General features: G+C 63.6%; 50 protein-coding genes (1 of these 50 cut by a window edge). 28 read left to right on the top strand and 22 right to left on the bottom strand.

Annotated features, from left to right (window positions below; all coding sequences use genetic code 11):
- Window positions 1-318, top strand: partial view of a DUF72 domain-containing protein gene (locus tag MSIL_RS08580; protein ID WP_012590701.1) — the 3' portion only. It extends 531 nt beyond the left edge of the window; 318 of the gene's 849 nt are visible here — the last part of the coding sequence; its start codon lies beyond the left edge, outside the window; its stop codon occupies window positions 316-318.
- A gap of 15 nt (window positions 319-333) precedes the next feature.
- Here MSIL_RS08580 and xth read toward each other — a convergent pair whose 3' ends face one another.
- From xth to gltX, 5 genes are all read right to left on the bottom strand, one after another.
- Window positions 334-1110 (bottom strand): exodeoxyribonuclease III, encoded by a 777-nt coding sequence (xth, locus tag MSIL_RS08575; protein WP_012590700.1) that lies wholly within the window; start codon window positions 1108-1110, stop codon window positions 334-336.
- A 17-nt stretch (window positions 1111-1127) separates the two neighbouring features.
- Entirely contained in the window at window positions 1128-1499 is a 372-nt protein-coding gene (locus MSIL_RS22245) for a hypothetical protein (protein WP_341871990.1), read from the bottom strand.
- Window positions 1423-2370: an FAD-dependent monooxygenase gene (locus MSIL_RS08570; protein ID WP_341871989.1), complete on the bottom strand. Its 948-nt coding sequence runs from the start codon at window positions 2368-2370 to the stop codon at window positions 1423-1425. Before MSIL_RS08570 ends, MSIL_RS22245 begins: the two co-directional genes overlap by 77 nt.
- 55 nt (window positions 2371-2425) lie before the next feature.
- Window positions 2426-3715, bottom strand: a complete 1290-nt coding sequence (gene gltA / locus MSIL_RS08565) for a citrate synthase (RefSeq protein ID WP_012590699.1) — start codon at window positions 3713-3715, stop codon at window positions 2426-2428.
- A gap of 408 nt (window positions 3716-4123) precedes the next feature.
- Window positions 4124-5545, bottom strand: coding sequence for a glutamate--tRNA ligase (gene gltX, locus MSIL_RS08560; RefSeq protein WP_012590698.1), 1422 nt, complete (start codon window positions 5543-5545; stop codon window positions 4124-4126).
- A gap of 240 nt (window positions 5546-5785) precedes the next feature.
- Between gltX and MSIL_RS08555 the strand changes: the two genes are divergently transcribed.
- Window positions 5786-8125 (top strand): ComEC/Rec2 family competence protein, encoded by a 2340-nt coding sequence (locus MSIL_RS08555; RefSeq protein WP_012590697.1) that lies wholly within the window; start codon window positions 5786-5788, stop codon window positions 8123-8125.
- A gap of 40 nt (window positions 8126-8165) precedes the next feature.
- Here the strand turns inward: MSIL_RS08555 and lexA are convergent, their stop codons facing one another.
- Complete coding sequence (gene lexA / locus MSIL_RS08550; protein WP_012590696.1) at window positions 8166-8876, bottom strand: transcriptional repressor LexA; 711 nt, start codon at window positions 8874-8876, stop codon at window positions 8166-8168.
- A 373-nt stretch (window positions 8877-9249) separates the two neighbouring features.
- On the opposite strand from lexA, the gene MSIL_RS08545 reads away from it, so the two are divergent.
- Complete coding sequence (locus MSIL_RS08545; protein ID WP_012590695.1) at window positions 9250-9879, top strand: HPF/RaiA family ribosome-associated protein; 630 nt, start codon at window positions 9250-9252, stop codon at window positions 9877-9879.
- Window positions 9880-9951: 72 nt separating this feature from the next.
- On the opposite strand, the gene MSIL_RS08540 is transcribed toward MSIL_RS08545, so the two are convergent.
- Window positions 9952-10551 (bottom strand): superoxide dismutase, encoded by a 600-nt coding sequence (locus MSIL_RS08540; protein ID WP_012590694.1) that lies wholly within the window; start codon window positions 10549-10551, stop codon window positions 9952-9954.
- Between the two features lie 302 nt (window positions 10552-10853).
- Between MSIL_RS08540 and MSIL_RS20115 the strand changes: the two genes are divergently transcribed.
- A complete protein-coding gene (locus MSIL_RS20115; protein ID WP_012590693.1) occupies window positions 10854-11855 on the top strand; it encodes a hypothetical protein in 1002 nt (333 codons plus the stop codon).
- Window positions 11856-11880: 25 nt separating this feature from the next.
- On the opposite strand, the gene MSIL_RS08530 is transcribed toward MSIL_RS20115, so the two are convergent.
- Window positions 11881-14013: a S9 family peptidase gene (locus tag MSIL_RS08530; protein WP_012590692.1), complete on the bottom strand. Its 2133-nt coding sequence runs from the start codon at window positions 14011-14013 to the stop codon at window positions 11881-11883.
- A 515-nt stretch (window positions 14014-14528) separates the two neighbouring features.
- Here MSIL_RS08530 and MSIL_RS08525 point away from each other — a divergent pair.
- Entirely contained in the window at window positions 14529-14942 is a 414-nt protein-coding gene (locus MSIL_RS08525; RefSeq protein WP_012590691.1) for a Ros/MucR family transcriptional regulator, read from the top strand.
- A 119-nt stretch (window positions 14943-15061) separates the two neighbouring features.
- Here the strand turns inward: MSIL_RS08525 and MSIL_RS08520 are convergent, their stop codons facing one another.
- Entirely contained in the window at window positions 15062-15490 is a 429-nt protein-coding gene (locus tag MSIL_RS08520) for a SufE family protein (protein WP_012590690.1), read from the bottom strand.
- A 111-nt stretch (window positions 15491-15601) separates the two neighbouring features.
- Window positions 15602-15910: a hypothetical protein gene (locus MSIL_RS08515; RefSeq protein ID WP_012590689.1), complete on the bottom strand. Its 309-nt coding sequence runs from the start codon at window positions 15908-15910 to the stop codon at window positions 15602-15604.
- Between the two features lie 335 nt (window positions 15911-16245).
- On the opposite strand from MSIL_RS08515, the gene MSIL_RS08510 reads away from it, so the two are divergent.
- Window positions 16246-17730, top strand: a complete 1485-nt coding sequence (locus MSIL_RS08510) for a sensor histidine kinase (protein ID WP_012590688.1) — start codon at window positions 16246-16248, stop codon at window positions 17728-17730.
- On the top strand, window positions 17723-18409 hold the full coding sequence (locus tag MSIL_RS08505) for a peptidoglycan-binding domain-containing protein (protein WP_012590687.1): 687 nt from the start codon (window positions 17723-17725) through the stop codon (window positions 18407-18409). Before MSIL_RS08510 ends, MSIL_RS08505 begins: the two co-directional genes overlap by 8 nt.
- Window positions 18410-18488: 79 nt before the next feature.
- On the opposite strand, the gene MSIL_RS08500 is transcribed toward MSIL_RS08505, so the two are convergent.
- Window positions 18489-20111: an inorganic phosphate transporter gene (locus MSIL_RS08500; RefSeq protein WP_012590686.1), complete on the bottom strand. Its 1623-nt coding sequence runs from the start codon at window positions 20109-20111 to the stop codon at window positions 18489-18491.
- Window positions 20112-20128: 17 nt separating this feature from the next.
- On the opposite strand from MSIL_RS08500, the gene MSIL_RS22240 reads away from it, so the two are divergent.
- On the top strand, window positions 20129-20734 hold the full coding sequence (locus MSIL_RS22240) for a DUF2267 domain-containing protein (protein ID WP_341871988.1): 606 nt from the start codon (window positions 20129-20131) through the stop codon (window positions 20732-20734).
- Window positions 20735-21084: 350 nt separating this feature from the next.
- Entirely contained in the window at window positions 21085-21294 is a 210-nt protein-coding gene (locus MSIL_RS21260) for a hypothetical protein (RefSeq protein WP_012590683.1), read from the top strand.
- 176 nt (window positions 21295-21470) lie between these two features.
- Here the strand turns inward: MSIL_RS21260 and MSIL_RS08480 are convergent, their stop codons facing one another.
- From MSIL_RS08480 to MSIL_RS08470, 3 genes are all read right to left on the bottom strand, one after another.
- Window positions 21471-22052 carry a DUF1254 domain-containing protein gene (locus tag MSIL_RS08480; protein WP_012590682.1) on the bottom strand — a complete coding sequence of 194 codons (582 nt, stop codon included), beginning with the start codon at window positions 22050-22052 and terminating at the stop codon, window positions 21471-21473.
- Window positions 22049-22627: a DUF1214 domain-containing protein gene (locus MSIL_RS08475; RefSeq protein ID WP_012590681.1), complete on the bottom strand. Its 579-nt coding sequence runs from the start codon at window positions 22625-22627 to the stop codon at window positions 22049-22051. The genes MSIL_RS08480 and MSIL_RS08475 overlap by 4 nt, the downstream gene beginning before the upstream one ends.
- Before the next feature lie 121 nt (window positions 22628-22748).
- Complete coding sequence (locus MSIL_RS08470) at window positions 22749-24977, bottom strand: transglycosylase domain-containing protein (RefSeq protein ID WP_012590680.1); 2229 nt, start codon at window positions 24975-24977, stop codon at window positions 22749-22751.
- A gap of 321 nt (window positions 24978-25298) precedes the next feature.
- Here MSIL_RS08470 and MSIL_RS08465 point away from each other — a divergent pair, with 321 nt between their 5' ends.
- The 4 genes from MSIL_RS08465 (at window position 25299) to MSIL_RS08450 (ending at window position 30965) form a co-directional block, all read left to right on the top strand.
- Window positions 25299-25823, top strand: coding sequence for a YcgN family cysteine cluster protein (locus MSIL_RS08465; RefSeq protein WP_012590679.1), 525 nt, complete (start codon window positions 25299-25301; stop codon window positions 25821-25823).
- A 161-nt stretch (window positions 25824-25984) separates the two neighbouring features.
- Complete coding sequence (gene rocD / locus MSIL_RS08460; RefSeq protein WP_012590678.1) at window positions 25985-27217, top strand: ornithine--oxo-acid transaminase; 1233 nt, start codon at window positions 25985-25987, stop codon at window positions 27215-27217.
- A gap of 77 nt (window positions 27218-27294) precedes the next feature.
- Window positions 27295-30423: a bifunctional proline dehydrogenase/L-glutamate gamma-semialdehyde dehydrogenase PutA gene (gene putA, locus MSIL_RS08455; RefSeq protein ID WP_012590677.1), complete on the top strand. Its 3129-nt coding sequence runs from the start codon at window positions 27295-27297 to the stop codon at window positions 30421-30423.
- Between the two features lie 215 nt (window positions 30424-30638).
- On the top strand, window positions 30639-30965 hold the full coding sequence (locus tag MSIL_RS08450) for a YnfA family protein (protein WP_012590676.1): 327 nt from the start codon (window positions 30639-30641) through the stop codon (window positions 30963-30965).
- A gap of 69 nt (window positions 30966-31034) precedes the next feature.
- Here MSIL_RS08450 and fliI read toward each other — a convergent pair whose 3' ends face one another.
- The 4 genes from fliI to olsB all read right to left on the bottom strand — a co-directional run bounded on the left by fliI (window position 31035) and on the right by olsB (window position 34961).
- The gene (fliI, locus tag MSIL_RS08445) at window positions 31035-32384 is read right to left on the bottom strand and encodes a flagellar protein export ATPase FliI (RefSeq protein ID WP_012590675.1); all 1350 of its coding nucleotides are present in this window, start codon (window positions 32382-32384) and stop codon (window positions 31035-31037) included.
- The gene (gene flgF / locus MSIL_RS08440) at window positions 32381-33106 is read right to left on the bottom strand and encodes a flagellar basal-body rod protein FlgF (protein ID WP_012590674.1); all 726 of its coding nucleotides are present in this window, start codon (window positions 33104-33106) and stop codon (window positions 32381-32383) included. The genes fliI and flgF overlap by 4 nt, the downstream gene beginning before the upstream one ends.
- Before the next feature lie 3 nt (window positions 33107-33109).
- Complete coding sequence (locus tag MSIL_RS08435) at window positions 33110-33889, bottom strand: DUF1217 domain-containing protein (RefSeq protein ID WP_012590673.1); 780 nt, start codon at window positions 33887-33889, stop codon at window positions 33110-33112.
- Window positions 33890-34046: 157 nt separating this feature from the next.
- Window positions 34047-34961, bottom strand: a complete 915-nt coding sequence (olsB, locus tag MSIL_RS08430; protein ID WP_012590672.1) for a l-ornithine N(alpha)-acyltransferase — start codon at window positions 34959-34961, stop codon at window positions 34047-34049.
- A 243-nt stretch (window positions 34962-35204) separates the two neighbouring features.
- Between olsB and MSIL_RS08425 the strand changes: the two genes are divergently transcribed.
- The 13 genes from MSIL_RS08425 (at window position 35205) to MSIL_RS08365 (ending at window position 50179) form a co-directional block, all read left to right on the top strand.
- On the top strand, window positions 35205-35981 hold the full coding sequence (locus MSIL_RS08425; protein WP_148213058.1) for a lysophospholipid acyltransferase family protein: 777 nt from the start codon (window positions 35205-35207) through the stop codon (window positions 35979-35981).
- 277 nt (window positions 35982-36258) lie between these two features.
- The gene (locus MSIL_RS08420; protein WP_012590670.1) at window positions 36259-37776 is read left to right on the top strand and encodes a hypothetical protein; all 1518 of its coding nucleotides are present in this window, start codon (window positions 36259-36261) and stop codon (window positions 37774-37776) included.
- Window positions 37777-38171: 395 nt separating this feature from the next.
- Window positions 38172-39830: a ferritin family protein gene (locus MSIL_RS08415; protein WP_012590669.1), complete on the top strand. Its 1659-nt coding sequence runs from the start codon at window positions 38172-38174 to the stop codon at window positions 39828-39830.
- Between the two features lie 108 nt (window positions 39831-39938).
- Window positions 39939-40994: an FAD-binding oxidoreductase gene (locus MSIL_RS08410; protein ID WP_012590668.1), complete on the top strand. Its 1056-nt coding sequence runs from the start codon at window positions 39939-39941 to the stop codon at window positions 40992-40994.
- A 27-nt stretch (window positions 40995-41021) separates the two neighbouring features.
- Window positions 41022-42095 carry a ferritin family protein gene (locus tag MSIL_RS08405; RefSeq protein ID WP_012590667.1) on the top strand — a complete coding sequence of 358 codons (1074 nt, stop codon included), beginning with the start codon at window positions 41022-41024 and terminating at the stop codon, window positions 42093-42095.
- A gap of 110 nt (window positions 42096-42205) precedes the next feature.
- On the top strand, window positions 42206-42526 hold the full coding sequence (locus MSIL_RS08400; RefSeq protein ID WP_041367784.1) for an MmoB/DmpM family protein: 321 nt from the start codon (window positions 42206-42208) through the stop codon (window positions 42524-42526).
- Between the two features lie 149 nt (window positions 42527-42675).
- Window positions 42676-44319 carry a molecular chaperone GroEL gene (gene groEL, locus MSIL_RS08395; RefSeq protein ID WP_012590665.1) on the top strand — a complete coding sequence of 548 codons (1644 nt, stop codon included), beginning with the start codon at window positions 42676-42678 and terminating at the stop codon, window positions 44317-44319.
- Between the two features lie 187 nt (window positions 44320-44506).
- On the top strand, window positions 44507-46561 hold the full coding sequence (locus MSIL_RS08390; protein ID WP_244406240.1) for a sigma-54-dependent Fis family transcriptional regulator: 2055 nt from the start codon (window positions 44507-44509) through the stop codon (window positions 46559-46561).
- Between the two features lie 58 nt (window positions 46562-46619).
- Window positions 46620-46973: a ribbon-helix-helix domain-containing protein gene (locus MSIL_RS08385; RefSeq protein ID WP_012590663.1), complete on the top strand. Its 354-nt coding sequence runs from the start codon at window positions 46620-46622 to the stop codon at window positions 46971-46973.
- Between the two features lie 133 nt (window positions 46974-47106).
- Window positions 47107-47559 (top strand): c-type cytochrome, encoded by a 453-nt coding sequence (locus MSIL_RS08380; protein ID WP_244406239.1) that lies wholly within the window; start codon window positions 47107-47109, stop codon window positions 47557-47559.
- Between the two features lie 10 nt (window positions 47560-47569).
- Window positions 47570-47965, top strand: a complete 396-nt coding sequence (locus MSIL_RS08375; protein WP_012590661.1) for a VOC family protein — start codon at window positions 47570-47572, stop codon at window positions 47963-47965.
- A 72-nt stretch (window positions 47966-48037) separates the two neighbouring features.
- Window positions 48038-48586, top strand: coding sequence for a hypothetical protein (locus tag MSIL_RS08370; protein ID WP_012590660.1), 549 nt, complete (start codon window positions 48038-48040; stop codon window positions 48584-48586).
- Window positions 48587-48610: 24 nt separating this feature from the next.
- Entirely contained in the window at window positions 48611-50179 is a 1569-nt protein-coding gene (locus MSIL_RS08365; RefSeq protein ID WP_012590659.1) for a GMC family oxidoreductase, read from the top strand.
- Between the two features lie 78 nt (window positions 50180-50257).
- Here MSIL_RS08365 and MSIL_RS08360 read toward each other — a convergent pair whose 3' ends face one another.
- Window positions 50258-50722 (bottom strand): Lrp/AsnC family transcriptional regulator, encoded by a 465-nt coding sequence (locus tag MSIL_RS08360; RefSeq protein WP_012590658.1) that lies wholly within the window; start codon window positions 50720-50722, stop codon window positions 50258-50260.
- Window positions 50723-50850: 128 nt separating this feature from the next.
- Here MSIL_RS08360 and MSIL_RS08355 point away from each other — a divergent pair, with 128 nt between their 5' ends.
- On the top strand, window positions 50851-53244 hold the full coding sequence (locus MSIL_RS08355; RefSeq protein ID WP_012590657.1) for a transketolase: 2394 nt from the start codon (window positions 50851-50853) through the stop codon (window positions 53242-53244).
- A gap of 3 nt (window positions 53245-53247) precedes the next feature.
- Here MSIL_RS08355 and ruvB read toward each other — a convergent pair whose 3' ends face one another.
- Both ruvB and MSIL_RS08345 read right to left on the bottom strand, forming a co-directional pair.
- A complete protein-coding gene (ruvB, locus tag MSIL_RS08350; protein WP_012590656.1) occupies window positions 53248-54294 on the bottom strand; it encodes a Holliday junction branch migration DNA helicase RuvB in 1047 nt (348 codons plus the stop codon).
- Window positions 54295-54374: 80 nt separating this feature from the next.
- Complete coding sequence (locus MSIL_RS08345) at window positions 54375-55271, bottom strand: LysR family transcriptional regulator (protein ID WP_012590655.1); 897 nt, start codon at window positions 55269-55271, stop codon at window positions 54375-54377.
- Between the two features lie 99 nt (window positions 55272-55370).
- Here MSIL_RS08345 and MSIL_RS08340 point away from each other — a divergent pair, with 99 nt between their 5' ends.
- Window positions 55371-56345 (top strand): NAD-dependent epimerase/dehydratase family protein, encoded by a 975-nt coding sequence (locus MSIL_RS08340; protein ID WP_012590654.1) that lies wholly within the window; start codon window positions 55371-55373, stop codon window positions 56343-56345.
- A gap of 29 nt (window positions 56346-56374) precedes the next feature.
- On the opposite strand, the gene MSIL_RS08335 is transcribed toward MSIL_RS08340, so the two are convergent.
- Window positions 56375-57274: a 2OG-Fe(II) oxygenase gene (locus MSIL_RS08335; RefSeq protein ID WP_012590653.1), complete on the bottom strand. Its 900-nt coding sequence runs from the start codon at window positions 57272-57274 to the stop codon at window positions 56375-56377.
- Between the last annotated feature and the right edge of the window lie 397 nt (window positions 57275-57671).

Genomic DNA, 57671 nt, shown 5'->3' with positions numbered 1-57671 from the left:
TACGCCTGCGCCATCTGCCTTGCGGATTCCAGCGATTATCCGCTGATCCCCGATCTCACGGCCGGCTTCGTCTATGCGCGGCTACAGCAAAGCGCGCCCGATTGCGCGACAGGCTATGACGATTCGGCGCTTCGTCTATGGGCGGATCGGGCGTCGCTCTGGTTGCGGGGCAAGCAACCGGCGGATCTTGCCGGCGTCAGCGACGCCGCGCCGGAAAAACGCGCCGCGCGGGACGTGTTCATCTATTTCATCGCCGGCGCGAAAGAGAAGAATCCGGCGGCCGCCCTCGCGCTTATCGAACGTCTCGCCGCGGAATGACGGCGCCGCCACGGCTCATTGCAGTTCGATGCGCACGGGCACATGGTCCGACGGCTTGTCTTCGGCGCGCAAGCCCTTGTCGATCGTCGTCGTGACAAGGCGGTCGGCGGCCCCGGGCGACAGCAGAAGATGGTCGATGCGGATGCCTTTGTTGCGCTGCCAGGCGCCCGCCTGATAGTCCCAAAAAGTGTAAAGCCCGGCCTCGTCGGTCGTCGCGCGCAGGGCGTCTGTCAGGCCGAGATTGAGCAGCGTGCGAAACCGCGCCCGCGTCTGCGGCAGGAACAATGCGTCGCCCACCCAGGCGGCCGGATCGGCGCAGTCCGCCGCTGCGGGGATCACATTGTAATCGCCGGCAAGAACGAGCGGCTCCTCGAGCCGCAGGAGTTCACGGGCGTGGGCGATGAGCCGATCCATCCAGGCAAGTTTGTAACCGTATTTTTCGGTATCGGGCGGGTTGCCGTTCGGCAGATAGATCGACGCGACGCGGACGACGCTCTGCTTGTGCGGAATGACGGCTTCGATATAGCGCGCGTGCTCGTCGGTCGGATCGCCCGGCAGGCCGCGCTTCACCTCGATTGGCGCCTTCGACAGAATGGCGACGCCATTAAACCCTTTCTGTCCATGCACCGCGGCGTTGTAGCCGGCCGCTTCGACCTCGCCCCAGGGAAAAGCCTCGTCGACGCATTTCAGCTCTTGCAGACACAATACGTCCGGCGCCTGCTCCTTGAGATAGCGCAGCAGATGGCCGGTTCGCTGCCGCACCGAATTGACGTTCCAGGTGGCGATCTGCACGGCGGTCCCTTCGCGGATCAGGCGTGGGCGCGGGACGGCGTCTTGCGGCGCGGCGGCGGCTGCATCAGACGCGGCAGGTCGCCATGGGTCAGGACGCCCTCGCGCATCAACGCCCGGCGCAGCGGGCCGATTGCGGCGAAGGCGAAAAAGCCCGCGCTGCGCATCAGGTCGACCGGAGCAAATTCGCTCAGCAGCGAACGGTTCAGCAGATCGACGCCGTTGGTTCGCAGCGAAATATCGCCGCGCCGCGCGGCGGCATAAGGCTCCAGAGCCTCCACGGTCCCGAAATCCTCGCCGCGTGAGCGGGCGTCCTCAACCGTCTGCACAAGCGCGGCGACGTCGCGCAGGCTGAGATTGAGGCCCTGGGCGGCGAGGGGGGGGAAACACATGCGCGGCCTCGCCAATGAGCGCAATGCGGTCGCCGATGAGGCGCGAGACGCTCATGCCGGCCATCGGAAAAAAGCCGCAGGCGCCGTCGAGCGCCATCGCGCCGAGCAGGCTGCCGACCTGATCCTCGATCTCGCCGGCGAGCGCCACATCGCTCAGCGCGCGGCGCCGCTCGGCCTCGGCGCCGGACATCAGCCAGACGAGGCTCGAGCGATGCGCGTGGCCCGCGCGCGGGCGCAACGGCACGAGCGTGCAGGGGCCGGACCTTGTGTGGAATTCCGTCGAGACGTCGCGATGCGGCTTTTCATGCGCGAGCAGCGCCGTCGCCGCGATCTGCGGATAGGTCCAGCTGCGCGCCTCGATCGCGGCCCGGCTTCGCGCCAGAGACTGACGCCCGTCCGCGGCGACGATGAGAGCGGCCCGGATATGGCTGCCGTCCGCGAGGGTTGCGTCAACGGCTCCGGGCTCGAAGCGGAGGTCGGCGATCAGGCATTCGCGCAGGCTGAGCGCTGTGCGCGCCGCCTGCTCGAGCTCTTCGACCAGCACATTGTTTTCGATATTGGCGCCGAAGGCGGCAAGGCCGATCTCGCTGGCGGCGAAACAGACAGAGGGAGCCGCGAACCGCGCCTTGATGGCGTCGACCATGGCGATCTTCGCCAGCGGAGCGGCAAGGTCGCGCAGACGCGGCCAAAGGCCGAGCGCCTTGTAGAAGCGAAGCGAGGATTCGAACAGCGCGACCGTGCGGCCGTTGGCGCGGCGGTCGATCTGCCCCGCGCAGGCGACGGAAAATCCGGCCTGCGCCAGAGCGATTGCGGCGGAGAGCCCGGCCGCGCCCGCTCCCGCGACCAATATATCGATTTTTTCATCCGCCATCATGCGTTCCTCGCCCCGCCTTTCTAGACCGGCGGGGCGCAGATGGCGAGGCCGGTCAGCGCTTATCGACCGGGACGTAATCGCGCAGCGGCGCTCCCGTGTAGAGCTGGCGCGGCCGGCCGATCTTCTGCCCCGGATCCTCGATCATTTCCTTCCATTGCGCGATCCAGCCGGAGGTGCGCGCGACCGCGAAGAGAACGGTGAACATGGAGACCGGGAAGCCCATCGCCTTGAGGGTGATGCCCGAATAAAAGTCGATATTCGGATAGAGCTTCTTTTCGATGAAATATTCGTCGCTGAGCGCGATGCGCTCCAGCTCGATCGCGACGGCGAGCAGCGGATCGTCCTTGACGCCAAGTTCGTTCAAGACCTCATGGCAGGTCTCCTGCATGATCTTGGCGCGCGGATCGTAGTTTTTGTAGACGCGATGCCCAAAGCCCATCAGGCGGAACGGATCGTTTTTGTCCTTGGCCCTGGCGATGAACTTCGGAATATTGTCGACCGAGCCGATTTCCGTCAGCATCTTGAGGGCCGCTTCATTGGCGCCGCCATGGGCGGGGCCCCACAGGCAGGCGACGCCGGCGGCGATGCAGGCGAAAGGATTCGCGCCGGAAGATCCGGCGAGCCGCACCGTCGAAGTCGAAGCGTTCTGCTCATGGTCGGCGTGCAGGATAAAGATCTTGTCGAGCGCGCGGGAAAGCGTCGGCCGGACCTTGAACTCCTCGGTTGGCACGGCGAAGCACATGCGCAGGAAGTTCGAGGCGTAATCGAGGTCGTTCTTCGGATAAACGAAGGGCTGGCCGATGGTATATTTATACGCCATGGCGGCGAGGGTCGGCATCTTGGCGATCAGCCGCATCGAGGCGACCATGCGCTGCCTCGGGTCCGAGATGTCGGTCGAATCATGATAGAAGGCCGAGAGCGCCCCGACGCTCGCGACCATGACTGCCATCGGATGCGCGTCGCGGCGGAAGCCCTGGAAGAACCGGGCCATCTGCTCGTGAACCATGGTGTGGCGGGTAATGCGGTAGTCGAAATCGCGCTTTTGCGTCGGCGTCGGCAGCTCGCCGTAGAGCAGCAGGTAGCAGGTTTCGAGGAAGTCGCCGCCTTCGGCGATCTGGGCGATCGGATAGCCGCGGTAGAGCAGAACGCCCTCGTCGCCATCGATATAGGTGATTTCGGATTCGCAGCTGGCCGTCGATGTGAAGCCAGGATCGTAAGTAAACATTCCGGTCTTGGCGTAGAGCTTACCGATATCCACCACCGCCGGGCCAATCGATCCAGTCTTGACCGGCATTTCGACTGTCGTGCTATCAATGCTAAAAGACCCAGTGGTCGCGCTCATGAAGGCTGCCTTCTGCAATAGGGGTGCTAACCTCGCCGAATCTTTCATTCAGCAGATTTTTTGGCGACGGGCTTAAACAACCTCTAATTTACGCCGTGTCGTTTCCTATCCTATGCCAAGCTTGCGTTCAAGCGCCGGCGCGGCGCCGCACCGAAGAGTATTAGTGGCCCGTCACATCTGCACGGCGTTTAACTTTTTGCGACATCATCGATTGCCTCGCCCCGGGCTTTAAACGCCGCCGGACTCTGTCCAGCGTCTCCAACCTGATTTCATTTTGTGACGCCGGCTTTGTCGTCGAAGCCTGTTTTCGGGCGTCTCGCCCAGAAAGTCGCCACGCGTCCGGTCCGCGCCTCTCGTCGCCAATTGTTGTGGCCCAAAGCAAGAACCAATCCAGCAACGAGCGCCCGGTCACGCCGCCTGATCTTCGAGGCGGCCGAGGCTTTCCTCGCGGCCGAGCACCGCGAGCACGTCGAAGATGCCGGGAGAGGTCGAGCGCCCGGTTAAAGCCGCGCGTAATGGCTGGGCGACTTGGCCAAGCTTCAGCTTCGTCGCGCTGGCGTAATCGCGCACGGCGGCTTCGGTCGAGGCCGCCGACCAATCGTCGAGCGCCCTGAACAAGGGCAGCACGCCGGCGATATGGGCGCGCCCGCCCGCCGCCAGAATTTCGGCCGCCTTGGCGTCGAGCTGTAGCGGCCGCGTCGCGAACAGGAACGCCGCGCCGTCGAGGAGTTCGATCAGGGTTTTTGCGCGCTCCTTCAGACCGGGCATGGCGGCCAGCAGCTTCGCCCTTTTGTCGTCATCGAGTGCGCGCTGCAGATCCGCTCCGCCGGGCAGAAAGGGAAGCGTCTCTTCAAGGCTTGCGGCGAGCTCTGCGTCCGGCGTCGCGCGCAAATAATGGCCGTTCATATTTTCGAGCTTGGCGAAGTCGAAACGGGCGGGCGAGCGGCCGACATGGGCGAGATCGAACGCCTCGATCATCTCTTCGGTCGTAAAGAACTCGCGGTCGCCCTGGCTCCATCCGAGCCGCACGAGATAATTGCGCAGGGCGGGCGGCAGGAAGCCCATGGCGCGATAGGCGTCGATCCCGAGGGCGCCATGCCGCTTCGAGAGCTTCGCGCCGTCCGCGCCATGGATCAGCGGAATATGCGCCATGGCCGGCGCGCTCCAGCCAAGGGCGGCGTAAATCTGCATCTGCCGCGCGGCGTTGGTCAGATGATCGTCGCCGCGGATGATCTGCGTCACGCCCATGTCGTGGTCGTCGACGACGACGGCGAGCATGTAGGTCGGCGCGCCGTCCGAGCGCAGCAGCACGAAATCGTCGAGATCCTTATTGGCGAAGGTGACGCGGCCCTGCACCTTGTCGTCGATCAAAGTCTCGCCATCGAGCGGCGCCCGCAGCCGGACCACGGGCTTGACGCCGGGCGGGACGTCGGAGGCCGGGCGATCGCGCCAGCGTCCGTCGTAGCGGGGCGGCCGCCCTTCGGCGCGGGCGGCCTCGCGCATGGCGGCGAGCTCTTCCGGCGTCGTATAGCAATAATAGGCGCCGCCCGAAGCGATCAGGCTCTCGGCGACCTCGCGATGGCGCGCGGCGCGCTGGAACTGATAGACGACGTCGCCGTCCCAATCGAGCCCGAGCCATTTCAGCCCGTCGATGAGCGCGTCGATCGCCTCCTGTGTCGAGCGCTCGCGATCGGTGTCCTCGATGCGCAGCAGCATGCGGCCGCCGGCGTGGCGCGCGTAAAGCCAGTTGAACAGTGCGGTGCGCGCGCCGCCGATATGCAAAAAGCCGGTCGGCGAGGGCGCGAAACGGGTGACGGGCGCGTCGGACATAGGCTCGATTTCCACTCCTGATAGGCGGCTCCCCGCCGCCTGCATTCTTTCCGCGAGAAGACGGCCCGCCGCCGCCCTTTCCGGCGACAATAATTCCGGCTGAAGCGGCGCCGGACCTTTTGCCCGTCGGCGGCTCGTGTAACATAGAATGGGCGAAAGAATAGGCCTTGGAGCGGCCGCCCGCGCGGGCGATTTCGGCTGGCCCCGTCAAGCGACGGGCCGAGCGATGGGGCAAACGGATTGGCGAGGCCGCTCGATACGGCGTTGGCGGACGGCGGCGCGGGGCGGGCCGGCGGAGTGTCGCCGGCGCTGCTTGCCCCTTTGGCGCGGCTGCGGCTCGCTTTCGCCGCCGCCTTCGAGACCGAATGCGCGCAGCGCCGCATGTTCCTCTGGCTGCCGGTCGCCGCCGGGGCCGGAGTCGTCTCCTATTTGAGCGCGGACCGCGAGCCGTCGATGTGGCTTCTCGCCGCGCTGACGGGCGTCCTTTCGGGCCTGGCCTTTGTCGCTCGGGAGCGGCGCGCCGCCTTTCTGGCGATTTGCGCTGCGGCCGCTTTTTTCGCGGGAGAGTTTTCCGCCGCGTGGCGATCGACGCGGGTCGCGGCGCCGGTGATCCAGCGCACGACGATCGGCGTCGTCGAAGGTTTTGTGGAGCAGATGGATTTCCGCCGCTCCGGGGCGCGGTTCGTATTGCGCGTGCGCGCGATCGAGGGGCTCGCGGCCGAGGCGACGCCCTATCGCGTGCGGCTTTCGGTCCGCCGCGCGCCGCCGTTCGAGGCGGGAACCTACATAAAACTCAAGGCGCGCCTGTTGCCGCCTTCGCGCGCGAGTCTCCCCGGCGGCTATGATTTCGCCAGGGACGCCTGGTTTGCGCGGTTAGGCGGCGTCGGCAACGCGCTTGGCCGGATCGAAACCCTGGCCGCGCCGGAGCCGGCGGGTTTTTCCCTCGGCGCTGCGATGGCGTTAGACCGCGGCCGCAACGCTCTGTTGCGCCGCATCGATGCCGTCATCGGCGGCGACGCGGGGGCGATCGCCGCTGCGATGGTCACCGGCAAGCGCGATCTTCTGTCCGAAAACGCCAAGGAGGTGATCCGCGAGGCGGGCATCTTCCACATCATCACCATCTCCGGCGTGCAGATGACGCTGGTCGCGGCGATCTTTTTCATTGGCTTCAGGCGGGCGCTCTCGCTCAGCCCTTCGCTGGCGCTGCGCTATCCGATCAAGAAATGGTCGGCCGCGCTCGCCATGCTTGGCGCTGTGATCTACGACGTCTCCACCGGTTCGCGCGTCGGCACCGAGCGCGCCCTGATCATGACGCTGATCATGCTCGGCGCGGTGCTGGCCGACCGCCAAGCGCTGACCATGCGCAACCTCGCCTTCGCCGCGCTATTCGTCATTTTGGCCGAGCCCGAGGCGATCATGGGCGCGAGCTTCCAGCTCTCCTTTGCCGCCGTCGCCGCCCTCGTCGCGGTGTATGAGGGGCGCATGGCCGCCGCGAGCGCCGAGCGGGAGGAGGCGCCGATCCTGCGCTCGAAGCCCGTCGCCGGCGAGGGCGCGCGGCTGTTCTGGACCTCGGTCCGGGCGCGCCTCAGCCAGGGTCCGGGCGGGCTTCTGTTCGCGACCTTTTGCGCCACCGCCGCGACGGCCTCCTTCATGGCCTATAATTTCCACGAGCTCAGCCCCTATGTGCTGATCGGCAATCCTTTGACGCTGACAGTGATCGAAGTCTTCGCCGTGCCGGGGGCGCTGCTCGGGACGCTGCTTTATCCAATCGGCCTCGATCCCTGGGTCTGGCGCTATCTCGGCTTCGGCGTCGACGGCGTGATGTGGGCCGCGCGCCAGGTCGGTCAGCTGCCCGGCGCCAGCATCCATCTGCCCGCCTTCGCGCCATTCTCGCTCGCCTTCCTGACGCTCGCCGTCCTGTGCATGACTCTGTGGCGCACGCTCCTGTTCCGCGCGATCGCCCTGCCGCTCCTCGCCATTGGTCTCTTTGGCGCGGCCTCGGGGCCAAAATTCGACGTCGCTGTCGCCCCCGGCGGCGAGGCGGCGGCCTATCGCGGCGAAGACGGCCGATTGGCGGTGCTCGCGGCGCGGCCGAACCTCTTTGCCGCCGAACAATGGCTGCGCGCCGACGCGGACGGGCGCCCGGCGGCCGCGGCGGTTCGAAAAAGCGCATGCGACAAGGCGGCCTGCGTCGGACGTCTTGCCGACGGCCGCACCCTGTCGCTTGTCGTCGACCGCGCCGCTTTCGCCGAGGATTGCCTGCGCGCCGACATTATCGTCACGCCGCTGTTCGCTCCGAAAGGATGCGCGGCGCAGATTGTTCTCGACCGCGATGCGTTGAAAAAGACCGGCGCCGTCACACTGGCGATGACGCCGGCGGGACTGACGCGCGCCGCGGCGCGATCACTCGAAGAAGATCGACCCTGGTCGCCCGCTCCGCGCCGCACATGGGGCCGCGCTCCGGCCGCCCCCGCGCCGCAATTTAGGCTGGCCGACGCCGATCCATCCGTTCCGGCGCAGGAGGAGGGCGCGGCCTCGCGCCAGCCCGACGACGGCGACGATGGATCTCCCATCGAATAAGGCCGGGACCCGGCGCTCTTGCAGGGGAGCGCCGGCGTCATCAATAGCGTCGGATCAATCCGACCAGTTTGCCCTGGATTCGCACGCGGTCGGGTCCGAAAATGCGCGTTTCATAGGCCGGATTGGCGGCTTCGAGCGCGATCGAGGCGCCGCGGCGGCGCAGGCGCTTGAGGGTCGCCTCCTCATCGTCGATCAGCGCGACGACGATGTCGCCTGTCTCGGCGGTGTCCTGCTTGCGGATCAGCACCGTATCGGCGTCAAAGATGCCGGCGTCGATCATCGAATCGCCGCGAACTTCGAGCGCATAATGCTCGCCTTGCGACAGCATTTCCGGCGGCAGATTGAGCGTATGGCTGCGGGTCTGAAGCGCGCTGATCGGCGTACCGGCGGCGATCCGGCCCATCACCGGGATCGCCACCATGGCGCGCGCGCCATCCTCATCGTCGCGCGCCGCCGGCATCGGGCGGACGCGGCCAAGATGTCCCTCGATCACGCTCGGCTCGAATTTGCGCCCCCGGCCGGCGTCGGCCGCCGAGGCGCCCGGCATGCGCAAGACCTCGAGCGCGCGCGCCCGGTTCGGCAAGCGCCGGATGAAGCCCCGCTCTTCAAGCGCGATGATCAGCCGGTGAATGCCCGACTTGGACCGGAGGTCGAGCGCGTCCTTCATTTCATCGAAGGAAGGAGGCACGCCGGTTTCCTTCATGCGCTCGTTAATGAAGCGCAGAAGCTCGCTTTGCTTCTTGGTCAGCATCGGCGTCCACTTTCTCGCATGATCGTCGAGCGGGATGGCGGGGCGCAAAGGCGCGCCCGAGAAGGGCTTGGCTGCAAACGAGCGGGCTGCAATAGGATCTAGCCTCCGAAAAACTTGCTCGAAAGACAAGATACGCCCACAGAAAGCGCCTGAATCGCTCACCCGCACAAACGGTGAACAGACCATATCTGTTCTCTCTGCGTTCCGCAACCCAGCATAACGTTCGCAGGCGAAATTTATCGTCGCGGCTTCGCTTTGCGATTGCGCGAATTCATTGACGGAACTTTCAGCTTCGCCGTAGGTTACTAACTCTCGCCGCCGCTCGGCGAAGCTCGTTCGCCATGCGGCGTCGTCCGATCAAGAGGAGAAACGCATGGATCGACCGCTGCAGATCGTATTTCGCGACATCCAGCATTCCGATGCGCTCGCAAAGCTCATCGAGGATCGCGCGCGGCGTCTTGAGAGCGCCTTTTCGCGCATCACGGGCTGCCGGGTCGTGGCGGGCGCCGCGCATGGCGCGACGAAGAATACGATACCGCCGCTCTCCCTGTGCGTCGAAGTCGAGGTTCCTGGCCGGCCGATGATCGTCGCCAAGGCCGAGGCCAAGCGGAAGGGGGAGCAGGCGGCGCTGGTCAATCGCGTCTTCGACGTCGCCGAGCGCCGTCTGGAGCAACTCTCGGAACTCGCCAAGGACAATGTGCGCCGGCACGAAAACGCGCCGGAGACCGGCGTCGTCGCGCGCCTGTTTCGCGAGCAGGACCATGGCTTCATCGAAGTGCGCGGCGGCCCCGATCTTTATTTCGCGCGCAATTGCGTGATGCGGGGCGATTTCGACGCGTTGGAAATCGGCGTCCTTGTCGAAGTCACGCGCGCGACGGGAGACGGGCCAATGGGGCCGCAGGCAAGCGCCATCTATGTTTTGGATCAGCGCGTCGCCGTCAAGGGCAAGCCGGCCAAGCCCCGCAGCGCCAAGGATTCCGAGCCGGAAACCCTCAACGCCTGAATGGCGGGCGCTGCGTCATATTCGGGGCTGGCGGCGCGGCGCCAGCCCCGCTTTTGACCGAACAAGCGCGGCTTAGGCGGTCGCCTTGGCGTAAAGCTCGGCGGCGTATTCCCAATTGATGAGATTGTCGACGAAGGCCTTCAGATAGTCCGGCCGACGGTTACGATAGTCGATGTAATAGGAATGCTCCCAAACGTCGACGCCGAGGATCGGCGTCGCGCCCTGAACCAGCGGGTTCTCGCCGTTGGCGGATTTGCTGACGATGATCTTGCCATCCTTGACGGCGAGCCAGGCCCAGCCGGAGCCGAATTGCGTGACGCCCGCCTGAATGAGATCGGCCTTGGCTTTTTCGACCGAGCCGAGGCTATCGATGATGGCCTTTTCCAGCTCGCCCGGAATTGCGCCGCCGCCATTCGGCTTCAGCCAGTTCCAGAAATGCAAATGATTGTAGTGCTGCGCCGCGTTGTTGAAGAGGCCGGCGTTCTTGCCGAACGACTCCTTGACGATATCCTCCAGCGACTTGCCTTCGAGGCCGCTGTCCTTGAGCAAATTGTTGCCGTTGGTTACATAAGCCTGATGATGCTTGTCGTGGTGATATTCGAGCGTCTCCTTGGACATATAGGGCTGGAGCGCCTCATAGGCATAGGGAAGTTCTGGCAGGGTGAACGACATGGGTTTCTCCTCATTAAAGGCATGCAGTCGCGGGAGGCGGTCCGGTCGGCCGCATGGCATCTAACTAGACGGCTCAAAGCTTTGCAGCAACCGCATTCGCCGCCGCCGGGCGGGATCGCCGTGCGCCCGCGCAACGCCCGAGACGGACAAAGGATCGCTTTTGCCGGCGAGGCCGCAAGGTTTGCGTGCTAATATTTTGCCGCTACCCTGATCAAGTCTCGATTTCGACCGCGTTTTGCGGGCAAAGCCAAGTTTGAGCGCGGCGCCTCCAATGAAATGAACGCGGCGCCTGGAACAAAAAAATGAGCTATTTGATTTTCGCCGCCGGCCTCCTCCTTGCGGTCTGCGGCGCGGCCTCGATTTCCTTCGGCTACGGCATCATCAATGTCGAGCGCGGCTGGGCCAGCGTGATCGGCGGCGCGTCGGCCCTCTCGGGCGGCCTGATCACCATGGCGCTGGCGTTAATTCTGCACAGCCTGTCGCGGCTTCGCGCCGTGCTTAAGGCTCAGGGCAAGCGGGCCGTTGCGGCGACGCCCGCGGCCGTTGCCGAGGTCCCGGAAGATCTCGTGGCGCAGGCCACCGCAAAGGAGGCGCCCGCGGCGGAAAGCGCCGTCGCGGATTTGACGTCGGCGCAAACGCGCGTCGATGACGAACATGTGACCCTCGTCATCCCAGGCCCAGCCAGCGCCCCGGCCACCCTTGCGCCGCCTGCGGTCCGCCAACCGGCGCCAGCCGCGCCCGAGCCATGGGCGGCAGGCCTGGAGCCGGGCGCTCAAGCCTCAATCGAGGACATCAGGCGGGTTGTCGCCGAGACCATCAAGGGCAAGCGTCTTGAAACGCTTGGGGCCGAGGCCGGCCAAAGAGCGGCCGCTGAACTGCCCGCCGCCGAGCCCCTCGTAAAGCCCCCGCCATCGGTCGGCGCGGAGCTTCCGCCGCGCCGCCGCGCGCCGCCGCTCTCGTTTCATTTGCCGCGGGCCGTCGGCCTCAACGATCTCGCGCCGCAAGGTTCGACCGGCGCGCAGACCTCCGTCGCGCCGCCCCTGGCCGGCCCGGAGGACATGCGGCAAGACTCGCCGCATCCTGCGCCCGAACAGGTTTTCGCGGGCGCCAGCGAGCCGCTGCGCCCGGATATGCCGCGTAAAGATCCGCCCGTCGTGCTTGGCCGCTATGAATCCGAGGGCACCACCTATGTGATGTTCTCGGACGGATCGATCGAGGCGCGCTCGAAACGCGGCGCCTATCGCTTCAACTCCATGGCGGAGCTCAAGAGTTTTATGGATGCGCAGGCGCGCGGCGAGGCGTGAGCCCAGCCTCCTGCGCGTATCCATGTCAGCCTGACCGAGCGGCTCCGCCATCCTCGCCGCGGCGCTCGAAAGCGCCTTTGACGCAGGCGATCGCGAAGGCATATTGGAGCGCGGCCTCCTCAAGCCTGTCGAACCGTCCGGGCGCGCCGCCATGGCCGGCCCCCATATTGGTTTTGCAAAGGACGGGCCCGCCCCCGGTCATTGTGGCGCGCAGGCGCGAAATCCACTTCAGGGGCTCCCAATAGGTGACCCTCGGATCGGTCAGGCCGCCAAGCGCGAGAATCGGCGGATAGGCTTTGGCCGCAACATTGTCATAGGGCGAATAAGACCGGATCTTGTGAAACGCGGCCTCGTCGCGGATCGGATCGCCCCATTCCAGCCATTCGGGCGGGGTCAGCGGCAATTCGGCGTCGAGAATCGTGTTCAGCACATCGACGAAGGGCACGTCCGCGATCACGCCGGCGAACAATTCCGGCGCGAGATTGGCGACAGCGCCCATCAGCATCCCGCCGGCGCTGCCGCCCTGGATGACGATGCGGCGCTCGCCCGTCAATCCGAAGGCGATCAGATGGCGCGCCGCGGCGATAAAATCAGAAAAGCTGTTCGGCTTGTTGTCCAGCTTGCCGCTGGTGTACCAGCGCCAGCCCTTGTCCGTGCCGCCTCGGATATGGGCGATCGCGAAGATGAAGCCGCGGTCGATCAGCGCCAGCCGGCTGGCGCTGAAAGAGGCCGGCGTCGCATAGCCATAGGCGCCATAGCCATAGAGCAGCAGCGGTGCGCCGCGGCCAAGGTCGAGATCGCGCCGATGGACGATCGAGACGGGAACGCTCTCGCCATCCGGCGCCGGCGCATAAAGGCGGCGCGTCACATAATCCGCGGGATCGAAGCCTGAGGGGATGATCTGGCGCTTGCGCAGGATTCGCGCGCGCGTCGCAAGATCATAATCATAGGTCTCGCGCGGGGTCGTCATGGAGGAATAGGTGAAGCGCAGCAGCTTCGTGTCAAAGGCGAAGCGCCCGTTGATCGATAGCGAGAACGCTTCCTCCGCGAAGGCGACCGCATGGTCCTCGCCGCTTTCGACATGCCGGACGATGATGCGCGGCAGGCCATTCTCGCGCTCGAGCCAGACGAGATAGTCCGGGAACACGGAAAGTTCGATGATCATGCGGCCCGGCTTATGCGGGACCTCGTCGACCCAGAATGCTTTGCCGGGCGTGGCCAGGGGGGCGCTGACGATCTTGAAATCCTCGGCGCCGTCGGCGTTCGTGGTCATGAACAGACGCTCGCCGCGGTGTTCGACCTCATAGCGAACCCCGGGCGCGCGCGGCTCGATCAGACGCGCCTGCGCCGCAGGATTGGCAAGATCGAGCAGCCAGCATTCAGACGCGTCATGATCGCTGATGCTGATGATGGCGAAAGCGCCGGACTGGCTCGGCCGCACATGGATGAACCAGCGTGGATCGAGCTCCTCCAGAATCACCGTGTCTGATGCGGGATCGGAACCGATGTCGTGGCGCAGCACGCAGGAGGGACGGTTATTCTCGTCGACCCGCACATAATAATATTGGCGCGAATTGGCGCTGAAGACGAAGGCGCCGTCCGTGTCTTCGACGACATCCGGGCCGTCCGTTCCGCTTTCAAGGTCGCGCACGCGAATTGAATGCAGTTCGGAGCCCTTTTCATCGACGCTCCAGCCGAATGTCTGGTGATCCGGTGAATGGCGCGCCTCGCCAAGATGAAAAAATGCCTTGCCTTTGGAGAGCGCATCGGCGTCGAGCAGGATGTGGACGTCGCCGCCGTCCTCCTCGGCGCGGCAGAAGATCGGATGCTGCGAACCCTGGTTGAAACGGGCGTAATAGAGAAAACGTCCGTCGGGCGACGGCGCCTCGGCGTCGTCTTCCTTGATGCGCGACCGCATGTCCCGCACCAGCTCCTTGCGCAACGCTTCATAGGGCTCGAGAACCGCGGCGGCGTAGGCGTTTTCGGCCTCGAGCGCGGCGCGGATCGCGGCGGGCAGCGCAGCCGGGTCGCGCAGAACCTCGCGCCAGTTCTCGGCTTTGAGCCAGGCGTATTCATCGCTGAGCGCGACGCCATGCGCGAATTTCGTTTCGATTCGGCGTTCGACTTCAGGCGGAGGGCTGGCAGGGATGTGCGCCACGATGGTGCTTTCTTGAATTGATCGGGCCGGAATAGGCTTCGACGGGAAGGGGAGGGCGCTGATTGCGAGTCCTGACGCGCAATTGTTTGCAAAGGGCGGGGCCATTGCTGCGACGGCCGGCTGTCTATTGGGCGCAAAATATTCAATCAGACCCGCCGCAGCAAGCCGCCGGCGGCCGACTTCCTGGGGCTTCGCCTTGCGTCTATTGCGCCTTTGCACCCGCGCAAACAACGCCTGTCAATGTTTGACGCCGCTGTGTTCACTTCTGCCTTGATCTGATCGAAGCGGGTGGGGATGGCATTTTTTTGTTGGTTCGCAATAAAGACTGCTGCGCGCTACTTGCAGATACGATGTTTCGGCCTTAATAATGAATGACGTTCCGTACAGTCGATTCGAGGCGGTCGATTAAGAGAACTTAAATTTCACGTGGTTTTGTCGCCTTTTGACGGATTTATGGCCCTCATATTTGGGCCGGGGTCCGATGGCGGAGCCTTCTACTAGGGATATTGAGCGCCATGAGCGATGCGTCAGGTTCTAACAGCTATATCGAATTGGCCGCTGACATCGTGTCGGCCTATGTCAGCAACAATTCAGTGCCTGCGAGCGATCTTCCTAGCCTTATCAACGATGTGCATTCCGCCTTGCTGCGCGTCACCTCGGGCGTCGTCGCGCCAATAGTCGAGACGCCGAAGCCTGCGGTTCCGGCCAAGAAGTCAGTCACCAACGACTTCCTCGTTTGTCTTGAAGACGGCCGGAAGTTCAAGTCGTTGAAGCGTCATCTGCGCACGCAATATAATATGTCGCCGGATGAATATCGCGAAAAATGGGGTCTTGCGCCCGATTATCCGATGGTCGCGCCGAATTACGCCAAGGCAAGATCGAATCTCGCCAAGCAGATGGGCCTCGGGCAACAGCGCCGCCGCGCCTGACGCGTCGCGGCTCCTCGGCCAGGGTGGGATTTTCAAGAGAGCGCGAGTTTTTCGCGCTCTTTATTTTGTCCGATAAGGGGCTTAAGCGCGTCAGCGGCCGTAATCAAAGGCCCTGCCGGTCAGGCGGCGTTGGCGGAGGCGCTGCGGGCGTCCGTCTTGATGCGCTCGACCATCGCGCGCACGCCATTGCTGCGCTGCGGCGTCAAATGAGCCGATAATCCAAGCGACTTGAAAAGCTCCTGCGCGTCGGTCGCAAGGATTGCCTCCGGCGTGTGGCCGGAATAAAGCGCAAGCGTCAGCGCGACAAGGCCGCGCACGATATGCGCGTCGCTATCGCCCTTGAAGGTCAGAACGCGCTGTCCAGACGGATCGGAGCCCCTCGAGGTTTCGATCCAGACCTGGCTGGCGCAGCCGCGCACCTTGTTCAGATCATTATGCGCGGCCTCGTCGAGCGGCTCCAGCGTGCGTCCGAGTTCGATCAGGTAACGATACCGATCGTCCCATTCTTCAAGGTAGGTGAAATTCTCAATAATCTCGTCGAGGGTCATGGCGAAGCGCGCTGGCTGAAAGTCCGAATTTTCCTTTATATGTGCGCAACCGCGAAGGGACGAAAGAAAAATCTGCGGCCAAGGGTATCAGCCCTGGCGCCAGCCCCTTTGTCAGCGTGGCTCGGCGGGGCGCGGCGGCGGCTTCGGCTTTGCCTCCGCCGAGAGAGCCCCAACTGAAAGGGAGGCGGCGGAACCCGCCGCGAATTGCCCGAGCCTCGCCGCGGCCTCAAGGCAAGCGGCCGGCGCTTTGGCGCAGGCCGAGGCGCCCGTGGTCCGCGCCTCGTCGATCGCGGCCATGATGGCGGCTTTGGCGCCGCTTTGCAGCGCGGCGGAGATTTGGCCTATCAAGGAGTTTTCGGGCCAAGGCAGGAATGCGAACACGATGGACAGCCAGAAGACGGATCGGATGAGAAACCACATCGACCGGCTAAGCTCCTGGCGGGATCGTGTTCCCGCGCGTCGACGGCGTTGATCCGAATAATGAACGCCAAGCGTTCAAACAGAAGCTTTAGACCAATCTTCATTAACATTTCGCCAAACCGCCAAACTCCAAGCGCGGGTGCGGGATCGATCGAGATTCGGCAAGGATTCCTACACCATAGCCCCATTTTGCGGGACGCTCACGCCGCGTCGCGGCGGTTTTGCGCGCCAATGATGCTGGGGCGCCGCAGCAATTTAGGGGGACCTTAAGACGCGGGCGCCAGTCTGCGCCTCGAACCGCCGCGGCATCGCTTGCGGCGCCCGCGGAGCAGAATGTGGGTTTGCCCTCAAATCTCGAAGTCCTTATCGCGCGCTTCATCCATGCCGGGGCAGCGCGCGCTCGCCGGTTGATCGAGTCCGATCGCCTGGAGTGGGACATGGGCGAAAGCCCGGCGCCGGCCCATTCCGGATTCGCGCGGGACCGCGAGCGCGGCGGGATGCGGCCTTCGCCGTCCTCGCGGCTAACCCTTGCGCGCGCGCATCTCGACGCCGCCATGCGTCGGCTGCGCGGACAAAGCCGCGTCGCGCCCGCGCCGCTTCCCGCCGAAAGCTTCGCGGCTCTGCACGAAAGCGTCGGCGACGTCGTCCTTCTGCACGACCGAACCGGAGCCGTGCTCTCGATCGCCGGCAATCGCCAAAGCCTGTTCGGCCTGCCGGCCGCCGATCTCATGGGGCGCGGCTTTTTCGAGCATGTGCATGTCGCCGACCGGCCGATCTTCCTCAAGGCGATCGGGGAAGCGAGCTTCAGCGATGCCCCGATCACTGTCGCCCTGCGTCTCCGCGCCTCGAGCCTTGATCGCGGCGACTATGCTGAGCCTGTGTTTCTCTGGCTCGACATGCGGGCGCGGCGCTGCGGCAAGCATTCGCCGGAACGAAGCGCGGTCGCGATTTTCCGCAACGTCACCGACGCGCATTGGCGCCAGGACGAGCTCGATTCGGCGGGGACGGCGGCGGATCTCTCCAAGGACCATTTTCTCGCCAATGTGAGTCATGAGCTAAGAACGCCGCTGAATGCGATCATCGGCTTTTCCGAGATTCTGGGCGATGCGGATCAGGCTCCGCGCGACCCGGCCAAGCAGCGCGAATATGCGGCGATCATCCATCGTTCGGGCCAGCATCTTCTGTCGGTGGTCAATTCGATCCTCGATTTGTCGAAAATCCATTCCGGCTCCTTCGATCTGTCGCCGTCGCATTTCGGCGTCGCGCCTCTGGTCGAAGTCTGCTGCGACATGGTCAAGCTGGAGGCGCAGGACCGCCATATCGAGTTGAAGCGCGTCTGCCCCGAAGGTCTCCCGGAGATCGTCGGCGATAAACGCGCCTGCAAGCAGATCGTGATCAATCTGCTCTCCAATGCGGTCAAATTCACGCCCGCCCATGGCGAGGTCTCGATCAGCGTCAGCATCGAGGACGAAACGCTCCTGATCGCCGTCGCCGATTCAGGTGTCGGCATCAATGAGCAGGATTTGGCGCGGCTCGGCAACCCCTTCTTCCAGGCCAGGGGCGCGCTGGATCGTCCGTTCGAGGGCACTGGATTGGGGCTTTCGATCGTCAGCGGCCTTGTCGGCCTGCATGGCGGTTCGATTGCAGTCGCAAGCGAACCGGATCAGGGCACCTGCGTCCTCGTCCGCCTGCCGGTGGACTGCCGCGCCGCGGTCGACAAGGCGCGGCCTTCGGCGGAAATCGAAACCATTGCGCGCTATCGTCGAGGCGACGAGGAGCATGATCTCGTTCAAAAAGTGATGGTGAAGAAAATTGCGTGAAGCACTAGCCGCCGCCGATCATGATTTCATCCTGAGCGAAGCCCCAAGGCCGAGGCCGCGGGCAAGACGCGCCGGCGGCGCGGGCGCGCGGAAGCGCGCCTCGCCGCACGCCGGACGGACGACGCGGCGCCTCTTCGGCGTGATCGCGAGCGCGCTCTGCGTCGCAGCGCTCGGCGGCATCGTCATCAACGCCTTGACGCTGCAGAGAGCGCGCCACCCGGCGCCGCTGTTCGGCGCCGTCAAGGAGCGCGTCGCCGAGCCGCAGGCGGCGGCGCCTCCGCCCGTTCCCGCGCCGCGGCCGCAGCAATTTGCCCCCGTTCGGGCGGAGACCGAGGCGGCGGGCGCCGCCGAAGACAAGCCTGCGCCGCGCCCGCGCGAGGCGCAGGCGCCAGCGCCCGCCAATCCAGCGCCGCAGGCGAAGCCGCATGACGCCATCTCGGAACTGTTGCTGACCGGCGCGGCGCATGAGGCGCCGCCGGCGGCCTCGAAATCGGTGCTGGCGGCGCAGAAGGCCTTGGTCAAGCTCGGCTATGTGCTGAAGCCGGACGGCGTGATGGGCGCCTCGACCCGGCAGGCGATCGAACGCTATGAACGCGATCGCGGCCGGGCGCCCCATGGCGAGCTGACGCCCGCGCTGGCCCGCGCCCTCAGCGCGGAATCCGGCTTGCCGATCAACTGAGGCCGACCTGCGACGTAAAAAGGGCGTGACGGCCGCGGCCGCCACGCCCCTTGTTTTGGCGCCGAAACGAAATCCCGGCCTAAAACAGATGGCGGAAGATGAAGAACAGCAGCGCCGACAGGGCTATGGCGCAGGGCAGCGTCAGCACCCAGGCGAGCGCGAGGCTGCGGATCGTGCTCATCTGCACGCCGGAGCCGTTCGCGGCCATGGTGCCCGCGACGCCCGATGAGAGAACATGCGTCGTCGAGACCGGAAGGCCGAAGCTGTCGGCGGCGCCGATCGTCGCCATGGCGACGATCTCCGCGGCGGCGCCCTGGCCATAGGTCAGATGCGTCTTGCCGATCTTCTCGCCGACGGTGATGACGATCCGCTTCCACCCGATCATGGTGCCAAGGCCAAGCGCGATGGCGACCGAGACTTTCACCCAGTCGGGGATAAATTTGGTCGCCGAGTCGAGGCCCTTTTTATAGTTGGCGAGAACCGCAAGATCGGCTTTCGACAAGTCGCTCGCCTTATCCTTTTGCAGCACGCGGATCGCCTCCGACGCGAGATACATATCGTTTCGCGTGTTGCCGACGGTTGCGGCCGGGATCGCCGCGATCGAGCCATATTGCTGGATCTGGCTGGCGATGTCGCGGATCAGAACGGCGAGGGAAGGCAGCGTTCCCTCGTTGAACTCATGCGAGGCGACATAGGCGGTCACGGCCGGGCGCGGATCGCCGATGATGTGATGGCCGCCGGCGACAGTCTCGACCACTTTCGAGGCCGCGGCGGAGTTTTCGATGAAGCTGACGATCTGGCTTTCCGGCAGGGCGCGGTTCAGCGCATAGGCGGTCGGAACCGTGCCGATCAGGATCAGCATGATGAGGCCCATGCCTTTCTGACCGTCGTTCGAGCCATGCGCGAAGGAGACGCCCGCCGAGGTGAAGATCAATAGTCCGCGGATCCACAGCGGCGGCGCGGCGTTGGCCTTAGGTTCGCTGTAAAGCTCGGGCCGCCTGATCAGCACCTTCATGGTCAAGAGCAGGAGCCCGGCGGCGAAGAAGCCGACCGCGGGCGACAGCAGCAGCGCATAGCCGATTTCCGTCGCCTTGCCCCAGTCGACGCCGGCGGTGCCGTCGCGTCCGCGCATCAGGGCGTTGGCGACGCCGACGCCGATGATCGAGCCGATTAGCGTGTGAGAGCTTGAGGCCGGCAAGCCCAGCCACCAGGTGCCTAAATTCCAGATGATCGCCGCGATCAGCATGGCGAAGACCATGGCGAAGCCGGCGTCGGAGCCGACCTGCAGGATCAACTCCACGGGCAGCAGTGAGACGATGCCGAAGGCGACCGCGCCCGTCGAAAACAGGACGCCAAGGAAATTGAAGAAGCCCGACCATACGACGGCGATCGAAGGCGCGAGCGAATGGGTATAGATGACGGTCGCGACCGCATTGGCGGTGTCGTGAAAGCCGTTGACGAACTCAAAACCCAGCGCGATCAGAAGAGCGAGGGCGAGCAGCAGGAACGGCAGCACGCTGTTGACAGGCGTGCCCGACGCCTGAATATCCCGAAAAATGCTGAAAGCGGTGAAGAATAGGCCCAGCGCGAGAACCGCGAGGAGAACCACGACCGTCTTCATCGACATGGGCCGGTTGAGGTCTGGCTTCGCCGAATGCGGCTTCGGCTCCGCCAGAATCTCCGACGAGGAGAGGGAAGTCATCATCGCTCCTTAAGATTATGCGCCGAGCGCGGACCCGGCCAGATTATGCGCCGGCGGCGCTCTTGCCTATCCCTGCCGCGCGACGGTTCGATGACAAAATCGGGCGCCTTTTCCGCTTGCGCGCAGAGCGCTTGATTTTTTCTTCGGGTCGCGGTTTGGCTCGCTGCATGCTTGGCTCTGCCGCGCATGTTTTGCTCAATCGCGCCGCCGCCCATCGGCGCCCGCCTCCAAAGGACGACGGCATGGAAGACCTCATTGCCCGAATTTCCGCCACGGCCGGCATCGAGCCCGACACCGCGCGAAAGGCCGTCGGCGCGATCCTGGCGTTTTTACGCAAGGACGGCCCGCAGGACCAGATCGATGACCTGTTCAGCCGCTTCCCCGGCGCTGCGGAGGCGGCTGCCGCCGCGGGCGCCGAACAGAGAGGCATGCTGTCTGGCCTGATGGGCATGATGGGCGGTGGGCTTATGGGCCTTGCCGCGCGGCTCTCGGGGCTCGGCCTCTCCATGGCGCAAATGCAGGAGGTCGGCCGCCTTCTGTTCGCCTATGCCGAAGAAAAGGCGGGCGCGGAGCGCGTGCGCGCGGCCGCCGCCGGCATTCCCGGCCTTAGCCAGTTTCTCTGACAGCCGCCGACCGTCAGACGCTGCGTTGCAGTGGAGCGCAAGCTCCAGCCCAGTTTGCCGGCGTAAAGTCGTGATCTCGCGGTCGGCCCGTCAGGCGCGTTCACGGCCCGGCGGGAGCGCTCGATCGCGACCGGTCATCGGCGCGCCTGAAGATAAGGTGCGATCGCTCACAGCCAGCGCCGCAGGGGCCGCTAAACTGCTCCTGTCGCTCTTGTTTTGAATGTTTAAATCGATTGCTCTGTTTGTGAAACGGCCTCGGAAACTTTGGCAAGCGCGGCGCGGTACTGTGATCGAAGATCGCCAGATTGGGCTCGGCGGCGCGAGCAAGACACCGTTCGGAGATGACTGGGATGGGTGAGCTTCTAGCCTTCAAATTGCCGGCGCGGAAAAGCCGGACCTTGCGTCCTTCGCAGACGGGCGCGATCCTCTTCTTCACCGGCGTTCGCCGGGAAATCATGGTGGAAGCAGCCGATTCCCGGCGGCGAAAAGCGTCGCCGCATGAAGAGGCCATCGCCGCCGCGGCCGCTTCTCGCCATGGGGACACCCAAGCGCAGTCCTGAAGCCGGCGCATCGACGCGGGCGCGGCGTCGGGCCCGGACGATGGTCTGGAATATTTTCTCGCCGGTATTGCAGAGTCCGCGATCGGCGAAGCCGCCGGGATAAGAGCGAGCGTTTTCGTCATTCGATGGGTCAATTGGATCGCTGCAACTGCCGGCAAAAAGCCGCCGCGGCGCGATCAATCCGGCGGCGCCTCGGGGGCGCAAGTCATCGCCGCGACCCGCTGGCGCGCCTCCGCCGTCTCACTGGGAAAAGCAGCCAGCGCGTTGACGAGGACGAATCCCTTGATCGTTGGCGCGATAAGGCGGAGCTCCTGCGCCGGCTCGTCATCGTCGTCGCTGTCAGCCTCAAGCGCCTCCAGCTGCTCGCTCGTCAGCAGCAGAACGTCGATCCTGCCGTGCTGCGCCGCCCGGTCCGTCATCGAATAGAAGTTTTCGCCGGAGGGCGTACGGAAAGAGAGCGTCAGCATGCGGTCGGCGTCGATCTCGCCGGAAACGCGGACCGGCCCGCGCGTCAGATCATAGAGACAGGCGCCCTGCGCCATGGCGGGATCGGAAAAGGGCGCCCATTCTGCGCCCGGCCGCGCCAGCGGCAACAGGCTCATCTCGCCGGGCTTTGCCAGCGCCGACAGGCGGCTGACCGGATCATTGCCGAGGCGCTTTGGCAAGGTGAAGACCGCGATGAGATGAACCACCACCGCCACCAGCGCGACGCCAAGCAGCCAGAGCAGGCCGGCGAGAATGCGGTCGAGCCTGTTCACCGGCAGGCCCCCCTTTTGATCGTCGGCAGGTTCGCGGCGTCGAACGAGAGCATCGACGTGCTGAATTCCGACTCATAGAGGCGCAGATCGAGGATGAACGGATCATTTTCGGGGAGCGGAATCCAGTTGCCCGGCCTTGCCCGGCGCGACAGAGCAATGGCGAAGGCGCCGTCCGCCGCCCGCAAAATCTCGCTGGAGGTGAAGCCGCTGCGGTTTGAAGGGTTGGCGAAAAGCCTGCCTTGCGGCGTCATCACGGTCAGCGTCCAGTAACGCGCCTGCGGCGTCTGTCCGCTGACGATATAGTCGCATCCGGGCTCAAGATCGCGGCCTTCGCTGTCGGCGCGGGCGATAAAACTCAAGCCTTCGGAGGCGCCGAGCGGGATCTCGCCGGACTTTGCCAGCATGGCGCGGGCGTAAGGGTCGACGCCGCGGCCGCCGTTCCTTGGCCATGCCGTCCACGGCCCGGCCGTCACGGCGCCGAAGCCGAAATCGTTCTGCAAGGCCGCATAGGTGACGCCAAGACCGATCAGGGCGCCGACGAAAGCTGCGAGAATGAATTTGCCGATGAGAATCACGGAGCCAGTCTACCTGTAGAGCGGGACGCAACGCATGACGCTCGTGATTCGTGTTTTATTGTGGCGTGAGGCGCGCGCGAATAGCGCGCAGGCCGGGCGGCAGGTCAAATTCGGTCGGCGGTCAACCGCCGCCGGGCTGCGCGCCCGTATGCGAGACGGAGGCGGCGTTGGCGGCGCCGAGCCCGGCGTCTTCCCGCCGCTTCTCGGCGTCCGCCATCGCCGCGCCGATCGCGCGCAGCGTCTCGGCCGACCGTGACGACAGGCTCGCCGGCCGTTGCGGCGCGCCTGCGGCCGGACCGCCGGCCGCCACGACGGGGGCAGGGCCGGTCGGCGCCGGACGCCCGGGCAGCGGCTTCAATTCGATCCCCTGATGGGCATAAGCCATGATGTCATGCCATGTGCCGGCCGGAAGCGAGCCGCCGGTCATTTTTTCCATTGGCGTATCGTCGTCATTGCCGAACCAGACCGCCGCGACATAATTGCCGGTGTAGCCGATGAACCACGCGTCCTTATAGCCATTGGTCGTGCCGGTCTTGCCGGCGACCTCGATATTGTCAAGCTGCGCGCGCTTGCCGGTGCCGGCCTGGACGACTTGCGTCATCATCGAGACCATCGTTTCGATGGTCTCGCGCGGGATGATCTGGCGGGGCTGCGGTCCGTCGCGGTCATGGCGGTAGATCTCCTCGCCGCGGCTGTTCAAGATCTGCACGGCGGCGAAGGGCGGAGCGCGCAGCCCGCCATTGGCGAAGGTGCAATAAGCGGAGGCCATATCGATCACTGTCACTTCTGCCGCGCCGATCGGCAGCGAGACCGTATCGACGAGAGGCGTCGTCAGGCCCATTGCGCGCGCCGTCTCGATGATTTTGGCGCGGCCGCGCTTGGCGCTTTCAAAGACGTTATTGTGCCCGGGGACGGAATCGGCGGCGCCGATCGCGACGGACAGCCGCACCGCGACGGTGTTCAGCGAGCGCGCCAGCGCCGTCACAAGCGGCAGCGAACCGGCATAGGTGTTCTTGTAATTGCGCGGGCACCAATTGCCGATGCAGATCGGCGCGTCGACGACGATGGTCGTCGGCTTGAATTTTCCGGTCATCAGCGCCGTCAGATAGACGAAGGGTTTGAACGAGGAGCCGGGCTGGCGCAAGGCGTCCGTCGCGCGGTTGAACTGGCTCGCGCCATAATCGCGCCCGCCGACCATGGCGCGCAGGGCGCCGTTCGGCTCGAACACCACGACGGCGCTTTGCTTGGCGTGGTAACTCGGCCCCGACTGGCGCAACTGGTCTTCGATCGTCGCGTCGGCGTGTTCCTGCAGGCCGGAGTCGAGCGCCGTCCGGACGGTCAGCACGCGCTCGTCGCCGAGCTTTCCCTCCTCGCTGAGCTTCTTCACCTCTTCATAGGCGTAGTCGAGATACCAGTCCGGGCTCGTCGTCTTGTTGCGGTCAACCGGCGTTGCGGGATTGCGCAGCGCCGCATAGATCTGCCCCTCGGTCAGATAGCCGGCGTCGACCATATTGCTCAGGACGTCATGCGCCCGGGCGCGCGCGGCCGGCAGATTGACATGGGGCGCATATTTGGTCGGCGCCTTGAACAGGCCGGCGATCATCGCCGCTTCCGCCAGCGTCAGGTCCCGCACCGATTTGCCGAAATAAAATTGCGAGGCGGCCTGCACCCCGAAAGCGCCGCCGCCAAGATAGGCGCGGTCGAAATAAAGCTGCAAAATCTGCTTTTTGGAGAGCCGGAACTCGAGCCAGACGGCGAGATAGGCTTCCTTGATCTTGCGCTCGAGCGTGCGCTTGTTGGACAGAAAGAGGTTCTTGGCGAGTTGCTGCGTGATCGAGGAGCCGCCCTGCACGACCGTATCGGCGCGCGCATTCACCGTCAGAGCGCGCGCGGTGCCGATGATGTCGACGCCGAAATGCTCGAAGAAACGGCGATCCTCGGTCGATAGCACCGCGTCGATCAGATTTTCGGGCAGTTCCTCGAAGGAGACGGAATCGTCGTGCTTGATGCCGCGCCGGCCGACTTCCTGGCCGTAGCGGTCGAGAAAGGTGATTGCGAGATCCTGTTTCTTCAGCCAGTCGTCCGAGGTTTCGCGGAAGGCCGGGATCGCCAGCGTCAGGGCGACAATGCCGGCGCCGATGCTGAGCGTCAGCGTCTCGCAGGCAAGCTCAACCGCAACGCGCCGCCAGCCTGCGACGTGGAAGCGATCCATGAAGGCGGAAAAGGCGGCGTAGCGCTCCTTCGACCGCTCGCCGCTGGCGAACATGGACGAATCGATGAAGGCGTCGAACGCGAGCAGCGCCGTGGCGGCGCGTTTCCAAAGCCGCGTCTCGCGAAGACCCTTAAGCACTTGCAAGACCCTTAAGCACCTGAATGAACGCTCCGGAAATAGCTTGGGCGAAGGTTGAAGGCCCGTGCAGGCGGACGACGCTCGCAGCGGAAGGACCCAGGGGATGGAGACCGCCGCAGCCGATTATATAGATCATTCCGGCCGCTCGAAGGCGCAAGCGGCAGTTTAGCAAGCGGCTTGACGATTGTCACAAGGAAGCGCAAGCCCTCGGGCTCACCCGCATGCCGAATGAAATGGAAAGGCGCTCCCTCCGCCGTGCCGCGATCCTCGCCCAATTCCCGTGAAAAATGCCCCGCCGCGCCGGCTGCGGAGAAGCCGGGGATGGCGCTTTCGCCAGAGGAGCCGAAAATCGCCGCGGCGCCATTTTGGCGGCAAAAATCTCTCGAAGAAATGAACAAGACGGAATGGGAGAGCCTTTGCGACGGCTGCGGCCGTTGCTGCCTCGTGAAGCTCGAGGATGAAGATACGGGCGAGATCTATTTCACCGAGGTCGCCTGCAGGCTGTTCGACGCCAACGCTTGCCGCTGCTCCGATTACGCCAATCGCCGCCGCAGGGTGCGCGACTGCATCAAACTGACGCCGGAGACGGCGCGCGCGCTATCCTGGCTGCCGCCCTCCTGCGCCTATCGCCTCGTCGCCGAAGGCCGAGATCTTTATTGGTGGCATCCGCTCGTATCGGGCTCGACAGAGACGGTCCATGCGGCGGGCGCGTCGGCGAAAGGCAAGGTCGTCGCGCTCGAAACCGAGATTGCCCTCAACGACTATCCGCACCACATAGTAAAATGGCCGGGCAAACTGCCGCGGGCGAAAAAGCCCGCGCGGCGCGTGGCGAATGGCGCCGGTTAGCCTCCTGGACGCCGCAAAGCTTCTCCGCTGCGCTGTTTCGACGCGGCAGGGCGCGCTGCAGCCTTAATCCGGCTCTGTTTTGGCGATCGGCGATTTGCGCCATGATCTGCCCCCAAAGGCGGCGTAAGCCACGCAGTTAATCTTCTAAAGCAGAGCTCGTTATGTCCGGGCAGCAGGCGATCAACCGCGAACATGTCTTCGGCGCCCAAAATTACGCGCCGCTTCCGGTCGTGCTGTCGCACGGGCGCGGCGCCCATGTTTTCGATGTGGACGGACATCGCTACATCGACATGATGAGCGCCTATTCCGCCGCGAGCTTCGGTCATCTGCATCCGCGGCTGGTGAAGGCCATGCGCGACCAGCTCGAGCGGCTCGACATCGTCTCCCGCGCCTTTCACTCGGATAACCTTGGCGGATTCTGCCAGGAGCTTGCGCAATTTGCCGGTCTCGACTCCTGCCTCGTGATGAATACGGGAGCCGAGGCGGTCGAGACGGCGATCAAGGCCGCCCGGCGCTACGCCTATGACGAACTCGCGATCCCCGCCGACAAGGCCGAAATCATCGTCGCTTATGGCAATTTCCATGGCCGCACGACAACGATCGTCGGCTTTTCCGACGATCCCAATTCAAAACGCGGCTTCGGGCCATTCGCGCCCGGCTTTGCCTCGGTCCCTTTCGGCGACGCCGACGCGATCGAGCTTGCGATCAACCGCTGCACCGCCGCGGTGCTGGTCGAGCCGATCCAGGGAGAGGGCGGCGTCATTGTCCCGCCGGAGGGCTATCTCGCCAATCTGCGCCGCATCTGCGACCGGCACGGCATTCTGCTTCTGTTCGACGAGGTGCAATCGGGCTTTGGCCGTACCGGCCGCAATTTCTGCTTCCAGCATGAAGACGCCGTCCCGGACGGCCTCATCGTCGGCAAGGCGCTCGGCGGCGGCCTGATGCCCGTTTCGGCGTTCATTGCGCGCCGCGCGCTCATGGATGTGTTCACCCCTGGCAGCCATGGCTCGACGTTTGGCGGCAATCCGCTCGCCGCCGCGGTCGGGCGCGCGGCGATCGCGTTGATGCAGGAGGAACAGCTGGCCGAACGCAGCCGCGCGCTCGGCGAAGTTTTGCTCGACGCCCTGCACCGCATCCGCCATCCGGCGATCATCGCGCTGCGCGGCAAGGGCCTTTGGGCCGGGATCGAGCTTGACCCCGCCCAGGCCAAGGCCAAGGAGGTCTGCCTCGCCATGATGCGTCGCGGCGTCCTTGCCAAGGAGACGCATGAGAGCGTGCTGCGGCTGGCGCCCCCCCTCGTGATCGAGGAGCGGGACATGCTTCAGGCGGTAAGCGTGCTCAGCGAAGCGCTGGATGAAGTCGCCGTCGTCCGTCCGTCGCGCTACGCCGGCTGACGCCTGGCGCGAACGAGCCGCGGCCCGCGACAGCAGATCGACCGGGCCATTTCGCCAACTCATGAGGCTAGCTCCCCATGACTTCCGACGCCGTCGTCGCCCCATTTTCGGTCCCTTATGCGCCACCGGACGAGCCGATCGCCGCGCGCCTTCTGAAAGGCGACGCCCTCGACGCCGGGGCGGAGGCGCGGATCGACCAGCTTGGCCGTCGCTTGATCGAGGCCGCGCGCGGCGCGAAAACTGCCCGTATCGGCGGGCTTGAGGATCTGCTGCGCGAATATTCGCTGTCGACGGAGGAAGGCGTCGCGCTGATGGTCCTCGCCGAGGCGCTGCTGCGCGTGCCTGATTCCCTGACCGCCGACGCCCTCATCGCCGAAAAGATCGGCGCGGCGCGCTGGACCGCGGAGGGCGGCCATGAGGCGGAGCCGCTGGTTGTCTCGGCCGCGGCCTGGGCCTTGGGAGCGACCGCCCGCATGCTCGACAAGGGCAAGACGGCCGAAGGCGTCGTCGCTCTGGCGGCGAAGCGCTTGGGGCTGGGCGCGCTGCGCGCCGCCGCGCGGCAGGCGATGCAGTTGATGGGACAGCACTTCGTCTTTGGCGATGAGATCGAGGAGGCGCTGCGCCGCGCATCCTCGCGCGAGGGAAGACGCCATCTTTACTCCTTCGACATGCTTGGAGAAGGCGCGCGGACCAAGGCCGACGCCGATCGCTATTTCCAGTCCTACGCCCACGCGATCGAAAGCGTCGGCGGCGCGCGGGGAGCGGGAGCGTCGGAGCGGCTTGGCGTTTCGGTAAAACTCTCGGCGCTGCATCCGCGCTTCGAGCCCGCCTGCCGCGAGCGCGTGATGAGCGAATTGACGCCGCGCCTGATCGACCTCGCGCGGCTCGCCAGGCGGCATGATCTGCAACTGACCATCGACGCCGAAGAGGCGGACCGGCTCGAGCTTTCGCTCGACCTCATCGAGGCTGCGCTGGCCGACGGATCGCTGAAAGACTGGGGCGGCTTTGGCCTCGCCGTGCAGGCCTATCAGAAGCGCGCCGAGGCGGTGATCGACCATGTCGTAGAGCTTGCCTCCAGACATCGCACGCGCATGACGCTTCGGCTCGTCAAGGGCGCCTATTGGGACGCCGAAATCAAGCGGGCGCAGGAGCGCGGCCTTGCCGACTATCCGGTCTTCACCCGCAAGGCGATGACGGATCTGAACTATATCGCCTGCGCGAGGCGGCTGCTGGCGGCGCGCGCGCTGATCGCGCCGCAATTCGCCACCCATAATGCGCTGACCGTCGCGACCATCGTGACGCTGGCCGGCGGCGTCGACGGCTATGAGTTCCAGCGCCTGCACGGCATGGGGGAAGAGCTTTACGCCGCGCTTCGCGCGGATTATCCGGCGCTTGCCTGCCGCATCTACGCGCCGGTCGGCCGGCATGAGAATCTGCTTGCCTATCTGGTGCGCCGCCTTCTTGAGAACGGCGCCAACTCATCCTTTGTCGCGCAGATCGGCGACCGCGATATTCCGGCCGCGGCCCTGCTCGAACGGCCGCAGAAAATCATCGGCGACGCCGACCGCGCCCGCGCCGCCGCGCTGCCGCCGCCGCAAGAGATTCATGGGCCGGAACGCAAAGTCGCGGCCGGGGTCGAGTTCGGCGACCGGCGGGCGCTGGGCGATCTCCTCGCCGCGATCCGGCAAACGCCGGAGGCGCGGCAGGCGGAGCTGATTCTGGCAGGGGGCAAGAGGGCGCCGAACCCGGCCGCCGGGCGGCGGCAGGCGATCTCGCCGATCGATGGCTCGGCGATCGGGCGGGTTGAGAACGCGGACGCGAGCGCTCTTGCGACGTTGATGCAGGAGGCGCAGGCCGCCGCAAAACTTTGGTCGAGGCGCCCCGTCGAAGAACGCGCGGCGCGGCTCGATCGCGCGGCGCAAAGGCTGGAGGCGGAGGCGCCGCGCTGGCTGCGCCTACTTCAGCTCGAGGCCGGCAAGACGCTTGACGACGCGGTCGCCGAGTGGCGTGAGGCGATCGATTTTCTGCGCTATTACGCGGCCTCGGCGCGCAAGGCGTTCGGCGCCGCGCCGAAACTGCCGGGACCAACCGGCGAGGACAACAGGCTGCATTGCCATGGGCGCGGCGTTTTCGTCTGCATCAGCCCGTGGAATTTTCCGCTGGCGATTTTTCTCGGACAGGTGGCCGCTGCGCTCGTCTCCGGCAATAGCGTCATTGCCAAGCCGGCCGAGCAGACGCCGCTGATCGCCGCCGAGGCCGTCGCGCTGCTGCATAAGGCCGGCGTTCCGGCCGGCGCGCTCTGCCTTGCGCAGGGAGACGGAAAAATCGGCGCCGCGCTTGTCGCGCTGCCGGGCGTTGCCGGCGTCGCCTTTACCGGATCGGTCGAAGCGGCGGCAAGCATCAACAGGGCGCTTGCCGCAAAGGATGGGCCGATCGCGGCGCTGATCGCCGAGACGGGGGGCGTCAACGCCATGATCGTCGACGCCACTGCTCTGCCCGAGCAGGTCGCGGACGATGTCGTCGCCTCGGCGTTCCGCTCGGCGGGGCAGCGCTGCTCGGCGCTGCGTTTGTTGTGCCTGCAGGAAGAGGTGGCGGATAAAATGCTCACGATGATCGCCGGAGCCGCCCGCGAGCTTCGCGTCGGCGATCCGCGCGACATCGGCGTGCAGATCGGCCCGGTGATCGACGCCGACGCCAAGGCGGCGCTGCTCGCGCACATTGAGGCGATGCGCGCGCAAGTGCAGAATGGCGTCATCGAGCATTTTGCTGGCGAAGTCGGCGCGACCGCGCCCGCGCATGGGTTTTATGTCGCGCCTCATATTTTTGAGCTCGCCTCGCCCGCAGATCTTAAAGCGGAAGTGTTTGGACCGATCCTCCATGTCGTGCGCTACAAGGCGGCGGAGCTTGACCTGCTGCTTGACGCCATCGAGGCGAAAAACTTCGGGCTGACGCTCGGCGTCCATTCGCGCATCGAATCGACCATCGGCCGCATCCTCGAGCGGCGGCTTGCTGGCAATTGCTATGTCAATCGCAATATGATTGGCGCGGTCGTCGGGACGCAGCCCTTTGGCGGCTTTAACCTGTCCGGCACGGGGCCGAAAGCTGGCGGGCCGCACTATCTGCAGCGTTTTGTCGTGGAACAGACGGTCACGATCAATACGGCGGCTGTCGGCGGCAATGTTCATTTGCTCAATGCGATCGACTGAGGCGCGCCAATATTTGGCGCAAGGGGCGGCGAGAGCGCGCGACGCTTGCTCATTCCAGATCTCTGCACGCGATTTGCAAGGCAAAACGCCGGCCGTCACGCGAAATCGCCGCCCCCTGTTCCTCGCCGTTCGTTAAGACGAAATTTTTGACGAATCGGAGTGAATTGAGGCTTTCAATCTTCGGCCTCCGCATGCGGCCGCGCCATGGAGACGCTATGCTGACCGCGCTCGTTTACGTCGCCGCCGCCCTTGCCGAAATCGCGGGCTGTTTTTCCTTTTGGGCCTGGCTGCGGCTTGGAAAATCCTCGTTATGGCTTATCCCGGGAACAGCCTCCCTGCTGCTGTTTGCCTGGCTCTTGACGCTGATCGACGTCAGCGCGGCCGGGCGCGCCTATGCCGCCTATGGCGGCGTCTATGTCACGGTCTCGCTGCTGTGGCTGTGGGCGATGGAGGGCGTGTGGCCCGATCGCTGGGATCTTGGCGGCGCGACGCTTTGCCTGATCGGGGCCGCCATCATCATCCTGGCGCCACGGCCGGCGTAAGGCCATAGGAAGAGATCAACCCCACGCTCCAGTCTCGCGCCGAATTGAATCGCTTCGACCCTACGGAAATCAGGACGCGCCTGTGAGACTCTGTGCGAGTTCGCGAAAGGCGTCGGCGCTTGGCGTTGATTGCGGCGATTGTTGCAGCGCCTTGTAGATTTTTGGCGCAAGCGCGACCGCCTGATCGAGATCTGCGTCCTGCCCCGCCTTGTAGCCGCCCATCAGGCGCAGATCGCTGCTGTCCTCGAAGCGCGCGATCATGCCGCGCAGCTTGACGACAAGATCGCGCTGTTCGGCCGTCCAGGCGATCTGCGCCAGCCGCGAGATCGAGGCGAGCACATTAACGGCGGGAAAGCGGCCCTGATCGGCGATCGCCCGATCCAGCACGATATGCCCGTCGAGCGTGCCGCGCACGGCGTCCGCCACGGGATCATTGTGGTCGTCGCCGTCGACGAGCACGGAGAAGACGCCAGTGATCGACCCTCCGCCTTCTTCGCCGGGCCCCGCGCGCTCGAGCAGTTTCGGCAAATCGCTGAAAACGCTCGGCGTGTAGCCGCGCGCGACGGGGGGCTCGCCGGCCGCCAGAGCGACGTCGCGCGCCGCATGGGCGAAACGGGTGACGGAATCGATAATCAGCAGCACGCGGTCGCCGCGATCGCGAAAGAACTCGGCGATCGCCATCGCCGTGCGCGGCGCGAGCCGGCGCATCGACGGCGTTTCGTCTCCCGTCGCGACGACGGCGACCGAGATCGGGCGATTGGCGGCAAGCGCGTCATCGAGGAATTCGCGCACCTCGCGGCCGCGTTCGCCGACCAGCGCGACGACGACGGTATCGAAATCCTTGGAGCCGGCGAGCATCGCCAGCAAGGTGGATTTACCGACGCCGGAGCCGGCGAATATGCCGATGCGCTGACCAGCGCAAAGCGGGGTGAAGATGTCGATGACGCGGACGCCCGTGCGCAGCGGCCATGCGACGCGCGCGCGTCGCATGGCGCTCGGCGGTGGGGCGTCGATCATGGCGCTGCGATCTCCCTGCGGCAACGGCCCGGCGCCGTCGATCGGCGCGCCGAAAGCGTTGACGACGCGGCCCTTCCAGCCCGGATGCGGCGCGATGCGCAGCGGTCCCGCGCGAAACACGCGCTCGCCGAGGCTCGTCAATGCGCCCGCCTCGAAGGTCTTGACGATGACGCCTTGCGCGTCGATCCGCACCACCTCGCCGCGATTGCGCGCGCCTTCGGCTTCGGGACCAAAGCGCACGCATTCGCCGAGCTTCACAAAGGATGATAGTCCGGCGACGCGGGCATGCGAGGGCGATAATTCGGTGACGGCGCCGCTGACGCGCACCAGCGGCTCCGCCGCCGCCTGCGTCATGGCCCGCTCCAGTTTCGCGAGCGCTCCGTCAGCGGGGCGATCGATCATGAAGTCGCGCCGAGCGTCTTAATGGCGTCTTTCAGGGAGGATTCCGATCCCTCTGTCGCCGAATGGATGTTCTCGAATGCGCGCGAGACCATGATCAGCTTGGCCATTTCGAGAATCGGATTGATGTTGGCTCCCTCGATAAAGCCCTGATGGACGCCATTGTTGCTGAAATCGAGTTCGGCCGTCGCCGGCAGATCGCTCATCACGCCGGAGTTGGTGTAGCGTTTGAGTTTGGCCTGTCCGTCGAGGCTGAAAATGCCGATCGCGCCAACCTGATGGCTGTTCTGCGTGATCATGCCGTCCTGCGCGATGGTCGGCGGCCCCGCGGCCGGATCGAGCAGGATCGGCGTTGCGCCGGCGTCGAGGACCGGAAAGCCGTCGACGCTGACGAGCGCTCCGCTCTCCTCCATATGCATGCGCCCGTCCTTGGTGTAGACGGTTCCGTCAGGCGTTTTCAGCGCAAGCCAGCCATGGCCTTGAACGGCGACGTCGAGGGGTCCGTCCGTCTTGATGGGAACGCCGCCGCGCCGCGAGATGAAGGATTCGCCATTCGAGACGAAGGCGACGGGATTGGCGCCGGCCTTGGACAGAAGCGATTTGAATTCGACCTCCTCCGCCCTGTATCCCGGCGTGCTTTGATTGGCGACATTCGCCGCGATCGTCGTCAGACGCCGGTCGAGCGCGACCAGCCCCGACAGCGAGACGTAAAGTCCGCTTTGCATGGATCAGCTCCCTCCGAGCTTGAGATTGGCGAGGCTCATGAGGAGGCTCTGGCTGATGTCCGGCGTTGACACTTCGAGCGCGGACGAGGGCGTCATGGAAACGCCCATGGGATGCTGGGCGTCATAATTGGCGGTGAACCGTTGAATCAGCTTTTGCAGCTTGGCGGGGTTCTGCAAATCGCCGATCTTGAACAGCGCATTGATGGTCTTGGCCTGCACGTCGATGTTTTGCTGCGACATCGACGCCGAGAGGCCGAAGGCGGTCTGCACGACGCCGAGCAGGGTCTTGTCGGCGAGGATTCCGTAAGCGCTTTTCACGGTTGGCGCGATTCGCTTGAAATAAAGCGCCATTTTGGCGCCGTCATTTTGTTTCCCGACATTCGCCTCGAGGGTCTGCTCGACGTAATTGTCTTTCGTCGTCTTCTGCGCCTCGGCCGAGATTGTTCCAACGGCGCCTTTGGCGGAAAAATTATAGGCGGCGGCCAAGGCTTTGTAGCGACCGCCGCTGAGGGTGTTTGCGAGGGACGCGCCGTCGGTAACGTCGCTGGTCAGGACCTTACGGATAAGGCCCTTGGCGTAGGCCATGTCGCTGAGGCCGTAGGCTTTCAGCACATAGGCGTAGAGCCTTTGATTTTTCATCAGGTCGTCGACCGACTTTACTTTGCCGATATTCGCCTCGTAATAAGCGGTCTCCCTTTTGGCGACTGTATCGGAGGCGGCGGTGGCGAGCGATTTGCTGAAATCCCGCGTCAGCATCGTGTAGTAAAGCGTCGAGTTCAACATGCCAGCGGTCCTGCAACGTCTGGCGCAGTGTCCCTCGCGGCCCTTGCGCGAGACTGACCCGCGCCTCTTCGCGCCAGTGTGGGCGGAAAGATTGAACGGCGCTCAAAGCCCGACGATTGCATTTTAAGCGAAGACCGGGCGCAACGCGCCCGCAGCGTCAGGCGAGGACGCTTTCCGGCCGCTCCATCGGCGCGCCGAAATAGGCGGCGTAGCGGTCTTCCATATCGGCCAGCGGCATGATGGTGAACACATCCGTCGCGCCGAATTGGGCGTCGACCACGGCGCCCGCGCCGAATTTTGCGCCGACCCGCAGATAGGCCTTGATCAGCGGCGGCAGCGCCGCCAGCGCGCTGCGGGCGTCGATCTCCTGCGGCTCCAGAATATCGACATTCGCCTCGCGCCCCGGCAGCGGTCGGACGTCCCAGGCTTCGGGCGCCTGAGCCTGGTGGCGCAAGAAACTCAAAGGGAGGGCGAGCGCCCGCGGATCGACGCCGGGCAGGCTGGCGCAGCCGATCAGCGCGTCGATGCGGTGGCGCGACGCGTAAAGCCAGAGGCCGCGCCACAATAATTCGATGACGCGCTTGGAGCGGTAGCGGGGATGAACGCAGGCGCGGCCAAGTTCGAGAAAGCGCGTGCCCTGGCGGCGCCTCACGAGCGCCGCGACGTCGAATTCGCGCTGGCTGTAAAAGCCGAAATGGCGTTCGGCGACGTCCTGCCGCAACAGGCGATAGGCGCCGACGATCTTCGGCTTCGGCCGGCCGAATCGATTGGTCCGTTCGAGATCGATGACAAGAAGATGGTCGCAGACCGAATCGAATGGGCAGATGTCGCGCCGGGTCAGCTTCGCCGCAGCGTCCGGCCGCGCGCCGCCTTCCTCGAAGAAAACCTCATAGCGCAGGCGCTGCGCCTTGCGGATCTCCTTCTTCGTCGTCGCGAGCCTGACCTCAAAAGGGCCGAAACGCGCGACGATAGCGTCGCTCGGGATCGCGGTTCGCCCGATGCGGGCGATGCGCGCGAAGCCGCCCGAGACGGGCGCGATCTCGCCGGAGGGCGCGTCGAAGGAGTGCGTCAAGTAATGATTCCGCTTTCGATGATCGCGTCCGATTTAGGATTTTGACGCAAAGCTTTGATGACGCGAATACGACAAATCATAGCGTTAGCGCTGTTCACCGTCATGAAACTGCAAGCCGGCGAGCATAAAGCTTAACCGATTGGTTCTCCTTGGGAGGCTCGCCTGGCCGTTCTGCGCGCTGTTCTGCTTGTGCTCGCCTTTCTTGTTTTCCTCTGCGTTGGAATTCCGGCGCAGAGCATCGCCATGCGGCTGCGCCGCTCCGCGCCGATAAATCCGTCGATTGTTTTCTGCCGCGTGCTGATTAGGGTTCTGCGCGTCAAGATCAGCGTTTCGGGCGCGGCCCATTCATCGCGTCCGCTGCTGCTCGCGGCCAATCATGTCTCCTGGATCGACGTTCTGGCCCTTGGCAGCCTCTCCGGCTTCAGCTTTCTCGCCAAGCGGGAGGTCGGATCCTGGCCGCTGATCGGCGCCATCGCCCGCCAGCAGGGGACGGTCTTTGTCGATCGAAAGCGGCGGCGGTCGATTCCCGCCGCCAATGCGGCGATGGCGGAGCGCATGCTCGAAGGGCGGCGGGTTCTGCTGTTTCCGGAAGGGACCACGGGCGACGGAAGGGCGCTTGGCGTCTTTCGCAGTTCGCATTTCGCCAGCGCCCGAGACCTCCTTGCGCGCGTGGGGGCGGCGGAGGCCGAGGACGTTGCCGTGCAGCCGGTGGCGATTTCCTATTCCGCGCTGTCGGCCGCCTGGCTTGGCGACGCCGCGCTGCTGCCGCATCTCTGGCAGGTTTTGACCGGAGAGCCGCTGCGCTGCCGAATCATGTTCGGCGAACCCTTGCGCTTCGCGCGCGGCGCGGATCGCAAGTTGATCGCCCGTGAGGCCGGCTCGCGAGTCGCACTGCTGCTGGCGGCGGCGCCAGCGCTTGCCGTAGCGGAATCCCAGCGCCAGCCGCGCGATGAGGCGCAGGCCGCCCCCGAAGCTGCCGCCGCCGCCGAACTTTGCGTCGAGGAGCCGAAGCTGGCGTAGATTTCGCCTCGCAATCTGGCGACAGCATACTGGGAAATTTTGCGCCGCAGCGGAAACCTGCATTCGGCGTGTTGCTAGCGTCCGCTCGCCCTTGCAGCGTGTTTCACCTCTGTTGCGAAACGCTACAACGCTACAGTTTCTCCACAAGCAAATATGCCGGATCTATTCGCTAAAGCATTGATCTCCCGCAAGTCTCTGGTCTGGCCCAAGCATTGCTCTGTTATCACGCGGACAATAATGGCGCGAAAACAATGCGCCGACGCGGGAGGGGTCCATCATGCGCCAGAGATCGCGCCACAGCGGGATTCAAAATTCGCTTCGACTCTTGCTTGGCTGCTGCATCGGAGCCGCGGTTCTCGTCGGCGCGCAGGCGCGGGCGGACGTTACCGACGAATTGATCGAGCGCCTAAAAGCCAAGGGCATTCTAAGCGGCGGCGACTATCAAAAATTAAAGCAGCGTCGCGCTGCCGAGGCGAAAGACGCCGGCCGCAAGCGCGAGGCGAAAGCCGCGGCGCCGAACGGCGCGGTCGCCGCGCCAGATCCCCACTTCATCACCGCGATCGACAAGGGCGTCGGCGTACGAATCGGCGACGTCGACGTCAAACTCTCCGGAGGCATCGACTTCTTCGCCGTCGAGCAGTTCAAGGGGCAGGTGACGGGTTCGGCCACGACCGGCGGCGTCGTCGGCGGCCTTGTCAACATCAACACCAGCACGGTCAATAATTCCAATTCAACGCGTGGCGGCATGCTCGGCAGTTCGCTGGTGCTCAGCCTGGCGACAAATCAGATGGGTTACGATCTCGGCGCGACGTTCGGATTTTATAGCGTCGGGACCAACGTCAATACCGGAGCATCGCCCTTCAACGCCAACAGCTTTGGCGTGGCCTACGGGCTGGGCACGGCGTCGATCGATCTGCGGCAGGTCTTCGGAACCATTGGAACGCCGGAGGCGGGCACCGTCAAGATTGGACGCGATCTCGCCTTCTTCGGGGGCGACATCATTTTGTATGATGCGATGCTGCTTGGCGTCGGACTTCCGTTCCGTAACGCCTCTCCAGGATTTACCTCCGGGCATATCGGCAGCGGCTATGTCTATGCGGACTGGATTCCGCAGATCAGCTATACGTCTCCAAGCTTTTACGGATTCGACGCCTCGGTTGGCCTGTTCACCCCGCTTAGCCAGGCCGCCGTATTTACGGGAACAGATTCCGGCAATCTCAGCGGTCATGACCAGCCGATGTTGCAAGGCCGCGTCCGATACAAGGGCGATGTCGCGCCGTCAGTCAAGCTGACGGCCTGGGTCTCAGGCCTGACCGAGCAGCAGCGCTCTGAGGGGCTGGTCGCCGGAGACGCCCTCCCGGCGGGCCAGAGAATTCGCGCCTCGGCAGTGGACGGCGGCGCCAAACTCGACATCGGCGACGCAAGTTTAGTCGGCTACGGCTATTATGGCGATGGGCTCGGCACCAGCGTGTTGTTTTTTGATGGAATCAGCCCGAACGGCCAGACCCGCGAATCCTACGGCTGGCTGGGTCAAGGAAGCTACACTTTTTTCGACAAACTGACGCTTGGCGCAAATTACGGCATCAGCTACCTCCAGTCGAACAGCTACGACAACGTTCAGAACTACAACGCTTTTATGCTGCGCTCCTATGAGTCCTATGTGGCCTTTGCGCGCTATCAGCTAACGTCCTGGGTCATGCTCGAAGCGAACTTCTTCCGCGGCATAGCGAAGAACCAGTCGGGAGGCGCGTTCAGTTCGAACGCGCTTGCAGTCGGAACGCTGTTCTCCTTCTGAGAATCTGGACGCTTGGAAGAGATCTTCCTTTTTCGTCCAGCCCCTCCTTGACGCCGGATCGTCCGACATCCGGCGCCTTTTTTATCACGATCGAAGCGGGGCTCGAAGATCCAACAGCGTCGCTTGTGTTGCGGCCTCGATGGAGATGTTGCGAGATTGTTTCGTCCCGCAACAAAGGACAATCGAAGATGCAGGCGCGTGACCCGATAATTGAACTAAGCGACTGATTTTATGTGAGGTTTACGCTGTGGCATACGAGTTGCGATTAAACATTGCGGAGAGAACCAAGCAATCGCGCCGCTTTCGCAAAGAAAGTTCGTTAGGCGCCGCGTAGCGGCAAAATAGCCGGCCGCGGCTCAACCACGAGGATCGTGGGCAAGGGAGGATCGAAAACCATGTCTTTGTCACTGAACAGCATAACGCAGCAAAAGGGAATCCCGATCGCCGAAGCGACGCGGCGCATCGCCGACCTCGGCTGGACGCCGACCTATGTCAAGGAGGCGATGACCTTCCCGACCGACTACAAAATTTCGAAGCATCCAAAGGATCCGATGAAACAGGTCCTGCGCTCGTACTTTCCGATGCAGGAAGAGAAGGACAACCGCGTCTATGGCGCGTTGGACGCGGCTCTGCGCGGCGACATGTTCCGCAATGTAGAGCAGCGCTGGGTCGAATGGATGAAGCTGTTTTTGGCCATCATTCCATTTCCGGAAATCTCCGCCGCCCGTTCGATGGCCATGCTTGGGCGCCTTGCGCCTGGCGACGAGCTGCGCACCGGCTTCACCATGCAGATGGTCGATGAGTTCCGCCATTCCACGATTCAGATGAATCTGAAAAAATGGTACATGGAAAACTATATCGATCCGGCAGGCTTTGACATCACGGAAGCCGCCTTTGGCAAGTGCTATGCGACGACGATCGGCCGCCAGTTCGGCGAAGCCTTCCTGACGGGCGACGCCGTGACCGCGGCCAATATCTACCTGCAAGTTGTGGCGGAGAGCGCCTTCACCAATACGCTTTTCGTCGCCATGCCCTCCGAGGCAGCTCGCAATGGCGATTATGCGCTGCCGACGGTCTTTCTGTCTGTGCAGTCGGATGAGTCCCGCCATATCGGCAACGGACATTCGTTCCTGATGTCGGTTCTGAACAACCCCGACAATCATCTCCTGCTTGAGCGCGATATACGCTACGCCTTTTGGCAGAATCATGGAATCGTCGACGCCGCCGTCGGCACGATCGTTGAATATGGGACGAAGCATCGCGACAAGAAGAAGGAATCCTACGCGGAGCTGTGGCACCGCTGGATTTATGAGGATTATTATCGCACCTACATGCTGCCGCTGGAAAAATACGGCATCAAGATCCATCACGACGATGTGCACGCCGCATGGGATCGCATCGTCAAGGAAGGCTATGTGCATAAGGTGGCGCAATTCTTCTCGGCCGGCTGGTGGGCCAATTTCTGGCGCCTCGAGGGGCTGGACGAATACGACTTCGAATGGTTCGAATATAAATATCCAGGCTGGTACAATGAATATGGCGCATGGTGGGAGAACTACCGGAAGCTGTCGAAGCCAGGCAGCGTTCCGATCACCTTCGCCGATACCGGCTATGTCTATCCGCACCGCTGCTGGTCGAACCTCGTGCCTTGCGTGATCCGCGATCAATTCACCACCGATGTCGTCGATGGCGAGCTCTACACCTACGGCCACGAAATCGACCGCTGGACGCACAAGGAGGCGTTCGCCGCCGAATATAAGGGGCGTCCGACGCCGGCGATGGGCCGCTTCAGCGGCAAGCGTCAATGGGAAGAGCTTTATGACGGCTGGGACGTCGCCGACGCCATCAAGGACATGGGTTTCGTGCGCCCGGACGGCAAGACGCTGATGGCGCAGCCGCATCTGTCCCTGGAAGAAAAGGACATGTGGACCCTCGATCATGTGCGCGGCTACACGATCAAGGCGCCCATCAAAGTGTTGCGCGATCTGTCGCCGGCCGATCGCGAGAAGCACATCGCCGAGTACAAGAAGGGCTACACCATCAAGCGCCTTTGATCGGGACCCGGACCGGCGCCTCGCGGCGCCGGTCCGGCCAGTCATGGGAGGCGATGGATTGTCCGGGCTGCGCAAGGCATTTGGCTTGCGCGCGGGGAGGAGGAAAACTTGGTTAGCAAGCCAGATACGAGCAAGCCGCTGCATATGGTGCGGCTGCAGCCGACGGGCACCGAATTTGGCGTCTACGAAGGCGAAACTGTTCTCAACGCAGGGTTTCGGCAGGGCGTCGCCCTGATTCACGGATGCAAAGAAGGCCAATGTTCCGCGTGCAAGGCGGTGCTGTTGGACGGCGACGCCGAAATGCTCAAATATTCCACGTTTGCGCTGCCGGAGTCCGAGCGCGACGCCAATCATGTGCTGCTCTGCCGCACGATTCCGTTTAGCGATCTCGAGATCGAACTCCTGATGTTCGACGAGGAGCTGCTTTCGCATTCCGTTGCGGTCAGCGAGTTCGTCGGCGAAGTGGCGGCGGTGGAGGCGCTGACGGCGGACATCCGGCGGTTGGTGTTAACTCTCGACCGGCCGATGACATTTTTTGCCGGTCAATATGCCGACATCACGTTGCCGGATGGCGCGACGACGCGATCCTATTCGATGGGCAACCCGCCGCGCGATCCGACGCGGCTCGAATTTATCATCAAGAAATACGAGGGCGGACGATTTTCCTCGCAACTCGATACGCTGGCGCCCGGCGCCAAAGTCACCGTCAGCGGACCTTACGGCACCTGTTTTCGGCGAGAGCATCGCGACGACTCGCCTCTGCTGTTGATCGGGGGCGGATCTGGCCTCGCGCCGCTGCTGGCTATCCTTGAAGATCAGATCGCGGAGGCGCCGCAACGGTCGATCCGTCTCTTTTACGGGGCGCGGACCCAGGCCGATTTGTTCTGGCAGAAGCGGTTCGAGGCGCTCGAGGCGGAACTGCCGGATTTTCGCTTCGTCCCAGCCCTGTCGGCCGCGCCAGATGACGGCCAATGGAGCGGCGAGCGCGGCTTCATCCACGAGGTCGTGCAACGCGGGTTGAAAGCGGAAGGGATCGGAGACGGGGCCGACGCCTATGCCTGCGGTCCGCCGCCCTTGATCGACGCTGTCATGCCGGTTTTGCAAATGGCGGGCGTCGAACCCGATCGCATCTACTTCGACAAATTCACCCCGGCGACAAACTAAGAATCATGCCCAGGAGGAAATGACGCTATGAATATTCAGGTCAAGGTGGACGAAGACGCCTCAGGCGCAGCGGGCTCCAAAACGTTTCCCGGATCGGACAGCCGCCGCTACAATTATTTCGAGCCGAAGGGCCGCAAAGCGACGCATTACGAGGACGTCACCGTCGATGTCCAGCCTGATCCGGAGCGCTATTTGGCGCAAGGGTGGATTATCGCTTTTGCCAATGGCGATCCGACCTACAGCAAGGATTGGACCAAGGTCAAAAGCTCCAATTGGCACGCCTATCGGGCGCCAGACCAGGAATGGGAGCGCACCCATTTTCAGCGTCAATCGACCATCATCGGAATGACGCAGAATGTGATCCAGAACGGCCGCCGGTCTGGCGCTCCGGCGCGCTTCGACAAGCAATGGGTCAAGATTCTGCAGGATCATCTCGGCGCCTACAAGCATGTCGAGTATGGGATCGGGACGGCGCTCATGCATGCGCAGCGGCTCGGCTATACGCAGATGGTGAACAATGCGCTATTGACCAATTGCTCTTACAAGATCCGCTTCGCGCAGGACATCACGCTCTATCTCGGCGAACTTAATCTCGATCTTCCAGAGCTCGATCAATCTGCCGGAAAGACGCACTGGCTGGAGGATCCGTTTTGGCAGGACGCCCGCGCCGCGGTCGAAGGCGTCATGGGCACCAATGACTATATCGAGCAATATCTCGCGATCAATGTCTGTATCGAACCGCTGATTTGCGAGCTCTTTCGCAGCGGCTTCATCATGCAGGACGCCGCTGCGCAGAATGATTTCATCACTCCGTCGGTGATTTCGGCGGGTGAGGCGGATTACGAGCGCAATCTTGTCAACTGTGTCGAACTCCTCAGCATGCTTGTGGCGGATAAGGCTCATGGAGCAGAAAATCGCGTGATTCTGGCGAACTGGCTGAATGAACATGGCGGGCGTGCGCTCGCGGCGGCGCGGCAGCTGCAGCCCTTGTGGTCCTTGCCCGTCAACAAGCGGGCGCGGTTCGACGAAGTACTCGCCGTGCAGCTTGCGCGCGTCGATTCGATCACCAATGCGATCGGCCTCGATCCTCTTCCGCGCTGATATCCAGGACAAATGTCGCAGACGCGGGCCGAGGCCGCGTCGGTCGTTCCCTACTTAACGAGGAGTCTCCGCCCGTGAGCGCTGAACACACCGAAAACATTTTTAAATCAATGGATCAGATCACTTTCGAAGAGACGATTTCGCATCAATGCGGGGTCACTATGAACGACAGCGTCGAGGCGCGCGGCATCGCAGAGGTCATGGAGGGAAAGCCCGGCATCCGGATCACCTATATGCCGGCGATGATCCGCATCGATGGCGAAGGCAAGATCACCTTCGACATGAAGGAATTGAGCGAAGCTTTGGGTCGGGAGATTACGCCGCATCTATTCGAGATTTCGACCTCGACCCACTATGGCCGCATGGTCATGCTCGATGACGACACCGTGGTCTTGTTCGGCAATATGGAGGAGGCGATGGCGTATGAATAAAGGCGTCGCCCGGGACCGGGCGTCTACGGCTTGAGGTTGACCGTTTGCAACAACGATCGTCGCGACGGTCGTTGTTGACGCTTTCGGCAAGCGGTCAATGAGCTGAGAATCGTCAAGATCAAGCAACAAGAACAATATGGGAGTCGAAGATGCCGAAGATGATGTTGCATGGAGCGCAGGCGCGCGCGGCGCTGGCGCGCGGAGTGGCAAAGCTCACGGCGGCAGTCGGCGGCACGCTAGGTCCGCGCGGATTGAACACGATTATTGATCGACCCACGGGGACGCCGATCGTCTCGCGCGATGGCGTCAGCATCGCCGACGAAATCGAACTTGAATGCCGGTTCGAAAATCTTGGCGCGCAGATCGTGCGCGAAGTCTCGAAGCAGACGGCTGAAATCGCCGGGGACGGCACGACGACCGCGACCGTGCTCGCCAACGCGCTGGTTCAGGAAGGGATCGCAATTCTTGCCGAAGGCGGAGCGGCGGCGGCCGATCTGATCGAAGGATTGGACGCAGCCGAGGACGCCATGGTCCTGGCGCTGAACGGGCGCGCAAGGCCGCTTTCCGGCGGCGGCGAATTGCGTTGCGTCGCCTCGGTGGCCGGAGCCGACGCCAAGCTCGCAGATGTTGTAGCTCGCGCGCTCGAGGCGGTTGGCGCCGAAGGCGTCATAACGCTGGAGCAGGGAGACGCCGACGACGACGTGATGGAGATTATTGAAGGCTTTTCCTTCGATCGCGGCTATGTCTCGCATCATATGATCACCGACGTCCCAACCATGCGGGCTATCCTGCACGACGCCTATATTCTGTTGACGGACCATAAGATCACCCGCTTCGAGCAGATCCAGGCGCTTGTCGAGGAGGTTCAGGCGCGGGACGCTAGCCTGCTCATCATCGCCGACGAGGCAGATCCGAAAGTGTTGATCGGTCTGCTTGCGACGCGAAGCACAGGCCGGGGGCGTTTCCTTGTCGTCAATCCGCCGGATTTCGGTCATTGGCGCAAGCAGATGATGGAGGATATCGCCATCCTGACCGGCGGCGAGGTCATATCCGGGGACCTTGGCTATCTGCTCGAACGCGCGAAGCTTGACGCTCTCGGGCGGGCCGAATGCGTGATTTCCTCTCAATTTGAGACGATGATTCTCAAAGGACGCGGCGCGCCGGATGCTATCGACGCGCGGCGCGCCCAAATTCGCCAGCAGATCGAATTGGCGCCGCAAAATATCGAGCGGGATAAGCTTGACGAGAGGCTCTCGAAGATGACGTCGGGCACGGTGCGCGTTAAAGCCGGGGGCGTGACGCCCGCCGAACGCCGGCGCCGTTTGCAATTGCTCGATGACGCGCTTTGCGCCGGCCGCGCTGCGCTGCGTCAGGGCATCGTAGCGGGCGGGGGAGCGACCCTCGCTGAACTCGCCGGACAGATCGCGCCGGCGCCCGCGGCGGACGCGAATGAGGGCGTGGCCAAGGGAATATCGCTGTTCTGCTCGGCCATGCGCCAGCCTCTGCGGCAGATTGTCGAGAATGCGGGGCGTGATCCGCACGCGATTGTGGAGGCGGTGATCCAGGCGCCGGCCGGCGTCGGCTTCGATGCGCGTTCGGGCAAACTGGCGGATATGTTCGAGGCGGGCGTGATCGACCCCGTGCTGGTGACGATCGCTTCCGTCCGCAATGCGGTTTCCTCGGCAAAGCTCATTCTTGGGACGAATACGTTGATCGTCGACCGCATCGAGCAGGTCGATCCGACCGCCGGTCCCGCGCGGGGCGGCGGCGCTGAATTTCTGGGGCGCGCGTGAGGCGCCTTTGTGGGCGCGGCTACCGCGGAAAGGGTAGCAAATAGCGGTTGTTTGGAAGGAGGCAACGGAATAAACTTATCCCGCTGATGGTCCGCGAAGACGGAACGCGGCAATTGCGCGCTGGCCCTTATCGCGCCAGCGGCGGGAAACGTTCAACGGGACATTCGACGCAATGGATTTTGGTCAGTTGAATGAATGGGCGCCTCCCGAGGCGGGAGCGGATCCAGCGCAGGAGCGCGTCATTATGAAGGCGTGGGAAGATTATCTTTCCGGCGTCTCCCATCGCCTCAAGGTGCGCAATGTCGTCGCGAAATCCTGGCAGCGTTGCGCTGCCATCGGCATTGACCACAAAGTCGCGGGATCGCGAACCATCGTCGCGCAACGCGAATTCGAGCAGAGGCTGCGCGCCAACAGCCTGCTGCTGCAAGCAGCGTCGAAGGTCTTTTCGGAAGCGCAGCAAACGCTGACCGGAACGGGCTCCATGCTCATTCTGACTGACGTCGACGCTGTTGTTCTTGACGCCGTCGGAGATCCGGGCACCCTCGAAGCGGGCCGGGACATCAATCTGGTCATCGGCGCCGATTGGAGCGAGGCCAACGCTGGAACAAATGGCATCGGCACCACGCTGGCCTCGCGCTCGCCGGTGCTGATTCATGGCGCTGAGCATTTCTGCGCCCTGACCAAGAACTGGACCTGCGTTGGCGCTCCGGTGCGCAACCCGCTCGATGGCTCCCTCCTGGGCCTCGTCGACATGTCCGGGGCGAAGAACACGTTTCAGCAGCATAATCTCGCCTTCGCCGTGATGGTCGCCGGTCGAATTGAAGCAGCGCTTTCGCTTCAGCTCGAAGGCGAGCGGCGCATGCTCATGGAATACAGCTCGGCCATGGGCCGCGGATGGTCCGACGGAGTGATCGTCTGCGATCGCGGCGGCAGGATCGTCTCGGCCAACGAACACGCCTATCGTTTGCTGGCGCGGCGCGGCGAGTCGCGGGACGGAGTGGAGATGGGTTTCCAGTCCGATCAACCGTTGTTGAAGCTGAGCAATGACGGAAGAAGTTTCGACCTGGCGGCCGCCGCCCGTTACGGCATCAGCCAGGACAATCTGCTTCCTGTCCATCACGATGAGTCCCTCATCGGCGCAGTGGTGATCGCAGCCGCCGCGACGCGGCCGTTGGCTCCGGCCATCAAACGCGCGAACGCATTCGATCCGATCGTCACCAAATGCGCCGCCATGCTCGATATCGTCCATCGGGCCCGCCGTCTTGCCGTCTATCACGCGCCGGTGCTGATCGAGGGAGAGACGGGGGTCGGCAAGGAGCTGTTCGCCCGGGCGGTGCATGACGCCAGCCCTTGCGCCGACGGACCTTTCGTCGCGTTCAATTGCGGCGCCGTCTCACGCGAGTTGATCGCCACCGAGCTTTTTGGCTACGTCAAGGGCGCCTTTACGGGCGCGTCCGCGAATGGCGCCCTCGGGCGATTCGAGCGCGCCAACAATGGGACGCTCTGTCTCGACGAAATTGGCGAACTGCCGCTTGATCTGCAACCTTTTCTTTTACGTGTCCTCGAAGAGGGAACGGTATGCCGCGTCGGCGACACGACTCCTCGTCCGATAAAAGTCCGTCTCATCGCGATGACCAACCGCGACCTTCGCGAGGAAGTGGAAAAGGGCCGTTTTCGTCGTGATCTTCTCTACAGACTGAATGTCTCGACGCTGAAGGTTCCGCCGCTGCGCAAACGCGACGGCGACGCCGTATTGCTCGCGCAGCATTTTGTCGATTATCTATCGAAAAAGCATAATCTCGGCCTGAGGCGCTTCGCGCCGGATGTCTTGCGCCTGTTCAAGACCTATCCATGGCCAGGCAACATTCGCGAACTTCGCAATGTCGTCGAAAGCGCGCTTTTGCTGTGCGACACGCCGATTATCGGGCGCGGATGGCTTCCTGACGAGATTTTGGATTATCGCCCTCCGGATACGGAACGCGCCGCGACGCCGATCGCCGTCGCGCGGTCCGGGCCGGCAGCCGGCCAGTCCAGCTGCGAGCCAAATTCCGCGAGTGATTTACGCAGCCTCGACAAACAGCACATCGAGCGCGTGCTGGAGCGTTATCAGGGCAACATCAGCTTGAGCGCCGCCGCCCTCGGCATCGCGCGCACAACGCTATATCGCCGTCTGCGCGCCTATGGGCTCGACGCGCCGCGCGACGGCGAAGCTGTTTCGGAGACAGATCAGGTTTCCGATTAGGTCCACAAAGCTGGGGATGCGCGCCGCTACGTCTCGGACGCGGCGCCAGAGGTATTCCATGTGCAAGATATTCCATGAACTCGATCCGTCATCCTATCAATGCCAAACCCGCTCCGTGCGGCTGGGCGGCCATGTGACGTCGATCCGCCTTGAGGCGCTGTTTTGGCAAGTCCTTGAAAAACTGGCTGCTTCCGAAGGATCGACGCTTGGGCGCTTGCTGACGAAACTCCATGACGAAAGCCTCGAGTTCCAGGGCGGAATCGGAAATTTCACGGCTCTCCTGCGCTGCGCCTGTATCGGCTATGCCGCAGAGGTCGGGACGCGCGCGGGATTTCCGTCTTTGTTGGAAGTCAGTTCGCACAACTATGCGGATTTGCGCGGCGACCTTGGAAAGTCTGCGTTTCTCGATTAGCTCCCGGCTGCCGCTGGTCCTCGCGAGGCGACAAAATTTTGCGAGGTAGTAGTCACTTACTACCCGCTCACCGAGCGTTTCTGTAGCGTCCCATACATCGTCGGGCTCCCCGACAATGTGTCGGATTTTGAGCGTGGCCGTTTCGCCGCCCATGGCGCTAAAAGGACTTTCGATTGGAGTCGTTGTGAAGAGGCGGCGCATCGCCGTCTGCGGCGCGCCGCTTGTGTTGGCGGCGTTCGGTTTGCTCTATGGCGTCGCGAGCGTGCGCGCCGAGGACGCCGACCCGGGCAAGCAGCAGTTCAATACGAGCTGCGGCGTATGCCATTCGGTTGATCCAAACGCCGCCGTGCGGCAGGGTCCAAATCTCTTTTCAGTATATGGACGAAAGGTCGCGAGCGTTCCGGGCTTTTCCTACTCCAATGTATTGAAATCGGGCGACTGGATCTGGGACGAATCCACGCTCGATCCATGGATCGCCAATGCGCAGGAGGCCCATCCCGGGGCCTTCATGGCCTATCGCCAGGCGGATCCACAGAAGCGAAGGCTCGTGATCAACTATCTAAAATCGCTGTCGACGTCGAAATGAGGGCGGCCAGATGACTAAAGCGATTCATATGATGATACGCGTCATGGACGAAAGCCGATCCGTCGCCTTCTATGGTGCGGCCTTCGGCCTCGAAGTCGCCGACCGCTTTCCCTTCGACGATTTCACGCTCGTCTATCTGCGCAGTCAGGACGCTGATTTCGAGGTCGAACTTACGGTTAACCTTGGGCGGATCGAGCCCTATACGCATGGCGAGGGATATGGCCATCTGGCGTTCGTTGTCGACGATCTCGACAAGGAGCATAAGCGGTTCGAGGCAGAGGGATTAAGGCCTCATCCAGTCAAGGAGTTCTTTCGTGGAGGTCGTTTGATGGCGAGATTCTTCTTCGTTCAGGACCCCGACGGATACAAGCTTGAAGTCTTGCAAAAGCACGGCCGCTATCGCTAGGCGACCGGCTGCGGCGGCGAGGTCGCCCAATGACCAAAAAAGAATCGGCATGATGGCATGAGGGAGAAAACTATGAAGACGCGCGAAAGCAAGACGTCGGCCGCGGCGATCGATCGGCGCCGTTTCATTGCGGGGTCCGCGAGCGTCTCCGCGGCGATATTCGTGTCCGGCGCCGCCATCATCCATCCCGGCGAGGCCTGGGGCCTCGAGGTCAAGACGCTCGCGCCGGCGACCATGCACACGCTGGTTAAAGCGGCTCGAGACATTTATCCGCACGATCGCCTGATCGACAAATATTACGCCCTCGCGGTCAAGGGATATGACGCCAAGGCGGCCGAAAAGCCCGAACTCAAAGCTTTGATCGAAGGCGGCGTCGCAGATCTCGACAAGCGGGCCATGACGCTTCATGGCGTCCGCTATGTCGATATTGGCTGGGAGGCGCCCCGCGTCGAAATCCTCAGGGAGATCGAGGGCGGCCCCTTCTTCATCATGATCCGCTCCGGTCTTGTCGTCAGTCTCTACAATCAAAAGGAGATTTGGCCGCTGTTTGGTTATCAGGGCGAAAGCGCGTCCGAAGGCGGCTACATCAACCGTGGCTTCAATGATCTGAACTGGCTCTGAGGCCGATTGCGACGAGGATTGACGATGGCTAAATTCGATCTCAACGACGAGTCTGTAGTCGTGATCGTCGGCTCGGGCGCCGGTGGCGGGACTCTCGGCGCCGAGCTTGCTCTGAAGGGCGTCAAGACGGTGATCCTGGAGGCGGGACAGCGCTTCGAGATCGAGGACTTCATCAATGATGAATGGGCCTCTTTCTCGCAGCTCTCGTGGAGCGACGCGCGCACGACATCAGGCTCATGGCGCGTTCACCGCGACTTTCCCAATCTCCCCGCCTGGATCGTGAAGGCGGTTGGCGGCACGACAATCCATTGGGCCGGCGCCTCGCTGCGATTCCAGGACTATGAGTTTCGCGCGCAAAGCCATTATGGAGACATTGCGGGCGCAAATTTGCTTGATTGGCCGCTTTCGCTCGAAGAGCTTGAGCCTTATTACGCCAAGGCCGAAGACAAGATGGGCGTGACGCGCACCAACGGCATACCGGGCCTTCCGGGCAACAACAATTACAAGGTGTTCGAGGCCGGCGCCAGGAAGCTGGGCTACAAGGAGGTGCACACCGGCCGCATGGCGATCAATTCGCAGCCGCGAGACGGGCGCGGCGGCTGCCAGCAGATCGGATTTTGCTTCCAGGGTTGTAAATCCGGCGCGAAATGGTCGACGCTCTATACGGAGATTCCCAAAGGCGAGGAGACCGGCAATCTCGAAGTGCGCCCCGACGCGCAAGCGGTGCGGATCGAGCACGACGCCTCCGGCAAGGCGACCGGCGTCGTTTATGCAAACAGCGCTGGCGTGCTGCAGCGGCAGAAGGCGCGCGTTGTCTGCGTCGCCGGCAATTCGATCGAGAGTCCAAGGCTTCTGTTAAATTCGGCTTCATCGACGTTCCGCGACGGGCTCGCCAATTCCTCGGGTCAGGTCGGACGCAATTATATGCGTCACACGACCGGCGCCGTCTTCGCCATTTTCGACGAACCGGTGCATATGTATCGCGGAACCACCATGGCGGGGATCGTTCGCGACGAAGCCCCGCACAATCCTGCGCGCGGCTTTTCAGGCGGATATGAATTCGAGACCATTTCCGTCGGACTGCCCTTCATGGCCGCTTTCCTCGATCCCGGGGCGTGGGGCCGGGAGTTCGCCTCGGCGCTCGATTCCTATCAGAATATGGCGGGGCTGTGGATTGTCGGAGAAGATATGCCGCAGGAGACCAATAGAGTCACGCTTGATCCAACCGTCAAGGACAAGTTCGGACTGCCGGTCGCGAGCGTCCATTATGATGATCACGCAAATGACGTCGCTCTCCGGAATCACGCCTATCAAAGAGGAATGGCGCTGTATGAGGCGGTCGGAGCGACGCGCGTCTTTCCGCAGACGCCCTATCCGTCGACGCATAATCTTGGCACCAACAGGATGTCGGCTAACCCGCGCGACGGCGTCGTCAACACGCATGGCCAAACGCACGACATAAAGAATCTGTTCATCTCGGACGGGTCGCAATTCACCACAGGCGCCTGCGAGAATCCGACGTTGACAATCGTCGCCCTGGCGATCCGCCAGGCGGATCATATCGCGACGCGGCTGAGCGACAATACGATCTGACGCGACGTCATTGGGCAACGATAAGGCGCGCCGCGGCCGATCCGGCGTCCGGCGCGTTTTCTATGCGCGCGCCGGGATCTAAAGCAGCGGCAACGCCTCCGAACGCTTGACCTGGCCGAGCGCAAAGCTCGTCTCGATGGAGGCGACGCCGTCGAGCCGCGTCAGCTTGTCTTTCAGGAAGCGCTCGTAGGATTCAAGATCGCGCGCGACGATGCGCAACAGATAGTCGCGTTGCCCCGTCATCAGATAGCAATCGACGACTTCCGGCCAGCGCTCCACCGCTTTTGCAAAACGGTCAAGATCGCCCTCCCTTTGGCGCTCGAGTTTGACCGAGGCGAAGGCGCTGATCGGCAGGCCGACTTTGGTTTGATCGATGATGGCGGCATATTTTTTGATGACGCCGGATTGCTCCAGAAGCCGCACGCGCCGGGCGCAGGGCGAGGGCGAAAGCCCCACCCGCTCCGCAAGCTCCTGCGTCGTGATCCGGCCGTCATCCTGCACGGCGCCGATGATCTTGCGGTCTATCTCATCGATGAGATGCATTGGCGGTTTCCCCAGATTCGTGGGCTAGATTGGTGAATACCACTAAAAAACGCCGGCTGATAAGCGAAGTTTAGCTCCAATCGGCTCGCCGGCCCAGCTATTCTTGTGGCCGTGACAGGAGCCCTTCGATGAATGATCCACGCCTTCCTATGCTTGCCGCGCTCGAACGCAAGGCGCTGTGGCTCGCGACATGGATGATCCACAACGCCAACCATCTCCGCTCCCACGCGGACGGGCTGAAGGTTGGCGGCCATCAAGCCTCCTCGGCTTCGGCGGCGACGATCATGACCGCGCTCTATTTTGCAGCGCTTCGCCCGGAAGACCGCGTCGCCGTCAAGCCGCATGCGAGCCCCATCTTTCATGCGATCCAATATTTGTTTGGCCTGCAGAGCGTCGAAAAGCTGCAGAATTTTCGCGGTTTCGGAGGCGCGCAATCCTACCCCTCGCGCACCAAGGATGTTGACGATGTGGACTTCTCGACGGGATCGGTTGGCCTTGGCGTCGCGCAGACGCTATTTGCCTCGCTGACTCAGGATTATCTGCGGGCGAAAGGGTGGGCGAGCGGACGACCGGAAGGGCGCATGGTCGCGCTGATCGGCGACGCCGAAATGGATGAGGGGAATATTTTCGAGGCGCTGCTCGAAGGCTGGAAGCAGGGCCTGAAGAACACATGGTGGATCGTTGACTACAACCGCCAAAGTCTCGACGCCGTGGTGCGCGAAGGGCTGTGGGCGCGCTTTGAAAAGCTGTTTCAGAATTTCGGTTGGGATGTGGTCATCCTCAAACATGGGTCGCTCCAGCGCGCGGCTTTCGCAGAGCCGGGCGGCGACGCGCTGCGCGACTGGATCGACGCCTGTCCGAACCTGCTCTACTCAGCGCTCGCCTTTCAGGGCGGGGCGGCGTGGCGCAAGCGCCTGCTTGACGATCTTGGCGACCGGGGGCCGATATCCCACCTGATCGAGCAGCGCACGGACGAAGACCTCGCGCGACTCATGAACAATCTCGGCGGCCATGATCTGCCCTCGCTGCTCGAAGCGTTCGAGGCGGCGCGGACACATGATCGGCCGGTCTGTTTCATCGCCTATACGATCAAGGGGTTCGGGCTTCCTCTCGCCGGTCACAAGGACAATCACGCGGGGCTGATGACGCCGGCGCAAGTCGCGGCGCTGCGCACGGCGATGAGTGTGCGCGAAGGCCATGAATGGGATCGGTTCGAGGGCTTAGAGCCTGCCGAGGCCGAGCTTGCCGCTTTCGTCGCGCGCGCGCCCTTCATTCAGGCGGGCCGGCGGCGGTTTACGGCCGCACGAGTTGAAACGCCGAACCAGCTTGAGTATACGCCGCAACCGGAAATGTCGACGCAACAGGGGTTCGGCCTGTTGATGCATGACATCGCCAAAGCCAAATCGGACTTCGCAAATCGCGTCGTCACCACATCGCCGGACGTGACCGTTTCGACCAATCTTGGCGCCTGGGTCAATCGCCGCGGACTGTTCGCGCGAGAGGATCAGGCCGATCTCTTTCGCACGGAGCGGATTCCCTCGACTTTCAACTGGAGCTTTTCCAGCGCAGGGCAACATATCGAACTCGGCATTGCCGAGATGAATCTGTTCACCATGCTATCGGCGCTCGGGCTTTCGCATGCGACTTTCGGCGAGCGTCTGCTGCCCGTCGGGACGCTCTATGATCCCTTCATTGAGCGCGGCCTCGATGCGCTGAACTACGCCTGCTATCAGGATGCGCGCTTTATTCTCGTGGCGACGCCTTCGGGCGTGACGCTGGCCCCGGAGGGCGGCGCGCATCAATCGATCGCAACGCCGCTGATTGGCGTGGCGCAGGACGGGCTGGCGAGTTTCGAGCCGGCCTTCGTCGACGAACTCGCCGTCATTCTGCGCTGGGCGTTCGACTATATTCAGCGTTCGGGCGAGCCCGAGTTCCACGCTGGAAGCTGGCTGCGCGACGAAACCGGCGGCTCGGTCTATCTGCGGCTGTCGACGCGCGCGCTGGAACAGCCGCAACGGGAGATGACCGCGGCGCTCGCCGCCGATATCATCGACGGCGCCTATTGGGTCAGGAAGCCGGGTCCCAACGCCGAGATCGTCGTGGCCTATACGGGCGCGGTCGCCGCCGAGGCGATCGCCGCAGTGGGGCTGATGGCCGAGGATCGGCGCGACGCCGGACTGCTCGCCGTGACTTCGGCCGATCGCCTCAATGCCGGCTGGACCGCAGCGAGCGGTGCACGCGAGCAGGGGATGGCGGCGACAAGCCATGTCGAGCGGCTTCTCGGGGAGGCTCCCGCGCAATGCCGCCTCGTGACCGTGCTGGACGGGCATCCGGCGACGCTCGGCTGGCTCGGCTCCGTTCAGGGGCATCGCACGCGCGCGCTCGGCGTCGAGCATTTCGGCCAGACGGGGACGATTGAGGATCTTTACCGGCATCATGGCGTCGACGCGCGCGCCATCGTCGCGGCGGCGCAGACGATCGCGCCCGGGCGTCCGATCCGGCACCTGCGGATGGCGCCGTGATCGCTACTCCTCGCCGCCCTCCGAAAAGAGTTGGAACTGGGTCTTTTCGCGCGGCGGTTCGGCAAGGCCGAGGTGGCGGAAGGCGTGGCTCGTCAGCATGCGGCCGCGCGGCGTGCGCTGCAAGAACCCCTGCTGGATCAGATAGGGCTCTATAATGTCTTCGATCGCGTCGCGCGGCTCGGACAGAGCCGCGGCGATGGTCTCGACGCCGACGGGGCCGCCGCCGAAGGACAGCGCGATCGTCTGCAGGAAGCGCCGGTCCATCTGGTCGAGACCGATATGGTCGACGTCGAGCAGGCGCAGCGCCCTGTCGGCGACCGCGCGCGTGATCTCGGGGTCGCCGTCGACAGCGGCGAAGTCGCGCACGCGCCGCAGCAGCCGGCCGGCGATTCGCGGCGTTCCGCGCGCGCGGCGGGCGATCTCATTGGCGCCCTCGTCGGCGATCGGGATCGAAAGCACCCGGGCGCCGCGCCGGACGATGCATTCGAGCTCCTCCACTGTGTAATATTCGAGGCGGATCGGAATGCCGAAGCGATCGCGCAGCGGGGTCGTCAGCAGCCCGGCTCGCGTCGTCGCCCCAATTAGCGTGAATTTGGCGAGATCGATCTTGACCGAACGCGCGCCCGGACCCTCGCCGATGATGAGGTCGAGCTGGAAATCCTCCATCGCCGGATAAAGGATTTCCTCGACCGCCGGATTGAGGCGGTGGATTTCGTCGATGAACAGGACGTCGCGGTCCTCGAGGCCCGTCAGCTGCGCCGCAAGATCGCCGGCTTTGGCGATCACGGGCCCGGAGGTCGAGCGGAAATTGACGCCAAGCTCGCGCGCGACGATCTGGGCGAGGGTGGTCTTGCCGAGGCCCGGCGGTCCCCAAAAGAGGACATGGTCGAGCGCCTCGCGCCGCGCCTTGGCGGCCTCGATGAACACTTTGAGATTGGCGCGGGCCGAGGCCTGGCCGGTGAAATCGGCGAGCGCCAAGGGGCGCAGCGACAGCTCCGCGTCGTCTTCGCGAGCGTCCGGGGCGATAAGACGGCGTGGTTGTGGCGCCAAGAGACAGCGATCCTCAAGATGGGAGTCGCAAGCCTAGCACGAACGCCGAATCTTGCCGACAACAACGCGGATAACGAAGCTCAGGGCTGAGATTGCGCGACATAGGCCGCAAGACCCGCGGCCAGATGATCCATCATCAGCCGCAACCGCCGGCTCGCGCGCAAATCCTCGTGCAGCGCAAGCCACATTTCCAGAGTAAAGCCGATCTCGCCGGGGAAGATCGGAATGAGCTCGGGATCCCGGCGCGCAATGCCGTGCTGAATGAAGCCGATGCCGAATCCGGCGCGGATCGCGGCCAATTGAGCGAGATCGCTGTCGGCGCGCAGGGCGAAATCGTCGCGCGTCAGGGGCAGGCGGGTCAGCATCTCTCGCAAGAAGGGCGTCTCCCGGTCGAAGCCGATCAAGGCGTGATCGCGCGCCAGCGTCGCGAGCGAGCGCAGCGGGGGCGCCCCCTCCAGATAGCGCCGATGGGCATAGAGGCCGAGGCTTACCGCTCCGATATGCCGCGTCACCAGCGCCTGCTGGCTCGGCCGCACCATGCGCACGGCGATGTCGGCGTCGCCGCGCAGCAGATCCTCCACGCGGTTTGAAAGCGCAAGTTCGATCGTCGCCGCGGGATGGGCGCGGCGAAACGCGCCAAGCAGCGCGGGCAGGACTTCCGCCCCGATGATGTCGCTCGCCGTGACGCGCACGACGCCCGAAGCGCCGTCGGTCCCGCCGGAGGCGAGCCGCATCATTGCGCCGGCCGCGGCCGCCATCGCTTCGGCGTGAGGGGCGATGTCACGCGCCGCGTCGGTTGGAACGAGGCCGCGCGGCGAGCGGATGAACAGGGCTGCGCCCAAGCTGCGCTCCAGCTCGGCGATCTGGCGCCCAAGCGTCGGCTGGGCGAGGCCCAAAGCGCGCGCGGCGCCGGAAAGACTGCCCTCCCGCAGCACGGCGACGAAGGCGCGATAATGGCTCCAGTCGGGCTCGATCATGCAAATATGTATATCTATGATACGCCATTAGGCAATTCGTGAATAGCGCTTGATCGGCGATAGTCGGCTCCAAGGTCATTCGACGACAAGGAGACGCCCATGTCCGGCTCGCACACCAGAATCGCTCTCGTCATCGGCGCCGCCGGCGGCGTCGGAGGAGAAACATCTGCCGCGCTTGCGCGCCACGGCTGGCGCGTGCGCGGCCTCACCCGGCGGCCGCAGCCGGCGAACGCGGCGATCGAATGGATCGCCGGCGATGCGATGAATGCGGCCGATGTGCTGCGCGCCGCGCAGGGCGCCTCGCTGATCGTTCACGCCGCCAACCCACCAGGATATCGCAACTGGGACACGCTGGTGCTACCGATGCTGGATCATGCGATCGCCGCCGCCAAAGCGGTCGGCGCGCGCATCGTCTTGCCCGGCACGGTGTATAATTTCGGCGCCGACGCGTTTCCCGTGCTGCGGGAAGATTCGCCGCAGCATCCGACGACCCGCAAAGGCGCGATCAGGGTGGAGATGGAGAAGCGGCTGAAAGCGGCGGCCGGCGCGGGCGCCCCGGCGCTGATCGTGCGCGGCGGCGACTGGTTCGGCCCGAAGACGACCGCAAACAGCTATTTCACCGCGGTCATGGTTCGGCCCGGCGCGCCGGTCAAATGGATTGTCGATCCCGCGCGTCGCTGCGCTAGCCACGCCTGGGGCTATCTCCCGGATGTCGGCGAAACGATCGCGCGGCTGATGGATCGCGAGACCGCCTTAAGCGATTTCGAAATGTTTCATTTCGCCGGCCATCAGCTTCAGCCCGGCGAAATGGCGGCGGCAATCGCGAAGGCGGCGGGCAACCCGCATGTGCGGGTCTGGCCCTTTCCCTGGCCTCTGGTCGTCGCTCTGCAGCCTTTCGTCCGGCTGTTCCATGAACTCGCCGAACTCCGCTATCTGTGGAGCCAATCCATTTCGCTGGACGGCGGCAAGCTCAAGGCTTTCCTCGGCGCCGATCTGCCGGCGACGCCGCTCGATATTGCGGTGCGCGACACGCTTGTTGGTCTTGGATGCCTCAGTCAGACGGCGCCAGATTAGGTACAGATCGACAAGCCCGCGCCCACGCTTTAGCGCAGCAGCGACTTCACCTTGCGGGCGGCGTCGAACAGGACCGGGGGCACGAAATATTTCAACGTGTTCCGGAGCTTCTCAAATTCCACCGCATCGGTCGCGACCGGAAACTGGGTCGTATGGAATTCGGGTCCGTCGCCGTCAGAGCGGCCGTTGGAATAGAAATAGGCCGCCGCCGACCGACGGTGGCGCCCGTTCGGGGCGTTCACTGGCTTTGGATGGCCATGCAGGCTTTTCGACGATTGATAGAACATGGCCGTACGTCCGAACACCGGCTCGATATTGGCGACACATTCGTTCGTGTCGACATCCCACAATTCGAGGCCGCCGCCATATTCGGGCCGCCAGTCCTTGTTCAGATAGGTGATGAAGACGAGGCGATTGTCGAGCTTTGTGACCGAATGCTGATTGAAATCGATATGCATGGCGAATTTGCCGCCGGGCGGAATGTCGTGCAGGCCGCCGGCAAATAATTCGGGATCGGTGACCAGCCCTTCGATCCCCGTCACTTTTTCCAGAAATTCGACGAATTCGCCCGAATAGATCGTGTTGAAATAGAGCTGGCTGGCGTTGCCGAGCCGGGTTTTCGGCGCGGAGCCGCGCTTCAATTCATTGGCGTTGTCGTAACGGCGCCAGTCGCTCCAGTTCAGGCGATCGAAATCAGCCAGCACAAGCTCAAGCAGGCGCGGGTTGAACAGCCCCTCGAATACCATGTGGGGAAAGGGTTTGGCGTTGAAGAAAGCGTCATGGAGTTCGGCCGCCCGTTTGGGCGCGAGATAATCCGGATTGAGGATCTCGTCGAACGCAAGCGAGACGCCATCGATGACGACATGGTCACTGTTCGGCTGAGCGGTTGCTGCGGAGCTTGACGGGGTGAGCGTGGAAGCCTCGGACATGGGCGAACGATCCTTGGGCAATTGATGCTTGGACGAAAATTCCTGGGCGAACGATTCTCGGGCGCAGCGCAGAGGGAAACAGCGCGCCGCGATCAATTTCCCCGACAGGGCGCCCTCCCCGACAGGCGGCCGCCTCGACAGTACCGCAGTTTCAGTCGCGGCGCGACGTCAAACCATGCCCCAACAACCAAGCATAATCAAATCCACGTTAGAAAATCAATCTGCGCCGCAAGGTTTTGTCCGCGTTGCTTCGTCGCGGAGGCGTGCAATGTCTCTTTTGAGGCGACGAATACTCGAAATTAAAGCTTGCCTATTTTGATTTAGCTCAATGTCTTTTTATGCAAATTTTTTCGCCCGCGTATCTGACAAGTTAGCGTCTGTATTGATGGCGATTTTT

The sequence above is a fragment of the Methylocella silvestris BL2 genome (assembly GCF_000021745.1).
Taxonomy (GTDB): domain Bacteria; phylum Pseudomonadota; class Alphaproteobacteria; order Rhizobiales; family Beijerinckiaceae; genus Methylocapsa; species Methylocapsa silvestris.
This window is presented reverse-complemented; position numbering and strand designations above follow the sequence as displayed.

Coding starts and splice junctions, on each gene's coding strand:
- MSIL_RS20115 (WP_012590693.1), top strand. CDS start 10,854: ATGAGCTATTTGATTTTCGCCGCCGGCCTCCTCCTTGCGGTCTGCGGC.
- MSIL_RS08525 (WP_012590691.1), top strand. CDS start 14,529: ATGAGCGATGCGTCAGGTTCTAACAGCTATATCGAATTGGCCGCTGAC.
- MSIL_RS08375 (WP_012590661.1), top strand. CDS start 47,570: ATGACTAAAGCGATTCATATGATGATACGCGTCATGGACGAAAGCCGA.
- MSIL_RS22245 (WP_341871990.1), bottom strand. CDS start 1,499: ATGTGTTTCCCCCCCCTCGCCGCCCAGGGCCTCAATCTCAGCCTGCGC.
- MSIL_RS08335 (WP_012590653.1), bottom strand. CDS start 57,274: ATGTCCGAGGCTTCCACGCTCACCCCGTCAAGCTCCGCAGCAACCGCT.
- MSIL_RS08425 (WP_148213058.1), top strand. CDS start 35,205: ATGCGGCTGCGCCGCTCCGCGCCGATAAATCCGTCGATTGTTTTCTGC.
- putA (WP_012590677.1), top strand. CDS start 27,295: ATGACTTCCGACGCCGTCGTCGCCCCATTTTCGGTCCCTTATGCGCCA.
- MSIL_RS22240 (WP_341871988.1), top strand. CDS start 20,129: ATGCGCCGAGCGCGGACCCGGCCAGATTATGCGCCGGCGGCGCTCTTG.
- lexA (WP_012590696.1), bottom strand. CDS start 8,876: ATGCTGACCAAGAAGCAAAGCGAGCTTCTGCGCTTCATTAACGAGCGC.
- MSIL_RS08515 (WP_012590689.1), bottom strand. CDS start 15,910: ATGTGGTTTCTCATCCGATCCGTCTTCTGGCTGTCCATCGTGTTCGCA.
- MSIL_RS21260 (WP_012590683.1), top strand. CDS start 21,085: ATGGGTGAGCTTCTAGCCTTCAAATTGCCGGCGCGGAAAAGCCGGACC.
- MSIL_RS08370 (WP_012590660.1), top strand. CDS start 48,038: ATGAAGACGCGCGAAAGCAAGACGTCGGCCGCGGCGATCGATCGGCGC.
- MSIL_RS08340 (WP_012590654.1), top strand. CDS start 55,371: ATGTCCGGCTCGCACACCAGAATCGCTCTCGTCATCGGCGCCGCCGGC.
- gltA (WP_012590699.1), bottom strand. CDS start 3,715: ATGAGCGCGACCACTGGGTCTTTTAGCATTGATAGCACGACAGTCGAA.
- flgF (WP_012590674.1), bottom strand. CDS start 33,106: ATGCAAAGCGGACTTTACGTCTCGCTGTCGGGGCTGGTCGCGCTCGAC.
- rocD (WP_012590678.1), top strand. CDS start 25,985: ATGTCCGGGCAGCAGGCGATCAACCGCGAACATGTCTTCGGCGCCCAA.
- MSIL_RS08465 (WP_012590679.1), top strand. CDS start 25,299: ATGGCGCTTTCGCCAGAGGAGCCGAAAATCGCCGCGGCGCCATTTTGG.
- MSIL_RS08405 (WP_012590667.1), top strand. CDS start 41,022: ATGAATATTCAGGTCAAGGTGGACGAAGACGCCTCAGGCGCAGCGGGC.
- MSIL_RS08435 (WP_012590673.1), bottom strand. CDS start 33,889: ATGTTGAACTCGACGCTTTACTACACGATGCTGACGCGGGATTTCAGC.
- groEL (WP_012590665.1), top strand. CDS start 42,676: ATGCCGAAGATGATGTTGCATGGAGCGCAGGCGCGCGCGGCGCTGGCG.
- MSIL_RS08345 (WP_012590655.1), bottom strand. CDS start 55,271: ATGATCGAGCCCGACTGGAGCCATTATCGCGCCTTCGTCGCCGTGCTG.
- MSIL_RS08355 (WP_012590657.1), top strand. CDS start 50,851: ATGAATGATCCACGCCTTCCTATGCTTGCCGCGCTCGAACGCAAGGCG.
- MSIL_RS08570 (WP_341871989.1), bottom strand. CDS start 2,370: ATGGCGGATGAAAAAATCGATATATTGGTCGCGGGAGCGGGCGCGGCC.
- fliI (WP_012590675.1), bottom strand. CDS start 32,384: ATGATCGATCGCCCCGCTGACGGAGCGCTCGCGAAACTGGAGCGGGCC.
- MSIL_RS08450 (WP_012590676.1), top strand. CDS start 30,639: ATGCTGACCGCGCTCGTTTACGTCGCCGCCGCCCTTGCCGAAATCGCG.
- MSIL_RS08385 (WP_012590663.1), top strand. CDS start 46,620: ATGTGCAAGATATTCCATGAACTCGATCCGTCATCCTATCAATGCCAA.
- MSIL_RS08545 (WP_012590695.1), top strand. CDS start 9,250: ATGGATCGACCGCTGCAGATCGTATTTCGCGACATCCAGCATTCCGAT.
- MSIL_RS08415 (WP_012590669.1), top strand. CDS start 38,172: ATGTCTTTGTCACTGAACAGCATAACGCAGCAAAAGGGAATCCCGATC.
- MSIL_RS08420 (WP_012590670.1), top strand. CDS start 36,259: ATGCGCCAGAGATCGCGCCACAGCGGGATTCAAAATTCGCTTCGACTC.
- MSIL_RS08520 (WP_012590690.1), bottom strand. CDS start 15,490: ATGACCCTCGACGAGATTATTGAGAATTTCACCTACCTTGAAGAATGG.
- MSIL_RS08500 (WP_012590686.1), bottom strand. CDS start 20,111: ATGACTTCCCTCTCCTCGTCGGAGATTCTGGCGGAGCCGAAGCCGCAT.
- MSIL_RS08365 (WP_012590659.1), top strand. CDS start 48,611: ATGGCTAAATTCGATCTCAACGACGAGTCTGTAGTCGTGATCGTCGGC.
- MSIL_RS08360 (WP_012590658.1), bottom strand. CDS start 50,722: ATGCATCTCATCGATGAGATAGACCGCAAGATCATCGGCGCCGTGCAG.
- MSIL_RS08540 (WP_012590694.1), bottom strand. CDS start 10,551: ATGTCGTTCACCCTGCCAGAACTTCCCTATGCCTATGAGGCGCTCCAG.
- MSIL_RS08400 (WP_041367784.1), top strand. CDS start 42,206: ATGGATCAGATCACTTTCGAAGAGACGATTTCGCATCAATGCGGGGTC.
- gltX (WP_012590698.1), bottom strand. CDS start 5,545: ATGTCCGACGCGCCCGTCACCCGTTTCGCGCCCTCGCCGACCGGCTTT.